This is a genomic window from Facklamia sp. P9177 (assembly GCF_050409585.1).
Lineage (GTDB): Bacteria > Bacillota > Bacilli > Lactobacillales > Aerococcaceae > Facklamia.
This window is the reverse complement of sequence record NZ_JBNUPE010000015.1, coordinates 1-45,733: the sequence shown is the minus strand read 5'-3', so window position 1 is coordinate 45,733 and position 45,733 is coordinate 1. Positions and strand designations below refer to the sequence as shown.

General features: G+C 36.6%; 40 protein-coding genes, 20 tRNA genes, 1 pseudogene, 1 riboswitch and 1 other annotated feature. Of the genes and pseudogenes, 52 read left to right on the top strand and 9 right to left on the bottom strand.

All coding sequences use genetic code 11. The features are described from left to right. From ACQV18_RS07970 to ACQV18_RS07875, 20 genes are all read left to right on the top strand, one after another. Positions 1-70 (top strand) — tRNA-Val (locus ACQV18_RS07970). A 5-nt stretch (positions 71-75) separates the two neighbouring features. Then, a tRNA-Lys gene (locus ACQV18_RS07965) sits at positions 76-148 on the top strand. A 35-nt stretch (positions 149-183) separates the two neighbouring features. Continuing rightward, positions 184-265 (top strand) — tRNA-Leu (locus tag ACQV18_RS07960). Positions 266-317: 52 nt separating this feature from the next. Then, a tRNA-Thr gene (locus tag ACQV18_RS07955) sits at positions 318-390 on the top strand. 5 nt (positions 391-395) lie between these two features. After that, positions 396-467, top strand: a tRNA-Gly gene (locus ACQV18_RS07950). 27 nt (positions 468-494) lie between these two features. Then, positions 495-580, top strand: a tRNA-Leu gene (locus ACQV18_RS07945). Between the two features lie 31 nt (positions 581-611). Then, positions 612-685: transfer RNA gene (locus ACQV18_RS07940), tRNA-Arg, on the top strand. 11 nt (positions 686-696) lie between these two features. Beyond that, positions 697-770, top strand: a tRNA-Pro gene (locus tag ACQV18_RS07935). Between the two features lie 17 nt (positions 771-787). Further along, a tRNA-Ala gene (locus ACQV18_RS07930) sits at positions 788-860 on the top strand. Positions 861-866: 6 nt separating this feature from the next. After that, a tRNA-Met gene (locus tag ACQV18_RS07925) sits at positions 867-940 on the top strand. 9 nt (positions 941-949) lie between these two features. Then, positions 950-1,023 (top strand) — tRNA-Ile (locus ACQV18_RS07920). A 31-nt stretch (positions 1,024-1,054) separates the two neighbouring features. After that, positions 1,055-1,144, top strand: a tRNA-Ser gene (locus tag ACQV18_RS07915). A 10-nt stretch (positions 1,145-1,154) separates the two neighbouring features. Next, a tRNA-Gly gene (locus ACQV18_RS07910) sits at positions 1,155-1,225 on the top strand. Between the two features lie 11 nt (positions 1,226-1,236). Beyond that, positions 1,237-1,310: transfer RNA gene (locus ACQV18_RS07905), tRNA-Ile, on the top strand. 35 nt (positions 1,311-1,345) lie between these two features. Continuing rightward, positions 1,346-1,435, top strand: a tRNA-Ser gene (locus tag ACQV18_RS07900). Between the two features lie 35 nt (positions 1,436-1,470). Beyond that, positions 1,471-1,542, top strand: a tRNA-Glu gene (locus ACQV18_RS07895). A 12-nt stretch (positions 1,543-1,554) separates the two neighbouring features. Continuing rightward, a tRNA-Ser gene (locus ACQV18_RS07890) sits at positions 1,555-1,644 on the top strand. Between the two features lie 12 nt (positions 1,645-1,656). After that, positions 1,657-1,729: transfer RNA gene (locus ACQV18_RS07885), tRNA-Met, on the top strand. A gap of 19 nt (positions 1,730-1,748) precedes the next feature. Continuing rightward, positions 1,749-1,821 (top strand) — tRNA-Asp (locus ACQV18_RS07880). A gap of 7 nt (positions 1,822-1,828) precedes the next feature. Further along, a tRNA-Gly gene (locus ACQV18_RS07875) sits at positions 1,829-1,899 on the top strand. A gap of 142 nt (positions 1,900-2,041) precedes the next feature. On the opposite strand, the gene ACQV18_RS07870 is transcribed toward ACQV18_RS07875, so the two are convergent. Continuing rightward, entirely contained in the window at positions 2,042-2,410 is a 369-nt protein-coding gene (locus tag ACQV18_RS07870) for a transposase (RefSeq protein ID WP_428892893.1), read from the bottom strand. A gap of 55 nt (positions 2,411-2,465) precedes the next feature. Between ACQV18_RS07870 and ACQV18_RS07865 the strand changes: the two are divergent. Beyond that, a pseudogene (locus tag ACQV18_RS07865) lies at positions 2,466-2,548 on the top strand (IS3 family transposase); the annotation flags it as partial. 75 nt (positions 2,549-2,623) lie between these two features. On the opposite strand, the gene ACQV18_RS07860 reads toward ACQV18_RS07865, so the two are convergent. Beyond that, positions 2,624-3,427 carry a hypothetical protein gene (locus ACQV18_RS07860; protein WP_428892892.1) on the bottom strand — a complete coding sequence of 268 codons (804 nt, stop codon included), beginning with the start codon at positions 3,425-3,427 and terminating at the stop codon, positions 2,624-2,626. 66 nt (positions 3,428-3,493) lie between these two features. After that, positions 3,494-3,586, top strand: a riboswitch (SMK box riboswitch). Between ACQV18_RS07860 and metK the strand changes: the two genes are divergently transcribed. The 4 genes from metK (at position 3,584) to ACQV18_RS07840 (ending at position 7,553) form a co-directional block, all read left to right on the top strand. Further along, complete coding sequence (gene metK / locus ACQV18_RS07855; protein ID WP_428892891.1) at positions 3,584-4,774, top strand: methionine adenosyltransferase; 1,191 nt, start codon at positions 3,584-3,586, stop codon at positions 4,772-4,774. (Overlaps the previous riboswitch by 3 nt.) A gap of 83 nt (positions 4,775-4,857) precedes the next feature. Then, entirely contained in the window at positions 4,858-4,983 is a 126-nt protein-coding gene (locus ACQV18_RS07850) for an NADH peroxidase (protein WP_428874331.1), read from the top strand. A 36-nt stretch (positions 4,984-5,019) separates the two neighbouring features. Continuing rightward, positions 5,020-6,216, top strand: coding sequence for an FAD-dependent oxidoreductase (locus ACQV18_RS07845; protein WP_428892890.1), 1,197 nt, complete (start codon positions 5,020-5,022; stop codon positions 6,214-6,216). 164 nt (positions 6,217-6,380) lie between these two features. Next, positions 6,381-7,553, top strand: a complete 1,173-nt coding sequence (locus tag ACQV18_RS07840; RefSeq protein WP_428882063.1) for a MalY/PatB family protein — start codon at positions 6,381-6,383, stop codon at positions 7,551-7,553. A gap of 69 nt (positions 7,554-7,622) precedes the next feature. Here the strand turns inward: ACQV18_RS07840 and ACQV18_RS07835 are convergent, their stop codons facing one another. Continuing rightward, a complete protein-coding gene (locus ACQV18_RS07835) occupies positions 7,623-8,192 on the bottom strand; it encodes a tRNA (mnm(5)s(2)U34)-methyltransferase (protein ID WP_428885326.1) in 570 nt (189 codons plus the stop codon). Then, positions 8,192-8,602: a hypothetical protein gene (locus ACQV18_RS07830; RefSeq protein WP_428875976.1), complete on the bottom strand. Its 411-nt coding sequence runs from the start codon at positions 8,600-8,602 to the stop codon at positions 8,192-8,194. The genes ACQV18_RS07835 and ACQV18_RS07830 overlap by 1 nt, the downstream gene beginning before the upstream one ends. A gap of 213 nt (positions 8,603-8,815) precedes the next feature. On the opposite strand from ACQV18_RS07830, the gene ACQV18_RS07825 reads away from it, so the two are divergent. The 9 genes from ACQV18_RS07825 (at position 8,816) to pheT (ending at position 24,322) form a co-directional block, all read left to right on the top strand. Continuing rightward, positions 8,816-10,525, top strand: coding sequence for a LysM peptidoglycan-binding domain-containing protein (locus ACQV18_RS07825; RefSeq protein ID WP_428892889.1), 1,710 nt, complete (start codon positions 8,816-8,818; stop codon positions 10,523-10,525). After that, positions 10,524-10,737: a binding site (T-box leader), on the top strand. It overlaps the preceding gene by 2 nt. Before the next feature lie 67 nt (positions 10,738-10,804). Continuing rightward, on the top strand, positions 10,805-13,225 hold the full coding sequence (gene leuS / locus ACQV18_RS07820) for a leucine--tRNA ligase (RefSeq protein ID WP_428892888.1): 2,421 nt from the start codon (positions 10,805-10,807) through the stop codon (positions 13,223-13,225). A 78-nt stretch (positions 13,226-13,303) separates the two neighbouring features. Then, a complete protein-coding gene (locus tag ACQV18_RS07815) occupies positions 13,304-16,666 on the top strand; it encodes a polysaccharide biosynthesis C-terminal domain-containing protein (protein WP_428892887.1) in 3,363 nt (1,120 codons plus the stop codon). Beyond that, positions 16,663-17,388: a pseudouridine synthase gene (locus ACQV18_RS07810; protein WP_428874341.1), complete on the top strand. Its 726-nt coding sequence runs from the start codon at positions 16,663-16,665 to the stop codon at positions 17,386-17,388. The genes ACQV18_RS07815 and ACQV18_RS07810 overlap by 4 nt, the downstream gene beginning before the upstream one ends. Positions 17,389-17,560: 172 nt before the next feature. Beyond that, positions 17,561-18,979, top strand: coding sequence for a dipeptidase PepV (gene pepV, locus ACQV18_RS07805; protein ID WP_428892886.1), 1,419 nt, complete (start codon positions 17,561-17,563; stop codon positions 18,977-18,979). A 101-nt stretch (positions 18,980-19,080) separates the two neighbouring features. Continuing rightward, positions 19,081-19,866: a TrmH family RNA methyltransferase gene (locus ACQV18_RS07800; RefSeq protein WP_428874343.1), complete on the top strand. Its 786-nt coding sequence runs from the start codon at positions 19,081-19,083 to the stop codon at positions 19,864-19,866. A 99-nt stretch (positions 19,867-19,965) separates the two neighbouring features. Then, complete coding sequence (locus tag ACQV18_RS07795) at positions 19,966-20,475, top strand: phosphohydrolase (RefSeq protein ID WP_428892885.1); 510 nt, start codon at positions 19,966-19,968, stop codon at positions 20,473-20,475. Positions 20,476-20,828: 353 nt separating this feature from the next. Continuing rightward, the gene (gene pheS, locus ACQV18_RS07790; RefSeq protein WP_428875415.1) at positions 20,829-21,896 is read left to right on the top strand and encodes a phenylalanine--tRNA ligase subunit alpha; all 1,068 of its coding nucleotides are present in this window, start codon (positions 20,829-20,831) and stop codon (positions 21,894-21,896) included. Continuing rightward, positions 21,896-24,322, top strand: a complete 2,427-nt coding sequence (gene pheT, locus ACQV18_RS07785) for a phenylalanine--tRNA ligase subunit beta (RefSeq protein WP_428892884.1) — start codon at positions 21,896-21,898, stop codon at positions 24,320-24,322. The genes pheS and pheT overlap by 1 nt, the downstream gene beginning before the upstream one ends. 47 nt (positions 24,323-24,369) lie before the next feature. Here the strand turns inward: pheT and ACQV18_RS07780 are convergent, their stop codons facing one another. From ACQV18_RS07780 to ACQV18_RS07770, 3 genes are all read right to left on the bottom strand, one after another. Then, positions 24,370-25,149 (bottom strand): RDD family protein, encoded by a 780-nt coding sequence (locus ACQV18_RS07780; protein ID WP_428874523.1) that lies wholly within the window; start codon positions 25,147-25,149, stop codon positions 24,370-24,372. 1 nt (position 25,150) lies between these two features. Further along, positions 25,151-26,158 (bottom strand): signal peptide peptidase SppA, encoded by a 1,008-nt coding sequence (gene sppA, locus ACQV18_RS07775; protein ID WP_428892883.1) that lies wholly within the window; start codon positions 26,156-26,158, stop codon positions 25,151-25,153. A 97-nt stretch (positions 26,159-26,255) separates the two neighbouring features. Next, positions 26,256-27,215, bottom strand: coding sequence for a tRNA dihydrouridine synthase (locus tag ACQV18_RS07770; protein ID WP_428892882.1), 960 nt, complete (start codon positions 27,213-27,215; stop codon positions 26,256-26,258). 170 nt (positions 27,216-27,385) lie between these two features. Here ACQV18_RS07770 and ACQV18_RS07765 point away from each other — a divergent pair, with 170 nt between their 5' ends. Further along, entirely contained in the window at positions 27,386-27,760 is a 375-nt protein-coding gene (locus ACQV18_RS07765) for a thioesterase family protein (RefSeq protein ID WP_428892881.1), read from the top strand. A 105-nt stretch (positions 27,761-27,865) separates the two neighbouring features. Next, on the top strand, positions 27,866-28,777 hold the full coding sequence (locus ACQV18_RS07760; RefSeq protein WP_428892880.1) for an AEC family transporter: 912 nt from the start codon (positions 27,866-27,868) through the stop codon (positions 28,775-28,777). Between the two features lie 147 nt (positions 28,778-28,924). On the opposite strand, the gene ACQV18_RS07755 is transcribed toward ACQV18_RS07760, so the two are convergent. Beyond that, positions 28,925-29,551: a PHP domain-containing protein gene (locus ACQV18_RS07755; RefSeq protein WP_428891986.1), complete on the bottom strand. Its 627-nt coding sequence runs from the start codon at positions 29,549-29,551 to the stop codon at positions 28,925-28,927. A gap of 306 nt (positions 29,552-29,857) precedes the next feature. Here ACQV18_RS07755 and ACQV18_RS07750 point away from each other — a divergent pair, with 306 nt between their 5' ends. From ACQV18_RS07750 to ACQV18_RS07730, 5 genes are all read left to right on the top strand, one after another. Next, complete coding sequence (locus ACQV18_RS07750) at positions 29,858-30,238, top strand: hypothetical protein (protein ID WP_428874529.1); 381 nt, start codon at positions 29,858-29,860, stop codon at positions 30,236-30,238. Between the two features lie 44 nt (positions 30,239-30,282). After that, on the top strand, positions 30,283-30,660 hold the full coding sequence (locus ACQV18_RS07745) for a hypothetical protein (RefSeq protein ID WP_428874952.1): 378 nt from the start codon (positions 30,283-30,285) through the stop codon (positions 30,658-30,660). A gap of 271 nt (positions 30,661-30,931) precedes the next feature. Then, a complete protein-coding gene (locus ACQV18_RS07740) occupies positions 30,932-31,402 on the top strand; it encodes an HAD family hydrolase (RefSeq protein WP_428892879.1) in 471 nt (156 codons plus the stop codon). 17 nt (positions 31,403-31,419) lie between these two features. Beyond that, the gene (locus tag ACQV18_RS07735) at positions 31,420-32,118 is read left to right on the top strand and encodes an AzlC family ABC transporter permease (protein WP_428874532.1); all 699 of its coding nucleotides are present in this window, start codon (positions 31,420-31,422) and stop codon (positions 32,116-32,118) included. Further along, positions 32,111-32,431, top strand: coding sequence for a branched-chain amino acid transporter permease (locus ACQV18_RS07730; RefSeq protein WP_428874533.1), 321 nt, complete (start codon positions 32,111-32,113; stop codon positions 32,429-32,431). Before ACQV18_RS07735 ends, ACQV18_RS07730 begins: the two co-directional genes overlap by 8 nt. A 13-nt stretch (positions 32,432-32,444) precedes the next feature. On the opposite strand, the gene ACQV18_RS07725 is transcribed toward ACQV18_RS07730, so the two are convergent. Next, positions 32,445-32,789 carry a carboxymuconolactone decarboxylase family protein gene (locus ACQV18_RS07725; RefSeq protein ID WP_428874534.1) on the bottom strand — a complete coding sequence of 115 codons (345 nt, stop codon included), beginning with the start codon at positions 32,787-32,789 and terminating at the stop codon, positions 32,445-32,447. 214 nt (positions 32,790-33,003) lie between these two features. Here ACQV18_RS07725 and yedF point away from each other — a divergent pair, with 214 nt between their 5' ends. From yedF to ACQV18_RS07670, 11 genes are all read left to right on the top strand, one after another. Beyond that, the gene (gene yedF, locus ACQV18_RS07720) at positions 33,004-33,345 is read left to right on the top strand and encodes a sulfurtransferase-like selenium metabolism protein YedF (protein WP_428874535.1); all 342 of its coding nucleotides are present in this window, start codon (positions 33,004-33,006) and stop codon (positions 33,343-33,345) included. 21 nt (positions 33,346-33,366) lie between these two features. Then, entirely contained in the window at positions 33,367-34,554 is a 1,188-nt protein-coding gene (locus tag ACQV18_RS07715) for a cobalamin-independent methionine synthase II family protein (protein ID WP_428874536.1), read from the top strand. Positions 34,555-34,734: 180 nt separating this feature from the next. Then, positions 34,735-35,652 (top strand): 1-phosphofructokinase, encoded by a 918-nt coding sequence (gene pfkB / locus ACQV18_RS07710; RefSeq protein ID WP_428874444.1) that lies wholly within the window; start codon positions 34,735-34,737, stop codon positions 35,650-35,652. 11 nt (positions 35,653-35,663) lie between these two features. Further along, entirely contained in the window at positions 35,664-37,613 is a 1,950-nt protein-coding gene (locus ACQV18_RS07705; RefSeq protein WP_428892878.1) for a PTS fructose transporter subunit IIABC, read from the top strand. Positions 37,614-38,097: 484 nt separating this feature from the next. Beyond that, entirely contained in the window at positions 38,098-40,236 is a 2,139-nt protein-coding gene (locus ACQV18_RS07700; RefSeq protein ID WP_428874442.1) for a peptide ABC transporter substrate-binding protein, read from the top strand. A 73-nt stretch (positions 40,237-40,309) separates the two neighbouring features. Beyond that, positions 40,310-41,806, top strand: coding sequence for an ABC transporter permease (locus tag ACQV18_RS07695; RefSeq protein ID WP_428874441.1), 1,497 nt, complete (start codon positions 40,310-40,312; stop codon positions 41,804-41,806). After that, positions 41,806-42,741: an oligopeptide ABC transporter permease OppC gene (gene oppC / locus ACQV18_RS07690; RefSeq protein WP_428874440.1), complete on the top strand. Its 936-nt coding sequence runs from the start codon at positions 41,806-41,808 to the stop codon at positions 42,739-42,741. The genes ACQV18_RS07695 and oppC overlap by 1 nt, the downstream gene beginning before the upstream one ends. Positions 42,742-42,753: 12 nt before the next feature. Continuing rightward, entirely contained in the window at positions 42,754-43,842 is a 1,089-nt protein-coding gene (locus tag ACQV18_RS07685; RefSeq protein ID WP_428874439.1) for an ABC transporter ATP-binding protein, read from the top strand. Beyond that, a complete protein-coding gene (locus tag ACQV18_RS07680; RefSeq protein ID WP_428874438.1) occupies positions 43,829-44,764 on the top strand; it encodes an ATP-binding cassette domain-containing protein in 936 nt (311 codons plus the stop codon). The genes ACQV18_RS07685 and ACQV18_RS07680 overlap by 14 nt, the downstream gene beginning before the upstream one ends. Before the next feature lie 87 nt (positions 44,765-44,851). Next, positions 44,852-44,962 carry an LPXTG cell wall anchor domain-containing protein gene (locus tag ACQV18_RS07675; RefSeq protein WP_428874437.1) on the top strand — a complete coding sequence of 37 codons (111 nt, stop codon included), beginning with the start codon at positions 44,852-44,854 and terminating at the stop codon, positions 44,960-44,962. Positions 44,963-45,117: 155 nt separating this feature from the next. Next, positions 45,118-45,612 carry a hypothetical protein gene (locus ACQV18_RS07670; RefSeq protein ID WP_428874436.1) on the top strand — a complete coding sequence of 165 codons (495 nt, stop codon included), beginning with the start codon at positions 45,118-45,120 and terminating at the stop codon, positions 45,610-45,612. The last annotated feature ends 121 nt before the right edge of the window (positions 45,613-45,733 follow it).

Below are 45,733 nucleotides of genomic sequence, written 5' to 3'. Positions count from 1 at the left end.
GAATTAGCTCAGCTGGGAGAGCGTCTGCCTTACAAGCAGGATGTCGGCGGTTCGATCCCGTCATTCCCCACTCTTGACTCGTTAGCTCAGTCGGTAGAGCAACTGACTTTTAATCAGTGGGTCGCAGGTTCGAATCCTGCACGGGTCATATTCCTAAATGGAAACATCAAGGAATTTTAATTTGCGGGTGTGGCGGAATTGGCAGACGCACCAGATTTAGGATCTGGCGCCTTCGGGCGTGGGGGTTCAAGTCCCTTCACCCGCACTTGCATTTTGATCACTTATGATTTATAATTGAAAATCCTAAGTCATATTATGCCGGCTTAGCTCAGTTGGTAGAGCATCTGATTTGTAATCAGAGGGTCGAGGGTTCAAGTCCTTTAGCCGGCACTTTTGCGGAAGTAGTTCAGTGGTAGAACACCACCTTGCCAAGGTGGGGGTCGCGGGTTCGAACCCCGTCTTCCGCTTTGCCAAGATACATTTAGGCTTTTAAAGCCGGGGTGGCGGAATTGGCAGACGCACAGGACTTAAAATCCTGCGGTGAGTGATCACCGTGCCGGTTCGACTCCGGCCCTCGGCATTTCACTTTATTGTGAATGATAAAATATTTTGCACCCGTGGCTCAACTGGATAGAGTACCTGACTACGAATCAGGCGGTTGCAGGTTCGAATCCTGCCGGGTGTATTAGAGTAAAACGGGAAGTAGCTCAGCTTGGTAGAGCACTTGGTTTGGGACCAAGGGGTCGCAGGTTCGAATCCTGTCTTCCCGATTTGTTTATTCTTATATGGGGGATTAGCTCAGCTGGGAGAGCGCCTGCTTTGCACGCAGGAGGTCAGCGGTTCGATCCCGCTATTCTCCATTTTTTGGCGGTGTAGCTCAGCTGGCTAGAGCGTCCGGTTCATACCCGGGAGGTCATGGGTTCGATCCCCTTCGCCGCTATCTAAGGCCGGACCTTTAGCTCAGGTGGTTAGAGCTCCCCGCTCATAACGGGGTGGTCGTAGGTTCGAGTCCTACAAGGTCCATTATGCATTATGGATTTTGCCATTGGTTAACGGAGGATTACCCAAGTTCGGCTGAAGGGAACGGTCTTGAAAACCGTCAGGCGTGTAAGAGCGCGCGTGGGTTCGAATCCCACATCCTCCTTTGAGAATATGCGGGTGTAGTTTAGTGGTAAAACCACAGCCTTCCAAGCTGTTGTCGGGAGTTCGATTCTCCTCACCCGCTTTATTGATAATGGGCCTGTAGCTCAGCTGGTTAGAGCGCACCCCTGATAAGGGTGAGGTCGGTGGTTCGAGTCCACTCAGGCCCATAGCAATAATTAATTGTTATTTTGAATTGGCTCATGGGGAAGTACTCAAGTGGCTGAAGAGGCGCCCCTGCTAAGGGTGTAGGTCGGTTTATACCGGCGCGAGGGTTCAAATCCCTCCTTCTCCGTTATTCTTATATACTTGCCAATGAGTTTTGATATTGGCCCGTTGGTCAAGCGGTTAAGACACCGCCCTTTCACGGCGGTAACACGGGTTCGAGTCCCGTACGGGTCATTACAATTTAATGGAGGATTACCCAAGTCCGGCTGAAGGGAACGGTCTTGAAAACCGTCAGGCGTGTAAGAGCGCGCGTGGGTTCGAATCCCACATCCTCCTTTTTAATATTATCGCGGGGTGGAGAAGCTGGCATCTCGTCGGGCTCATAACCCGAAGGTCGTAGGTTCGAATCCTACCCCCGCAATTTTTTTAGTTTTTATCTTGGTCCGGTGGTGTAGGGGTTAACATGCTTGCCTGTCACGCAGGAGATCGCGGGTTCAAATCCCGTCCGGACCGTATACTTGCGGGTGTAGTTTAGTGGTAAAACCACAGCCTTCCAAGCTGTTGTCGGGAGTTCGATTCTCCTCACCCGCTTACTCAGACTCTAAAGTCTTTTTTATGTCTAAAAAGAGTTTCTTTCTGTTTTACTACTCCCCCCTAATTCCGTATCCGGATTAAGGGGGTTTTTAGTCTCTATGGGCTCTATGTCCAATAGGGTTGATGCTATCCAAGGAGATTAAGCAATTAACGGTTGCTTGGTCTCCTTTTCTTTTCTTCCTGACACATATAATCTTGATATTAAAAGTATTCTATTTTTGAAATGGGAGTCGTTTTTATAGCCATAAGCATGGCGTTTAAGCACTTTAATCGTGTTATTAATCCCTTCAATAGGGCCATTAGTCAGTGTGTGATAATGAAAGGTATTCTTAATGTATTGTTTAAACTTAGTAACTATTCTTAAGACTCTCTTAAGCCTTGGTGCAAGCGATTGATTTGAAGGCTGATAAAGGGTAGTCATAAACATTAGAGGGTCTGAGTGATCGAGGGAGAAACGAAGGTCTTGGACCACACGATAGACGTCTTTAAGGACTTCTAAAACAAGCAATCTATTATGGAGAAAGGTTGAATGTATTGAAGAATGAGCTGAAACGATTTAAGGATATATTGAATGTTACAAGCATTAAGAATTAAACTAAAATTAAACGGCTTGTCTCCTATCCGATACAGGTTACAAGCCGCTTAAAGATTATTTGATTAAAGTTACGTATTTATGGGTTCAGTACATTTTAAAAATAGAAGGGGGTTTTCTTTTTTTACTCTAAAATAAATAACTAAGACTATAAAAAACAATAAAAATTATACTTATAGCACCCTGATAATTCAGCTTGTTTTGAATACGGTGATGTTTCTTGACAGGGATTAAGCTTGGTAAGTAAATAGCAAGTGTAACTACAAAGAATAGAATTTGAACGAGGTAGAAAGACTGAGTGGGTAGTGAGGTGTAAACTCCTGTAATACTCGCTAGTACTAGCGTTGAAAAGACTATGTATATAATCTTTACGGGTATTTTTCTTTCAAGTATCTTAAAATTATATATTCCTTTAAGAAACTGCTGATTTATTTCTAAAGCTGTCATCAATATAATAAGGGGTATAAAAGATATCATTGCTTTATTGTTTAAAGTATTCGCCTGTGAATAGTAGGCGATAATATTTAGTAAAAAGCCAGTAAAATAACTATTTAATAGTATATGATAAATGGTCTTAACTAAAGGGACAAATTGGTACTGAACCACTATTATGATAATGTATATAATTAACAAAATATTTATAATGTAGTGCTGGTTTATCATAAAGAACAAAGCGGCTGTCAGCAAACCTATTAATAAAAGATAGTATATAATAGGTGATTTAGCCTTGGGATCTTTTAAAATATGATGATAATAATTGTAATGGTTAGTCATATTGCTTAAGATAACAACTAGTGCTAAAAGCCCAAGATCTAACCAGTCGACTTGCTTCACTGAATAAATAGCGGTAGTTAGTCCAAAACCAATCCACGACAAAGGATAGCCTACTAACTGCATCAAAGGATGTTTAAGTATGTTATTAATTGTGTTCATTGAGTTTCCTTTCAAGAGGATTTTATAATTGAAATTGTTTCTATTAGTATTCTAAGGTATAATTTACAACGTTACAACCAAAAGTTCCCGATAGGGTTCACGATTCATCGATTGTGAATTTGCCTTGTAACCAATATAAAAAATGGGGGAAGATAAATGAAAGCTTTAGAGAAAAGATTATTTACATCAGAGTCAGTTACAGAGGGACATCCAGACAAGATTGCAGATCAAATTTCTGATTCAATTTTGGATGCCATCTTGAAACAGGATCCGATGGCCAGAGTAGCCTGTGAAACAGCTGTTAACACTGGCTTAGTTATGGTGTTAGGAGAAGTTACTACGAGTGCCTATGTGGATATTCAAAAAATTGTTAGACAGAAGGTTGATGAAATTGGTTATAATCGTGGCAAATTTGGTTTCGACGCCGAAAACTTAGCCATTATTGTTTCTTTAGATGAACAATCAGCTGATATAGCTATGGGGGTTGATTCAGCTATTGAAACAAGAGAAAACCAAGAAAATGTACAAGAAATAGGAGCGGGAGACCAGGGATTGATGTTTGGTTATGCTTGTGATGAGACGCCAGAATTGATGCCTTTACCGATTTCTTTGGCGCACAAATTAACACGTAGACTGACTGAAGTAAGAAAATCTGGACAGTTGGACTATTTAAGACCGGACGGTAAGGCTCAGGTAACTGTAGAATACGACGAACAAGATCAACCCGTTAGATTAGAGGCAATAGTCGTTTCAACTCAGCATAGCGAGGAAGTGTCATTAGAAGAGCTTAGAGGAGCTATTTTAGACCTTGTTATTAAACCAACTATTCCAAACGAATTATTGGATGAAGAAACTAAGATTTATATTAACTCCACAGGACGTTTCATTATAGGCGGTCCAAAAGGAGATGCAGGCCTCACCGGACGCAAAATTATAGTGGATACATATGGAGGGTATGCTCGTCATGGAGGAGGCGCATTTTCAGGAAAGGACGCAACCAAAGTGGACCGATCAGCCTCCTATGCTGCACGCTATATTGCTAAGAATATAGTGGCTGCAGGAATTGCAAAAAAAATAGAAATTCAAATTGCTTATGCGATTGGAGTGGCCCAACCAGTATCTGTTAGTGTGAATACCTTTGAAAGCTCCGATCATTCAGATGCTGAAATTGTTCGGGCCATTCGTCAGGTTTTTAAACTTACACCTAAGGGAATTATTGATATGTTGGATTTGAGGAAGCCAGTTTTCGCCAAAACAGCAGCCTATGGCCATTTTGGCAGAGAAGAAGTTGGATTCACTTGGGAACGTACAGATAAGGTTGAAGAACTAAAGTCTTTACTAATGTAAGCTATTAGGTTGTACTTATCTATTATTTTTAGTAATATATGCTTAGTTAGAATAATTATAAATAACAATTCGGAGGGATTAGAATGAAGTATGTTGTAGTTGGAACATCACACTTTGGTTATGAGTCGGTTCAGACTTTATTAAAGCGTGACCCAGACGCTGAAATTCATTTATTTGAGGCGGGAGAAGAGTCATCCTTCATGGGGTGAGGTTCTCAATCATACCTGGAAGGTATATCTAAAGAGTTGTCAGAGTTACATTTTGCCAATAACGCCTCCTATAGTGAACAAGGTATTATCATGCATCCTGCCAGCCAAGTAATAGGAGTCAACCCAGAAGAAAAAACAGTAACGGTTAAGACAGAAGAAGGAGAGCATCAAGAGTCTTATGATAAGTTACTATTGAGTCCAGGTGGGTTTGCACCACTTCCTCAGTTTGAAGGATATGATTTAGAAAATGTTCACACTTTTAGAGGACCAGAAGATACACAAGTAGTATACGATCGTATGAAAGAAACTAACCACTTAGTAGTGATTGGTTCTGGTTATATCGGAGTGGAAGTGGCAACGGCATATGCAGAAGCGGGTATAGATGTTACAGTTATTGATATGGAAGATCGTATTTTGCCTGCTTATTTAGATGAGAACATTTCAAAATTACTAGAAGCGCACGGTGCTGATAAAGGCTTACACTTTAAGGGTGGAGAAGCTGTTAAAAAACTATTAGGAGAAGGCAATAAAGTCAAAGCTGTTGTGACCGATAAGGGTGAATATCCTGCTGATACAGTTGTAGTAGCTGTAGGTGTTAAGCCAGCAACTGACTGGTTGAAAGGCACTCTGGAAATGGATGATCATGGCTTTATTCAAACAAACGAATACCTAGAAACATCCGCAAAAGACGTATACGCTGGTGGAGATGCAACTTATATTCCTTTTGCACCAACGGCTGATAAGACAAATATTGGTCTTGCTACCTTAGCGAGAAGACAAGGAATCGTAGCCGCTCTTAACGCCTCAGGAACTCAATTCAAGATGCCTAGTGTATCTGGAACTTCTGCCTTGAAATATTTTGACTATACGATTGCTTCAACTGGCTTATCAATGGTCAATAAAGATTTATATGAAGGTAAAGTAGCTTGGAAATATGTAGAAGAAAAAGTTTATCCTGATTTCATGCGTAAACCAGGCACTGTTCATATGATGATTTTCTATGATGAAGATAGCCATATCATTTTAGGTGGACAGCTAGTTTCTAAATTTGATGTAGCCGATTCAATTAATGTGCTTTCAACAGTCATTAATGCCAAATATACGCTTGAGCAACTAGCGTTGTTAGACTTCTTCTTCCAACCTAACTATGACCGTCCATGGCATTATTTAAATGTCTTAGCGATTGAAGCCTTAGGTAATACTGTTGGGGGAGCAGATAAATTACTGTTCTAATAATCATTAAAAAACTAGTCCATGCTAAAATGGGCTAGTTTTTATTATAAATTAAATTTTTTTAATATTTCTCTTATAATTTAAGAAGCCGTTGAAGAAAGCGTTTAATTTGTGTAAGATAGGAGTACAGAGATTGAAATTTAGTATATCTAGGAGGCAATCACATGGCTTATGATTTTAAAACGTGTGTCGATCGCACACAGCAAGGTTCTAAAAAATGGTTATTAATGAGAGAGTCTAATAAGAATATTCCTGAGGGGATCGCTCCGCTTTCAGTAGCAGATTTAGACTTCCCAATGGCACCCGGTATCATTGAAGGCTTAAAAAAAGATTTGGACGAACTTGTCTTAGGCTACACCGTACCGAATCAAGCCTATTATGAAGCCGTTAAGAAATGGATGAAAGACCAGCATCAATGGGATGTTAAAGAAGAGTGGATGGTTACCGCACCTGGAGTTGTTCCAGCAATTAATGTTTTCGTTAATGCTTTTACACAAAAAGGCGATGGTATCATTATTTTAGAGCCTGTTTATGGACCTTTTACGGCAGCTATTGAAAATAATGAGCGTAAGAAGATTAATGTTGAGTTAATTAATAATGAAGGATACTACACCATAGATTTTGAAGCATTAGAAGCAGCAGCAAAAGAGGCTAAAGCAATGATTTTCTGTAGCCCTCACAATCCAGTCGGGCGTGTATGGAAGAAAGAAGAACTGGAAAAAGTTGCTAAAATTTGTAAGGAAAATGACCTATATCTATTTTCAGACGAAATTCATTTTGATCTAGCCCACAAAAATTTCAAACATAATGTCTTTGCTAATTTATCTGACGATATTGCACAGCGTGTAGTCGTGGCTACTGCGCCTTCTAAAACGTTTAACTTAGCGGGTTTACAGACATCAAATATCTTCATCGTGAATCCTGAATGGCGTCAACGATATATCGAAACAGCTGAAAAAATGAATTTGCTTTCTGTTCCAGTCTTAGGTCTTTATGCCTGTAAACATGCCTATAATGATTGTTTAGATTGGAAAGAAGCATTAGTAGAATTAATCGAAGAAAATTATCAAATGGCAAAAGCGATGATTGAAGATCAGCTGCCTGAAATTGTAGTAACACCAATGGAGGCTTCCTATTTATTATGGTTGGATTTAACTCCATTAAATATGGAATGTGAGGAAATTATTAGGCTGTTAGAAGCACATCATGTTTATATCAATAATGGTGTGATGTTTGGCTCTTGTGGTGAAGGTTTTATTCGTATTCATTTAGCCCTACCTAAGGAAATAGTCAAAGAGAGTATCGAACGGTTTATTGAAGCCATTAAGAGCAGATAGATTATAAGCTTAAATTGAAATTAAACTAATAAAGATAAAACAAAGAAGCAGTCATTCATGATTGCTTCTTTATTTCTTTTCGATAGTAATTAAAAGAGGAGGGTGATTCCTTTGATTTAAAAAATCAAGAATAGAGATTGTAAACTGATCTTGCGACCATAGCGTTAATTGTTTTATTAATTCTTCTTTTTCAATCGCTCCCTCTTTATGTCCTGAATAAACAACAATAAATATTTTCCCTTTTGAAACTAAGCGCTGAGCAATTTGATTGAGTGCTTGTAAGGTTGTGGAAGCTTTAGTAGTGATTTGATGGCTGGCTCCAGGTAAATAGCCTAAATTAAAAATAGCTCCATGAACTTTAGCTAAGGTTGAAAAACTGAGAACTTGATCAAAATGCTGGTGTCCATTGTTAAAAAGTTGGAAAGAATCGGATGAAAAGATTTTTAGCTTTTGTTGAGCTATTTCCAGTGCTTGAACTTGAATATCGAAAGCAAAAAGTTTTCCAGAAAAAGCCGGGTGGCTTAATATAAAAAAACTGTCATTTCCTTTTCCGAGAGTAGCGTCAATATAATTTCCAGCAGGGAATCTTTCAATTAATTTTCCTAAAGCATCATGACTAGACTGTAAGGCATTCTTCATTATTCCACTCTTTCTAATATAAGTTGACTGCCATCTGAGGAAGTGAGTATGGTAGTCGTACCCTTAAATTTTATTTCATATTGCTTTGCTTGGTGCGCTGATTGAATAAGATTTAAATAGTTTCCTTCTAAATAATAACGCGCTGTAAAATTTAACTCCTCTTTTTTATCAATCAGCAAATCCCTTGTTTCTTGTAGAGATAAATCCAACTCTTGTTCGGCTTGTTCTAGGAAATTATCTTCATTCAGTTGAAAGTGAACAAGCTCATCTTGAAAATCTACTTGATAAATAAGTGAATCATTTAAAGTAACTTGCCAACAGTGATTTTCAAGTTTTTTTTCATTTAAGAAAGAACATCCTGACAGAAGAACAAATGAAAGGATGAGTATATGTTTTAAATAGGACTTCAAAAAAATCGCTCCTCTATATTGTGGCCATTTATTCATACTATACTCGCTAATGTATTCAATTAAAAGTAGTCAAACCAATATTGATATATTTCATTTATGTTACTTATGTTAAAAATCCAATAAAAGTAACGATAAAGGAACATTTTTTATTAGAGATGGCATATAATACAGTATGTATCCGTATGGAAATTTATTTAATTTGGAGGCTGAAGGATGATTCAACAGCGAAATCGGAGAATGCGTCAGCAAGAAAAAATCCAAAGACGCAAACTATTTAAGAAAATTTTCACCAATATTAATGTTGGTGTAATGTTACTGTCAACAAGTGTGTTAACACAAGTTCAATCTGAAAATGCCATTGTTCATGCTCAGAAATCTCAAAAGAAATTCTCTCCACAAGAATTTATCAATAGTATCGGGCAATCTGCGAAAGAAATTGCTGCTAAAAATGATTTATATGCTTCTGTTATGATAGCCCAAGCAGCGTTAGAGTCCGGCTGGGGAAGTTCAACACTTGCTCAAGCACCTAACTATAATCTGTTTGGAGTCAAGGCAGGAAAAAAGGATAAAAAAGTGGAAATGGATACTCTAGAAGATGATGGGACAGGATCTTATTATCAAATTAAAGATAACTTTAGAAAGTATGATTCTTATGCTGATTCATTATTGGATTATGCTAGAGTATTAACTGGTGAAGGATCTGCTTGGAGAAAAAGCTATTATCAAGGAGCTTTAAAATCCAATACAACTTCGTATCAAGAGGCAACAGAACATTTAACTGGACGTTATGCAACAGATACACGCTATGGCGGAAAATTAAACCAAATAATTACCCAATATCAATTGGATCAATTTGATGGCCCCAATCAGTCCACTACAATTAAACCTACTACATCACCAGAAACAAGCATTGTAGACGAAACTGTTTCAAGTGAAATCGTTTCAACCAATGGAAGCTATAAAGTCCAGCCGGGTGACGGATTTTATAAAATAGCCAAGAAATTAGGCGTAAATGTTGATGACTTAATAAAAGTTAATGGAATGACGATTCAATCAGTTATCCATCCCAATCAAGTTTTAAGGATACCTGGTCAAACTCAAGTTACTAGTCAAGTAAATAAATTATCTATCAGCAAGCCTTCTGCAAGCAAGCCGGTTGAAAATACGAATGAACCTGTTGATAAGAACACTGTAAGCTCAACAACTAAAGGGCTTTACACTATTAAAGCGGGCGATTCTTTATATGCTATTGCGAAAAAGCATGGTGTGCGTATTAACGACTTATTATTAGCTAATGGCATTCACTTAAATACTGTTATCCATCCCAATCAAAAATTGATAATTCCTGGAAGCAATATGGGTGAAGCGTCTTCTCATCTTGTTAATAAAAAGCCAGTATCTACGCCAAAAGAAAATCTAGTAGTTACAGATAAAACTCAAGAAATTAAACAAAATACAAGTGGGGATTATATAGTAAAAGCAGGTGACTCTTTATGGGCCATTGCAAATCGCCATGGAATAACATTAGCTAGCTTATTAGAAGCAAACAATCTACAAGTTAACAGTCTAATTGTTCCAGGCCAAAAATTAAATATTTCCACTAAAACTTCATCAAGTCAAGCCCTAGCTCGTCAAGCAACGAAGTTAGAAACTAAAGTAGAAGTTATTAAGCAAGATGACGTTTCAATCGAATCTTCAGCAACTGTTTCTACTCCATTAAAGTCTGAAACGGTTAACTTAAGTCAAACAATTAATGAAGAATCAAATGAAAGCACTAATGAAGTAGTTTCAATGGGTTCTTATGTTGTAAAGGCTAATGATACTTTATATGCGATTGCACGTCGTAATGGCTTAGATGTTAATGATCTGATTGAAAAAAATGGTGGAACAACCATTTATATCGGACAAATTATTAATTTTTAAAAATTTAAAAATGTAGGACCTAGTAAATTGTGGATCATCTAAAGAGAACTTACATTTGGTGAAAGTAAGTGTTGAAAAGCTTTTGAACTCTTCCTTTTAATGCTCGAGCTAAGCGTAAAGTGTTAACTTGAGACGTTTGCTGCGTTAAAGCATAGAGCATTAGCTCTCAGCTAATGAAATAATAGGTGGTACCGCGCGATTGCGCCCTATGAAGTTGTCTTTGAGATGATTTCATAGGGCTTTTTTGTATAAAAGATTAGATAATTGGAGGAAAAGAATATGACATATCAGCATCGAGTAATTGAGAAAAAGTGGCAAGATTATTGGGATAAAAATGAAACTTTTAAAACTAAGGATAGAGCAGACCGAGAAAAATATTATGTATTAGACATGTTTCCATACCCTTCAGGTCAAGGACTACACGTAGGTCATCCAGAAGGTTACACTGCTACTGATATTATGGCCAGAATGAAAAGAGCACAAGGTTATGATGTTCTTCATCCAATGGGGTGGGATGCTTTTGGTTTACCAGCTGAACAATATGCCTTAGATACTGGTAACGATCCAGCAGATTTTACAGCAAAAAACATCGCCAACTTTAAACGTCAAATCAAATCTCTAGGCTTCTCTTATGACTGGGAGCGAGAATTTGCTACTACCGATCCATCCTATTACAAATGGACTCAATGGATTTTTATCAAACTTTATGAAAAAGGATTGGCTTATCAAGCGGATGTTACCGTTAATTGGTGTGAAGCTTTAGGAACAGTATTAGCTAACGAAGAAATTGTAGATGGTGTGTCAGAACGTGGCGGTTACCCTGTAGTCCGTCGTCCAATGAAGCAATGGGTATTAAAAATTACAGCCTATGCCCAACGTTTACTTGATGATTTAGAAGATTTGGATTGGCCGGATTCAGTTAAAGAGATGCAACGCAATTGGATAGGCCGCTCTGAGGGAGCTTTAATTGATTTTGAAGTAAAAGATAGTCCTTCAATCATTACAACTTATACTACCCGTCCAGACACTTTGTTTGGTTTGTCTTATATCGTTTTAGCACCAGAGCACGAGCTCGTTAAAGACTTAACGAGTCCAGAACAAAAGACAGAAATAGAAAGCTATATTGCTGCTGCTTCGATTAAAACGGATTTAGACCGTACTGAACTTGCTAAAGATAAAACGGGTGTATTCACTGGCTCATACGCCATCCATCCTGTAACAGCTAAAGAGATACCTATTTGGATTGCAGACTATGTATTGGCTTCTTATGGAACAGGTGCGGTCATGGCGGTCCCAGCTCATGATCAAAGAGACTATGAGTTCTCACAAAAATATGATTTACCAAGATATGAAGTGATTAAATCCGAAGAAGGAATTCAAAATGAGGCATATGTAGAAGATGGAATGCATATTAATTCTGAATTTTTAGATGGTTTGAACATAGAAGCAGCCAATCAAAAAATGATTGAGTGGTTAGAAGCTAATGCTAAAGGACAAAGAAAAGTTAACTTCCGCTTAAGAGACTGGGTCTTCTCTAGACAAAGATATTGGGGAGAGCCTATTCCAGTTATACATTGGGAAGATGGTACAAGCACAGCGATTGCTGAAGAAGAACTACCTTTACTTTTACCTAAGACAGACCGCATTAAACCTTCTGGAACAGGCGAATCTCCATTAGCCAATGTTAAAGATTGGCTGGAAGTTGAAGATCCCAAAACAGGCATGAAGGGCCGAAGAGAAACAAATACTATGCCACAATGGGCAGGTTCTTCCTGGTATTTTTTACGTTACATGGATCCAAATAATACTGAAGCGATTGCTTCTGAAAAGGCATTAAACAAATGGCAAAATGTCGATCTCTATATAGGTGGAGCGGAACATGCTGTTTTACATCTTCTTTATGCCCGTTTTTGGCATAAGTTTCTTTATGATTTGGGGGTCGTTCCTACTAAAGAACCTTTCCAAAAACTCTACAATCAAGGAATGATTTTGGGTGAAAACAATGAAAAAATGTCTAAATCGAAGGGAAATGTGGTTAATCCAGACGATGTAGTTAATGAATATGGCGCAGATACATTGAGAGTATATGAAATGTTCATGGGCCCCTTAGACGCATCGATCGCTTGGTCAGAAAATGGCTTGGAAGGTTCAAGACGTTTCTTGGATCGCGTATGGCGTTTATTTATTGAGGAAACGACGGGTCAAATAAGTTCAGCTATTCAAGAGTCTGAAGATGATCAATTGACTAAGATTTACCATCAAACAGTCAAAAAAGTGACAGAAGATTTTGAGCAGTTACATTTTAATACAGCTATTTCTCAACTAATGATTTTCTTAAATGAAGCTAGAAGCGTCGATGTATTGCCTAAGAAATATGCCAAAGGCTTTGTTCAGTTGTTAGCTCCAATTGCACCGCACTTAATGGAAGAGTTGTGGCAAAAATTAGGGCACTCTGAATCATTATCAGAAGCAAGCTGGCCAGAATATGATGAGTCACTCATTAAAGATGAAGTTGTTGAAATTGTCATCCAAATTAACGGTAAAGTTAAAGCAAAACTCGATATAGCTTTGGATTTAGAAAAAGAGGCTATGGAAGAGTTAGCTCTTGCAGAAGCAAGCATAAAAAAAGAGTTGGATGGTAAAACAGTTCGTAAAATCATTGCTATTCCTAACCGTTTGGTTAACATAGTGGCTAACTAGTTAAAGTGCTAAGAAATCGTTCTTGATATAGATACATGTTATATTAGAGACGAAATATCAATAAAAGGGGTGTAGTAAGTGTCTGATAATCAATTTGATGATAAAAATCAGGGATTTAAAAATGATTACGACCGTTTTGATACACTAGAATTTACAGAAGAAGATCTCGAAAAACTGAGACATCCTAATCCTCGGCCAATGGATTCAGATTATTTTGACCGAGAGATAAAAGCTGATCCTAATACAAATCAACCGATCGAAAATTTAGTAGATCATCAATTGACAGAAAATGAAAAAGAGTCAGCCATTAACAATCAACCTACTGAAGAACAAGCAGGAGAATTACTTGAGCAATTTGAAGATAATTCAGAGGAAGTAATTGAAGCCGAGGAAGAAATCGCAGACAATCAAATTGAAGTTAGTTCTCTAAGTTCAATTGAGGATACTGATAAAGAAAGGGAATTCTCACAGTCAACTCAAAAAGTTGAAATTATGAAAGATCCAGCTAATCATCTTAAGGAAACACTGGAATTAGAAATAGAACCAGATCTTTTTACTCGTCATGATTTTGAAAAACAAGATGGTCATGGAAATGAAAATGAGAACCCCTTCCAGTATCGATCGATTGAGGAAAGCCTAAGAAAAGAGCATCGAAACAAGCGAGCTGCTAATGTTAGACCTGGATTCTTTCAAAGAGTTTTCCAGATAGTTTTTTCAACGCGTGATGAATTTGAACCCCTTACTTCTGAAGAACGAGAAGATGAAGAAGTTGTGCATGAGTCTCTCAACACCAATACTTTTGAAGTTGAATCCTATGATTCAGACGAAGCATTGATTGATAATTCTTTAGCGAGTGAGGAAGCAGTTAGTCTAGAACAAGAGTCTCTTAACGAATTGGACGTAATTAATAATAGCCATCCAGCTGAAGATATTGAGGATAATAGTCAAGCTGAAACTGAAAGTCTCTCTCAAACTCCTAATTCAAGTTTAAAGAGTAGTTCAAATTCTCTTGAGGAAGCATTGACTGATGGGGAATCGGCAGAAAGTTCACCAGCTGAAAATATAGACGAAGGGAGGGAAGATAAGGAGTTTGAGTCACAATCTTTATCGCAAGAAAAGACTCAAGATAGTAACAATCGTCAATCTCAAGAAGAGCAGAATTCTTCCTCTGTCGAACCTACTTTTTCTAAAGTCAATTTCAATTCCAAGACCAATGAAAGTTCTTCTGATGAAAAAGATTTAGAATCGCAAAAGTCATCGCAAACTCAAATGTATAATGATGAAGAAATAGAAGCTTTAGCATGGGACATCTTGCCTGAAGATCATTATAAACAAGAGCAAATAACTCCTAAAAAAGGATCTAATTTATTAGATAAGGTTAAAGTCAATTCACGCAATGCCTGGGCTAAAATTGCAGCTAATTCTACAAAGCTGTTAGAGAAAACCAAGCAGTCAACTAGTCAAATGCTACAAACGGTTCAAAATCATGATGATAAAGACAGTGAAGTTGAAGGAGAAAAAGAGACGCCAACTGAAAAACAAGCGCCTTTAGATGCGATTCTTGAACAGGAATCGTCTGATGAAAATGAACAAGCTGCAATCATTAATAATGATGACCAAGAGTCAATAAATGAAGAAGAAAACCCCAAGGATAGGGATAATTTATCTGAAGAAGAGTCCATTGCAGAAGAAATTTCGCAAAAAACTTCTTATTACGAAGCGCCAATTTTAACGGATGTCCTTCTTGAAGACACCTTAGATGCTAATCTTTTTGAAGCAGAAAAAGCTCAGCAAGAACTGAGTGAACAAGGCCATTCTGAAGATAAATCTAAATTTGTTGCTGGTGCTGCTTGGTTGTCAATGGGACAAATACTATCCCGAATTATTGGGGCTTTATATATTATTCCATGGGCAGCTTGGCTAGGGGCAGAATATTCTCAAGCAAACTCTCTTTATGCTGTTGGATATAATCCATACGTATTTTTCTTATCAATTGCAGTAGCTGGTTTTCCTGCGGCGGTTGCTAAGCAGATAGCCTTTTACAGCACTAAGAAAGAATTTAAAGTGGTCGACAAGCTTTTTAAATATTCACTGGGAATTATGGCCTTCTCAGGTATCTTAATTGCTGCAATCTTTTATTTAATCGCACCTGTATTAGTAGCTAATTCACCAACAGATAACCAAGAAGCGGCAATCATTGTCGTTCGTTCATTAGCACCGGCTCTCTTGATTTTACCTACTTTAAGCCTATTTAAAGGATATTTCCAAGGTTATAGTCAAATGATACCGCTAGCCCTTTCTGAGGTTCTGGAACAAATTATGCGAGTTCTTTATATCTTAGGTGCTACTTACCTGATTATGATGGTTTACGAGGGATCGATTACAGACGCGGTTGCTCATTCAACTTTTGCAGCCTTTGTTGGAGCCTTAATTGCCTTGCTCTTCTTGGTTGGTGCTTATATTATTCATAATCGAAAAATGAAAAGTATTAAAGAGACATCCTTAAATAAGATGGATATCGATTTCATGGATAGCCTAAAAATTATGCTACGTGATTCGATTCCTTTCATCTTGCTTGGCTCAGGTATAATTTTTGCACAAAATATTGATACCTATACCTTTAAACAAATCCTTGTTCGTACCAGTGTGTTATTAAATTCAGAAATTGCTGAATTATTTGGAGCGATGAGCTTAGATGTTAATAAATTAGTGATGATTATTGTTTCATTTGCTGTAGCTATTGCGGCTTCATCAATCCCAGCTGTTTCAAGTAAGTACGCTGAAGGAAATATTAATAAAACCAGTGAATTAATCAAAAATATTGTTCTTTTATTCACCTTTATCATGCTGCCAGCCTCAATCGGAATGGCGATTATAGCTGACAATGTCTATCCTTTCTTCTATCCAGCAGGTATTTCTGCAGGACCGGGTTTATTAACGACAGGATCATTTACAGCTATTGTATTAGGAGCATATACTGTTTTTGCAACCATTCTTCAATCAATGGATTATCGTCGGTTTGCAATCACTTATTTACTGGTAGGTTTAGCAATTAAGCTTGTTCTACAATTTCCAATGGTAGCGTTATTCCAAGCTCACGGTGCTTTACTGGCGACCTTCTTTGGCTTTGCTGTGGCTGCTGTTTTAATGTGGATGAAGATTTGGCGTGTAATCAAAATTCGTGATCGTTATTTTGTAGGTGATATTGTGCGCATTGTGATTGCGACAACCATTATGGCAATTGGTACTTACGGTTGGAATCGTTTAATCAATCTGATGATGGATCCAGTAGGACGAGGCTTAACTTTAGTTCAAATCATTATAGTCGTTTTGATTGCCATTCTTATCTATAGTGGCACTATGGCCCTATTCGGTATGTTGCCGATTATTATCGGTGATTACCGTGCGGATTTACAAAAGAAATTGAGTATCCACCGATGAGATTAGATAAATTATTAAGTCATATGAATTTCGGCTCTAGAAAAGAAGTCAAGTCTTTAATTTCAACAGGAAGTGTTCGAGTCAATGGTGAACAAATTATAAAAGCAAACTTTCAAGTAGACGAAAACAAGGACTTGATAGAAGTTGATGGACAACAAATTATTTACCACAAGTTCATCTATTGGCTCTTGAATAAACCGCAAGGCGTTATCTCTGCCACTGAAGACGGACACCATGATACGGTTATCGATTGTCTACATCCGGATGATTATCGTTTTGATCTCTTTCCGGTAGGGAGACTAGATATTGACACCACTGGTCTCTTATTAATTACCAATAATGGTCAAATGGCTCATCAGTTAACTTCTCCAAAAAAACAAGTTTATAAAACCTATCAAGCTTTAATTGAAGGAAATGTTACAAAAGAAACGGTAGCAGCGTTTAAAGCAGGCTTGGATTTAGGAGAATTTATAAGTAAACCCGCTCAATTATGGATTGATGAAGTAGATTTTGAAAAGAGTCTATCTAAAATTCGCGTTTCCATTAGTGAGGGTAAATTTCACCAAGTAAAAAGAATGTTTCAAGCTTGTCAGATGGAAGTTCTTCAACTTCACCGTTTATCAATGGGACCTCTCCAGCTTGAAGATGACTTAGCTCTTGGAGATTATCGTCAATTAACTCAAGCTGAAATAGAAGCTCTAAAGCCATTGGGTTATGAATAGTAAAAAGGCTATTCTCAGAGAAAAAGTCTTATTTAAAAAAAGACTTAAATTTAAAGTAGAGATATAGGGTTGGATAAATTTATATGATATAATGGGAACGGATTCATTTGATGGCAATAGTTTATTAAAGTCAGAATGATTTTGAAATTCTATATTTTATGGAGGTAGAAAGATGGAAAATTTAGACAATATTAATTGGTTAGATGAAGTCACTAAACGTCAAGAAGACTTATTAGAAGATCTTTTTCGGATGATTCGCATTCGTTCAGTTCGTGAAGATGATTTAGCAACAGCAGAGGCTCCTGTTGGACCTGGACCTAAAAAAGCTTTAGAAGAATTCTTAAAAATGGCCCAAGAAGATGGTTTTGAAACGAAGCAATTTGGGCCTTTGGTGGGCCGTGTTGAAATTGGAGAAGGCGATCAAACCTTAGGTATTTTAGGTCACCTGGATGTTGTTCCTGAAGGAACTGGTTGGGACACTGACCCTTATGAGCCAGTAATCAAAGATGGACGCATTTATGCGCGTGGTTCTTCTGATGATAAAGGACCAACAATTGGTGCTTACTTTGCCATTAAAGTATTACGTGAATTAGGCGCAGAGTTTAATCAAAAGATTCATCTGATTGTTGGAACAGATGAAGAATCTGGCTGGATGTGTATGGATCATTATGCTAAAGTCGAAAAAATGCCAGACTATGGTTTTTCACCAGATGCGCAATTCCCGATTATCAACGGTGAAAAAGGAAATGTTTCTGCTCAATTTAAATTTGATGCTAAGCAAACAGTGGAAGCTAATCATAAATTGCTTGATTTCCATGCAGGTCTTCGTGCAAATATGGTTCCTCAAGAAGCTTATGCGAGTGTAAAAACTGATCAAGCAGACCAAATAAAAGCTGATTTCCAAGCCTTTTTAGAAGATCAACCTGTATCAGGTAAAGTTTCCCAAGCGTCTGGTCAATTACGTTTTGAACTAACAGGTAAGGCGGCTCACGGATCTACTCCAGAAAAAGGCCATAATGCGGGAACTTACTTAGCTGCTTTCTTAAGTAAGTATACATTTGATAAAAAAGAAGCCAATGACTTCTTAACTCTAGTAGGCGATAAGTTACACCTTGATTTTGAAGGTGAAAAAATCGGTGTCGCTATAGTCGATGATATTATGGGAGCCTTGTCTATGAATATTGGTATTATCAATTTTGATGATGCTGAAGGTGGATTAGTAGATGCTAACTTTAGATACCCTAAAGGAACCGACAAAGATCAAATTCAATCAGCTATTATCAAAAATGTTGCTAACTTAGCAGTGAAAGTGGAAATGAATGGTAATAAAGACCCTCATTATCTTTCACCAGAAGATCCAATGGTTAAAACTTTACTGGATGTATATGCTAAACAAACTGGCAATGAAGTTTATGAAAAAACAATTGGTGGAGGAACTTATGGCCGCTTAATGGAGCGTGGAGTTTCATTTGGTGTCTTATTCCCAGATTCAATTGATACTATGCATCAAGCCAATGAGTTCCTTGCGATGGATGACTTATTAAGAGCAACTGCTATTTATGCAGAATCTATCTATCGCTTAACACGCTAATTGACCATTTAAGCAAACTTTCTAGCCAATTTGCTAGAAAGTTTGCTTTTTTTTATATATTCAAGTAACCTTCAATTCATGAAGAAAAAAGGTGAAATATTATGGAAATTATTCAATCAAAGCAAAATCAAAGAATAAAAGACTACCGCAAATTGCATTTAGCTAAGAATCGCAAAAAGACAGAAACTTATTTAATCGAGGGTGAACATCTTATTGAAGAAGCCATCACTTATCAAGCAGCCATTGAAGTAGTTTTAATGACGCCAAGTTATCATGAAAATCATATACAGACTATTGAACAAATCAAACAAGCTCAAATCGAAGTATTGATTTTAAGTGAAGAAGTGATGAAGACAGTCGCACTCACTCAACATACCCAAGGAGTGATGGCTGTCATTAAGAAAAAAGAAAGTAATTTAGCTAAAGAAAATATAAATGGTAGCCACTATCTTTTATGTGACGGGGTACAAGACCCGGGCAATTTAGGAACCATGATTCGAACCGCTGATGCAGCAGGTTTTGATGGTGTATTCTTAGCTGAAGGTTGTGTAGACCTCTACAATGATAAAGTCATAAGAGCGAGTCAAGGATCTTTATGGCACTTGCCTATCTATGAAGCTTCAAACGCTCAAATATTTAAAGCCATTCAAGCGAGTGAACTTCCTCTTTATTGTACAGCCGTCAATCAAGAAGCTGAAGATTATCGTAAATTAATCGCTAACCACTGTGTCTTGGTTTTGGGCAATGAAGGGCAAGGTGTTGGGCCTTTTTGGATGGAAAAAGCAGATAAATCAGTCTTTATACCTATGCCAGGAAAAGCAGAATCCCTTAATGTATCTATAGCAGCAGGTATTTTAATGTTTGCCTGGAAACAATGGTCGAATTAGTTAATAAATATTAGCTTTATTAAACTTTTACATAGAATTTACATAAATTTCATATTTGAGGAGTATACTAGAGTTAGATTAAAGAAGGGACGTGGATAAATGGCAATAGCTTGGCAAGATAACCAAGAATATGTGGCAATTGTTAAAGATTTGCTGGAGAATGAAAAAGTTCAATCTCTAGAAAAATTTGTCCATCATAAATATACCAATCGTTTAGCACATTCTATTTCAGTGTCTTATCGTTCATACCTTTGGGCTAAACGTTTTAAGCTCGATGCGATCGCTACAGCCAGAGCAGCCCTTCTGCACGATTTGTTTTTCTACGATTCTTGCTCAAAGGATTGCGTAGGCGGAAAAGGCCATAATTATGAGCATCCACGTATCGCTTTAAAGAATGCATTAGAAATCACTGATTTATCAGACAAAGAAAAAGATATAATTTTAAAACATATGTGTGGCGCTACTTTAGATATCCCACGCTATGGCGAGTCATTAATTGTGACTTTAATGGATAAGCAATCAGCTGTATGCGAATTAGTAGAAGGTTTAAAAAGGTGGCTAAAAGCCTCTCTATATAAGAAAGAGCAGACCATTGGATTTAGCGAATAGTGAGGGTGAAATGACTTTTCACTAAAGAGCAAGATTGACGAAAAACTATTTACAGGCTATACTTGATAAAGATAACTAAAGACTATGATTAGGACCTAATTGAAAGGTACATAAACAGGGAAATTTGTCACCGACTGAGAGCAGATGATGTCACTTTTCAATTATTTTCATCCTAGGAGTCGATCCTTAAATAGTTTGAAACTAGAAAAAGATACCTTCATTGGGGTTAACAATGATTTGAGTGCTTGAAATTTTTCAAGAATAAGGGTGGTACCACGGTAGCGCGTCCCTTTTAGGGACGGGCTATTTTTGTTGGATGGAATATTAAAGTGCTAATTGCTAGGAGGATTATGATGAATGATAAATTACAAGTCATTAAAGAACAAGTCGATGGTTTAGTTGCAAAGGCAATTGAAGAAATCAAGCAAGCGGAATCAAGTAAAATGATTCAGGATATTCGCGTGAAATATACCGGTAAAAAAGGTGAATTGACGCAAATTTCAAAACAAATGAAAGATTTAGAAAAAGATGAAAAGCCGATTTTAGGTCAGCTAATTAATCAATTCCATCAATCGTTTAATGACCATATTGAGAAAAAACAAGAGCAAGTAAAGCAGAAAGAATTAGCTGCTCAACTGGCTAGTGAAACAATCGATATTAGCTTGCCTGGAAGACGGCAGAACTTTGGTAGTCGCCACTTATTAACTCAAACGCGTGAAGAATTAGAAGATCTTTTCTTAGGGATGGGTTATCAAATTATTGAAGGACCAGAAGTAGAGTTAGACTCTTATAACTTTGAAAAAATGAATTTGCCTAAAAATCATCCTGCTCGGGATATGCAAGATACCTTTTATATCTCTGAAGAAGTTTTATTAAGAACACACACTTCGCCTGTGCAAGCTCGGACAATGGAAAAGCATGACTTTGAAAAAGATGGCCCTTTAAAGATGGTTTCACCCGGGAAGGTTTTTAGAAGAGATAATGATGATGCGACTCATTCTCATCAGTTTCATCAAATGGAAGGCTTAGTAGTTGCTGAAAAGATTACTATGGCAGATCTGAAAGGAACGCTCTTACAATTTGCTAAAGCCTTCTTTGGCGAAGAACGTGAGATTCGATTAAGACCTTCCTTCTTCTCGTTCACAGAGCCTTCTGTTGAAGTGGATGTGTCCTGTTTCAAATGCGGAGGGCAAGGTTGTGGTATTTGTAAAGGTACCGGATGGATTGAAGTCTTAGGAGCAGGACTCGTTCATCCAAATGTACTAGAAATGTCAGGCATTGATTCAAATAAATATAGCGGCTTTGCATTTGGTGTGGGAATTGACCGTGTAGCCATGTTAAAGCATAACGTTGATGACATCCGTCATTTTTACCAAAATGATTTACGCTTCTTGACACAATTCAAAGGAGGTCAAAACTAATGTATGTTTCATATAATTGGTTAAATGAATTATTAGATTTAAATAAAATGCCTGCCGAGGAATTAGCAGAGAAAATGTCTCGAACGGGTATTGAAATTGAAGGAGTCGAAAATCTGGTCGATTCTATTCAAGGTCCTCTAGTAGTTGGATTAGTTGAAGAATTAGAGGACCATCCTGATTCCGATCATTTAAAAATTGCTCAAGTCAATGTAGCAGATTACGGCAAAAAGCAAATCGTATGTGGTGCATCTAATGTTAAGCAAGGTGCTAAAGTAATCACTGCTTTAGAAGGCTGTATTTTACCTGGAGATTTTAGAATCAAAGAGTCAAAACTTAGAGGTCAAGTTTCTCAAGGAATGCTATGTTCATTACAAGAGTTGGGATTTGCTGATAAGGTGGTACCGAAGGAATTTGTGGATGGCATATATCTTTTAGCAGAGGATGCTCCAATCGGTCAAAATATCGTTGAATACATGGAGCTTGATGATCCGATTTTAGAATTATCCATTACACCTAATCGTGCAGATGCTTTATCGATGCGTGGAGTAGCTCACGAGGTGGGAGCGATTGTTTCTCAGACTCCACATTTTGAAGCTTTAAAAATCAGTGAAAGTCAATTAGTTTCAATTGATGAATTACAAAATTTAGAATTGGATATGGCAGAACATGATTTAAGTAGTCACTATCAGTTAAGAGTGTTGAAAAGCATTCAAGTAAAGCCAAGCCCGATTCAAATGCAAAGCCGTTTGATGAAAGCTAATATTCGTCCTATTAATAACCTAGTGGATGTGACCAATTACTATTTGATGCTATATGGTCAACCTATGCATGCTTTTGATTTGGATCAATTACCAGGCAAAAAGATTGGTGTGCGCTATGCCAAAGAAAATGAAAAGCTTACGACTTTAGACGAAATCGAAAGAAATCTAACAGAAAAAGATATAGTGATTACTTCTGACGATCAACCAATTGCTCTAGCAGGTGTCATGGGTGGGCTAGATAGCCATGTAACCGAAAGGACGCAAAATGTCTTATTAGAAACAGCTGTTTTTAATCCTCAGGCCATTCGTTCAACTTCTCGACGTCTTGGCTTAAGATCAGAATCATCTGCCCGCTTTGAAAAAGGAATTAATCCAGCAACTCTTTCAGAAGCAGGGGACCAAGCTGCTATTTTGATGGCGCAATTAACACAGGGTAAAATCGAAAAGGGAGTCTTAGAAGTAAAAGCCGATGATGTGCATGATCAAGTGGTAGAACTGCCTATGCAAATGATTGAAGAAAAATTAGGCATTCAAGTGAATCAATCGCAGCTTCAAGCCATTTTTGACCGCTTAGGTTTTGAAGTCGCTTTTGAAAATGACCAGATGAGAGTATCGATTCCCCCACGTCGTTGGGATATTACTATTCCAGCTGATATTTTAGAAGAAGTGGCTCGTATTTATGGCTATGATCAAATTCCTGTTACTCTACCTGCGGTTCCTAATCGTCCCGCCCAATTAGATAGCCGACAAAAATTAAAAAGAGCAACACGCTCTTTAGCTGAAGGGTTAGGCTTAAATGAAACAGTGTCTTATGTTCTAATCTCACCTGAGTTTGCAAAATTAAATGCAAATAAAGATCGCTATGTTTCATTACTTTTACCAATGTCTGAGGAAAGATCACTCTTAAGACAATCAATGTTACCGTCTTTCTTGGAGATTGCTCGTTACAATAAAGCCCGTCACAATAAGACCATAGCTTTCTATGAAATGGGCAAAGTTTTCTTAGCGACTGAAAGGAACCGTCAACCTGAAGAAAAAGAAATGCTTAGCTTCTTTGTTTCTGGTGAAAAGAGTCCATCCAATTGGGAAAGTGCAAGTCAAAATTATGATTTTTACGATCTCAAAGGTATCGTTGAACAAATTATGGACCAATTACGTTTAGGAAATCATTTATCATTTGAACGTATGGAAAATTTAGACTTTATGCATCCAGGACAAACAGCCAATATCTTATTAGACGGTCAAAAAATTGGTTTTATTGGGCAATTGCATCCCCAATTATCGCAAGAGTTTGACTTAGATAAGGAGACTTTCTTTGCGGAGTTAGATTTTGAGGCTTTAGTGGGATTTAACAGAGACTTATTGCTACAGACCCCTTTAGCAAAATATCCATCAACTTCTCGTGATATCGCTCTTTTAGTAGATCGATCAACCAGTCACCAAAGCTTGGTAGATTTAATCTATGAAAATGCTGGAGATAATTTGAAAAATGTCGAATTATTCGACCGATATACTGGCGAGAATATAGCAGCAGATAAACAATCTTTAGCTTATCACTTAACTTTCCAAAATCCAGATAAAACTTTAAAAGATGAAGAAGTGACAAAGGCAATGGATCAAGTGATTAAAGCTTTAGAAAAGGCAGAGAATGTAGAAATTCGTTAACATAAAAAATCACTACGCTAAAGATAGCGTAGTGATTTTTATTTGTTTTAAACGAGTTTCCACTTAGCAAAGGCAGTTAGATAACGTTCATTAATCACTGTCGTATCAGTCAGCATATCTAAAGGATGCTGATGTTTGCTTGTGAAGATAAGGATGACGGCAATAAATGGTACATAGTAGAAAATAACACGACCAAAAAATTCACGCATTAATAAAGTGGATATATTTAATTTATTCGATTGGGTATTAATCGGCACAACTCTTAAATTAAATAAAATTTTTCCGGGTGTTTGGCCATTCAGACCGAAAGTCATTAGGAAAAAGTAAAGGCAAAATACAGCTAAGTTAAAGAACATAGGTAAAACACCCCACAATAAGTCTTTATTCATTTCTCCTACAATGTTCGTTATAAGGTTAGTCAGGAGAAGAATGAATAGGTAATCTACCATATAAGCTGCTAAACGAAGCCAGAACCCAGCATAAACCTCCTTAGGAAGATAGTCGTAGCCATTTTCTCTCAGTTGTTGGTCAGCAATTTTCATTTGAATAGGATCAATGTCAGACTGCTTAGTCTCTTTGAAAGCTTCCTCTCTTGCTGCATGATTGCTGAATGGATTGAGTCCGGAATGATTTGCTTGACTAGAATTTAAAGAAGACGAGTTATTTTTTGTTATATTGTTGTCCTTAGAGTGGTCCGTTTGCTCTTCAATAATGACTGTACTATCTTGGGGAACTTCTTCAATAACTTTAGTTGAATCTTTTTTTTCTTCTTTTGAATGATTTAAAAGCGTCTTAAGTTCTTCTTTATCTAATTTAACAGATGTCATATTACTTACCACCTTCCCAGCGGTACTCAATCTGAGGAAGAACTTCTTCTTTTACACGGTTAAGAACTTGATCAAATTGTTTTGCATAATTATCTTCTGATTTCAAAAATGTAGGGAAGAATGAGGCAAATTGGTCTTGAGGGGCTGCTTTTTCAAAAACTTGAGCATTTGCTAAGTCATTTTCTTCGCGAATAAGATCGATTACTTGACGATAGTATAGAATATCATCAACCAAGCCGTTTTCTTTAGCTTGCTTGGCGGTATAAATACGACCATCTGCTAGCTCACGCACCCGTTCTTCTGACATATCACGACCATCGACAACCACTTGAACGAAACGATCAAAGGCTTCATCAATATATTCTTGGAATACTTCCTCTTCTTCCTTAGTCATTTTACGTGCACTCGAGCCTAAATCCTTCATTTTTCCAGATTTAAAAACATAGGGTTCAACACCTATTTTGTCATAAAGCTCTCTCATATTGTAACCAGACATAATTACTCCAATTGAGCCAGTGATTGTTTCAGGAGTAGCATAAACTTTATCGGCTAACATGGCATAATAGAAGCCACCTGATGCGGCTACTTGCCCCATAGAAGCATAAACAGGAATCTTTCTTTCGGCAATCACTTCCTTAAATAAGTCATAAGCTTCACGGGTTTCGTATACTCCTCCACCTGGAGTATTTAATTCGAATAAAACAGCCTTAATAGATTCATCCGTTCGAATCTGTTCGATGGTATCCATAATAAGTTGCTGATCATAAGTAGGAGACGCTATTCCAATCACTCCTTCAATTGGGATAACTAGAATACGTTGATCTACAGAGCCATCTTCTCGAATTTCTTCTATATAATCTTGTCCAATGCCTAGCAAGGAGTTTAGTCTTTCATTCGCCCATTTTTCACTGTAGGTAATATCAGCGGGTTCATTATAAACTTTCGATAAGCTAGAAGCGACAATTAAAACAAGTGCAAAAGCGATTACTATCCATTTTTTTTTTGACATATAAGCCACCTTCCTTTGAGTTTAGTTTAACATTTTTAATGTCGGTTTGGAATGATAAGCTGTTTATAACTATAAAAAGCTGTTAGTTAGGTGTTTTCTATAATAAGTGTTGTTTTTCAAAAGCAATGAGTATTTCACGCGCTTGAATGGAATCCTCTGCTTCCATTAGTTGGACTCTTAATTCGTGTGCTCCTTTGAATTGTCTTAAATAGATTTTAAAAGACCTTCTTAAAGCAGGGAAAGGGTGGAGATCGTAATAATCAAAGAGATCCAAATGATAGCGAAAAAGATCAATCAATTCTTTAGCAGAATGATGACGAGGTTCTTTTTCAAAAGCAAATGGATTTTGAAAAACACCGCGGCCAATCATAATACCGTCCATCTCATAAGTATTGTATAACTCCATTCCTTGTTGCCGATCAGCAATATCCCCATTTACAGTTAAGAGGGTATGTGGGGCGTATTGGTCACGCAAATTTTTAATCTCCCCAATTAGTTCCCAATGAGCGGGCACTTTAGACATTTCTGTTTTTGTTCTTAAGTGTATGGAGAGGTTGGCAATACCTTGTTCAAATAAATGCTTCAGCCATTCTTTATATTCTTCCACTTGATGATGGCCTAAACGCGTTTTGACTGAAATAGGAAGGTTTGCTTTTTTACTGGCTTGGATTAATTGAGCAGCTAGTTGTGGTCTTAAAATTAAACCAGACCCACGACCATGTTTAAAGACGTTAGGTGCTGGACAGCCCATATTAATATCGACACCTGCGAAGCCTTCTTCTTCCATTCCATGCGCCATTTGTTCAAAGAATTCAGGCCGGTCACCCCATATATGGGCTACTATGGGTTGTTCATCTTCAGTTTTGATTAAACGACCTCGTACGGATTCTTTGCCTAGAGGATGGCAGTAGGATTCAGAATTAGTAAATTCAGTGAAGAAAACATCAGGTCTTCCAGCTTTAGCAATAACATGTCGGAAAGCAACATCGGTTACATCTTCCATAGGGGCTAAAACAAAAAAGGGTTTGGGTAAGTTTTGCCAGAAGTTTTGTGGCATAGTTTAGGACTCCTTTCGCTTATTTTTGTAAAAATAGAATCTTTAAAAGATTACCATAAATGAGGCTGGATGCAAATATAATACAGGAATCCTCTATTAATTCTTTAGGAAAAACAACTAGCCCTATCTGTATGCTATAATTTTACTGAAAACAATTTAGGAGGATAAAAATGAAAGCAAAATTTTCCAAAAAATATTCTGTAAAGAATGAACATTCAGCTGCTAAAATTGGATCAGGTGCTTTAGAAGTCTTATCGACACCTTCGATGATTGCTTATATGGAAAATGCAGCTTATGAGCTTTGTCAGAAAAATATTGAAGATACAACTTTAGAAACCACAGTAGGTATCTTTCTTGAAGTCAAACATTTACAAGCGAGTTCGACTATGAGCGAAATTGAGATTATTATTACAAAATGTAAAAGAGAAGGAAGAGTATTCACTTTAGATATGGAAGCTTATGATAAAGAACAATTAATTGGTCAAGCAACTCATCAAAGAATTGTTGTGAATATCGAGCGTTTTATGGCAAAGCTTAAGAAATAATATTTTCATTGATCGATGCCTTGAAAGCGTTTGAAAGATATTCAGTTTGCAAACCAACTATGTTAAGATGAGGGGGTTAATAAAAAGGTATAGGGAGGATCATTAATGGCAACTTTTTTTGAGATGCTGAGCATCCAATTAGTTCTAATTGTTTATGTCTTAGCAGGTGTGCTAGCCTATAGAAAAAGAATGATTACGGATCAGAATCGTCCAGCTTTAATTAAATTAATTGTTGAGATACTTGTTCCCGCACTTATTTTTAAGTCGTTTTTTAATATAACTTGGAACATTATTGAGCTAAGCTTTCAAACTTTAATCATTGCTACTATTATTTATACAACGATAACCCTTTTCGGCGGCTTCTTTTTTCGGGATTTGCCGGAAAAACAAGCTAAAATTTTACATTATGCGACCCTTTGTAACAGTGCCGGTTTTGCTGGATTACCCATCGTTACATCCTTATTTGGTGAATTAGGCGCTATTTTAGCCGCCGTTTATTTAATACCTCACCGCATTTTTACCTATACAATTGGTATTTCTTTATTAGTAAAACAAGAAAAGAGTTTTAAAGAGACGCTTCTTTCTTTTATAAAAAACCCAATGATTTTGGCAGTTATCTTTGGATTGGTGCTGGGCTTAAGCCAAATTCCTATACCAAACTTTATCATGAATAGTTTTGATGGTTTGAGTCGCACAGTTACTCCTTTATCCATGATTACCATCGGTTCAATTATTGGTTCGGTTAAAATGGAGGCTCTTTTTGAGAAAGCGGTTATACGGTTTGTAGGTGTTAGAATGCTACTTATACCCTTAATCGTTTTACTGAGCTTAAAATTTCTGCAAGTAGATGAGCAAATAGCAGGTATGTGTGTGGTGATGGCGACCATGCCCGCCGGGGCTACCACGCCTATTTTAGCGGCTAAATACGATTTAGATGTCGCTTTGGCTTCTAAACTAACTTTTGTATCAATTATTTTATCCCTCTTTTTAAGTCCAGCCTTTTTGGCTTTCGTTTAATTTGAAGACAGAGGAGGAGAAATTTTCATGCCAGCCATACATAAAAAAACTAACAAAAAAAGATCTGCATAATGTACTGACCCCCTAAAGTTGGATTTCATGGTCCAACTTTAGGGGGTCAGTACATTGAGCTAGCTCTTTTTCTGCTTATGCAGTGACTGTTTCGATAATTTGATGGCCCTTAACCATAACTGGTTGACAGTTTCCTTTTTTTAATTCTTGAGCAAGTTCATGGATAGTTGAAACCTGGTTAGGAAAATATGTCGCGTAAACGCCTACTTGGCCAAAATGATGAGAATCACTTCCACCAACACATTGTAGACCGTGTTCTTTGGCTGTAATAAAGGCTTGTTGATTTTCTTCTAAAGTTGAATTGCCATTTAACACTTCAACTGCATGAAGGCCTTTAACTTTATAAATATGGTCACCAAGGCCTCGGTTATTATTACGATAGGGATGAGCGGCTGTACAAGCTCCACCTTTTTTATTCACGTAATCAATGAATTCTTGAGCTGATAGGCCCGGCTCAGGCAATTCGTCAATTCCATAGGCTAAGACATCGCCTTCAGTAGTTAGATATTCCACCCCCACAAAGATTGGAAAATCGAGACGTTGTTGAGCCTCTTCAACTAAAGTCATGAAACCAATTGAGTCGTGGTCTGTAATACAAACGGCATCAAGTCCGATTAGTTTGGCTCTTTCGACAATCTGCTCAATTTTCATAAAGCTATCGGGTGAAAATGTCTTCTCATGCATATGTAGGTCGATTAACATATTGGATAATCCTCTCTTATAAGTTTGTAACATTAAATATTGTTCAACATCCCTATTTTACGTAAGCTTAGCTCGCTATTCAAATTGAAAAACAATCTTAAAAATTTATTTATAGTCTTTATTAATACATTTGTATCAATGATTCAGCAAGTTTAGCTTTAAATTTATTAGAAAAAATAATAAATAATGACAGAACAATTTAATAAATAAAATGATTTTATTAAAAGATAATAAGAAAGAAAAATTTTAATGGAAAAACGTTTACAAAACTGGTAGGATAGCATTAAATGCTTCGGAGGCGCTTTTATGAAATTGTTAAAAGACACAAGAATAAGAATAGCTTTAATCTCAATCTTAATTTTCTTGTTTGCCTATCAAAATGTGGATCGATACTTGCAGCAGATGGACGAACAGAGACAAAATAATTTAGAAACGGTTACTTTAATTGCTAGGGCTTATGGTTATGACGGAGAAGAGGAATCAGATCCTGTACTAGAGTTTATTGATAAGCAACCGTCAAAAAATTTCACCTATGATCAAGAAGCTAAAATTGATTTGGCTCATTATTTTCATGGGGTCTCCAAAGAACAAATTATTTTGAAACGTGGTGGGATTCTTATATCAATGTTAATAATTCCATATCTACTTTTTGAGTTTATAATAAGTAAATCGGGCTTTTTATTCTAATAGCTGTTTGAAAATATGAAAGAGTAGCAATAAGGAGGAGAAAAATGAAATATTTTTCAAATTTTAAGATTCGAGCTTTATTCTTTTTTATAATAATCAGTACACTTGCGTATTTACTAGTAAAACCGATATATGATTCTTATATTATTTATAAGGAGAACGATTATTCAACCGTGTCTGTGCTGTCTAAAATACATGGTTATGAGGGTGAAGATGATATTGATTCAAAATTAGATTATATGGAACAATTGCCAGAGAATAAATTAAATAATATAGAGAAAGGGATAGTTAGTCGAGCGCGTTATTATAGAACGGATCCTGAAGTGAAAATTGTACTTAAAAAGGGAGCTATTATTGTAATAAGCTTATTCACTTTTTATTTAGTCGTCGAATACGCTTTAACGCGAACTTATTCAATTTAAAAATTGAAAACCACTAAATGAGTATCGAGAACTAAATCTACCTCTATTTTTAATAGAGGTCGTTTTAATTTGTCTAGTGAAAGTATATGAGAACTTTCTTAGGGACTTTTCATTCAAATTTAAGAGATATTTGATTAAATAATAGTATACTTATAAGTGAGCGCGTTTTAGTATTTTTAATACGTAATCTTATTTTTAAAAGCATTCGAGAAAACGCTTACAAACACTCTGCGTTTCAGTCTCAAATAAAGATGTGTTTAAGGAGATAAAGATGATAAAATACGAAATTCCAGGTAATGGAGTGATCAAAATTTTTAATGTGATTATTGATTTTAACGGCACCATCGCTGAAGACGGGAAATTAATTGAAGGAGTGGAAGAACTTCTTTCGAGTCTTTCAGAAAATGTTAAAATTTTTATCGCCACTGCTGATACCTATGGAACTGTTAAACAACAGTGTCAAAAACTTCCAGTTGAACTGGCTACCTTTCCTTCGAGTAAAGCAGCTATCTCCAAGAAACTACTGCTTGAAGAATTAGATTCTAAAAGCTGTGCCTGTATAGGCAATGGCTATAACGATGGAGAAATGATGAGTGTAGCTGCTTTATCAATAGCTGTTATAGGAAATGAAGGGCTATCCACTGTTAGTATTCGTAATGCCGATATTATTGCACCTAATATTCATTCAGCGCTTAACATCTTGCTTAAGCCTGAGCGTATTAAAGCTACTTTACGTCATTAAGTTAAAGGAGTTAGAAAATGGATAAAAAACATTGGAGATATGCCTTTGAAAAGACATTGCCAATTGGTATCGTTTATCTCATGCTAGCCTTAGGTTTTGGTATTATGATGCAGGCTAAAGGCTTTGGTTGGATTTGGGCATTATGCTTGAGCTTTTTTGTCTACTCAGGGTCTATCCAGTTTTTAGCACCAGTCATTCTTTCTTCATCCACTGGCTTATTTGCTACAGTTATTTTAACCTTTATGGTTAATTTTCGCTTATTATTTTATGGTATTAGTCAGTTGGAAAGATACAAAAAGATAAAAGGTTGGCGCAAACTCTATTTAATTCATGGCCTTACGGATGAAACTTTTTCTTTGGTATGTACAGACCACTTACCTGAAGGAATTGAACGTGAGAAGTATTCCCTTTATGTCACAGTACTCAATCATATGTATTGGACTCTTGGTAGTGTAGCGGGTAGTTTAGTAGGGAATCTCTTACCTTTTTCAACGGAGGGCATTGATTTTGCTCTAACAGCATTGTTTTTTGTCGTCGTTCTCAATCAGTGGGAAGCTACCAATAATCACAAGCCTGCTCTTTTAGGGATGACTGTTGGGTTTATATTTTTCATAATATTTGGACCAGATAATTTTATGCTGCCGTCAATGCTTGTTGTCATTGCTTTTCTACTAATTGAAAATAGACTTAAAGGAGGCCAACCAGATTATGTCTAACCTTCATTCTATCATGTTGATTGTCGTTATGGTCATTGTGACAATCACTATTAGAGCTACTCCCTTTATTATTTTCAAAAGGAAAACTCCTATTTGGATTATTTATTTGGGGCAAGTTTTTCCTTATGCCATTATGACAATCTTATTGATTTATTCATTTAAAGATATTGCCTATACTTCTCAGCGAACGATAGCGGCTATAATATCTTGCTTTTTGGTATTCGTTTTACATAAATGGCGACATTCTACTGTCTTTTCCATTTTGGGAGGAACAGTTTTGTATATGGTATTGGTTCAAACTATTTTTCAATAAATTTTCATTATGCTTAAAAAGCCAGAGCAAATGCCTCTGGCTTTTTAATATATTTTAAAAACCGATCGAAGCAATCTAACACCTTACCGGCAAAGGCCATACCTGGATCACCATCCATAAGAATAGCAATATTGTCTAAATCCGATAATTGCTCGTAATTTCCTCCTGCTTTTATGTATTGATCAACATGAACAGCAATACATGTCTCACAGCGTTGATTAATAGCAACAGCAAGAATAATTAACTCTTTAGTAACTGCATCTGGAGCCGAGGGCTTTGCTAAGATGGCAGCAAGCTGATTATAATGTTGAAGGTATTCAGGATTAAGTTCTGTTAAAAATTGTGTATTGGCACCCACTTCTTCTAAACCTTTACGATAATCAGTCCTATAAAGATTCCTTCTGCAAAGTTATTCTCTATTAGTATAGCTTTTTTATATGAAAGTATGTTCAAAAAAATTATATATATAAATTTTTCATAAATGACGGTTATTTATTTAATAATCTAATTTAGTATTTAAAATTTTATCGAGTATACTAAGTTTATAAATAAACAAAAAGGAGATTAATCACATGTCAAAAGCTTATGATATCGTTCTACGTGGTACTGGTATGGGTGAAGGTGAAAAACCTCTAACAGAAAATTTGATGAAAGGTTTTTTAAATACGCTAGCTAACACTGATAAAGCGCCAAAGCATATCCTTTTATATGGTGAAGCTGTTAAGTTAGCTTGCAAGGGCTCAGACTCAATTGAAGATTTGAAAGCAATGGAAGATAAAGGAACCAAAGTTCTTTCATGCGGTATTTGCACTGAGTACTATGAAGTAGAAAAGTATATTATGGTTGGTCAAATTACAACAATGCGTGAAGTTGTTGATATTTTAACTGAAAGTGAATTAGTAATTGAACCTTAAAAAAGAATGTGAGGTAAAATAATGGAAACGACCTTTAAGCCGTTTACAACGACATTAATTGGATCGATGCCACGGTCGCCTCAATTACTCGCTGCCAAGGAAGCTTGTCAACATTTTGGTGAGTGTGATAAATACAATCAGCTGGTTCATGACGAAACTAAAGAGGTCATGGACCTCTTTAAGCGTGCGGGCATTGATGTAGTTGTAAGTGGAGAAATTTCAAGAGATAATTTTATGTCTTATGTTGCTGAAAAAGTTGAAGGTATCGAACTTTTTTCTACAGAGGAAATTAATGACTTGCTTGGAAATAATGAGGATTATGTGCAATCCTTAGAAGAGATGGATGCTTCAGATAACTCAATGAATAGTCCAGTCTGTGTCGGTAAGCTCGATTTGGAAGCCGATTTATGTACTCAAGAGCAGGAGTTAATTAAAAGCTTAACTAATAAACCTTATAAAATCACTCTTCCTAGTCCATACCTTTTAACCCGATCAATGTGGGTAGAAGGAGTAAGTGATCAAGCTTATGCGAGTAGACGTCAATTGGGTAAAGATGTTGTTGAATTATTGAAAAACACCATTCATCGTTTATATGATAATGGGGCGCGCGTCATCCAAATTGATGAACCGATTCTTTCAGAGGTAGTTTTTCAAAGAGCCCAAGGGGATACCTCCTTCTACTGAGGAACCTTATCTGCAAAGGTCAAGGTTGACCAAGAATTAATGTTTGCTCAGTCTCTTATTCAACCTGTTCTAGATGAAATAAATAGTTTGGAAGGTTGCTTATCAGCTGTCCATGTTTGTCGAGGAAATTGGACAAAAGATGAGAGTGTATTATTAGAGGGAGCGTACGATAAATTAGGTAGCTTCTTTAATAAATTAACTGTCGATATGTTGGCTCTTGAGTTTTCAACCCCAAGAGCTGGTGAAATATCCAAGTTATTTTATAATAACTTTTTAGATGAGAAAATTATACTAGGCTTAGGTGTCATTAATCCGCGATCAGATGAGGTTGAATCAGTTGAAAAAATTATGGCTCTAGCTGAAGAAGCGTTAGAGTTCTTGCCACCAGAGAGAATTTGGCTGAATCCGGATTGTGGCTTTGCAACATTTGCCAATCGTCCGTTAAATCCTGAAGAAATAATCGAAGCCAAATTAACAAATATGTCTAAAGCCGCTCAACAATTACGTCAGAATCACTGTCAATAATTCTTTTTGCAACTAGCATAGGCTAGTTGCTTTTTTGTCTAGCTTTATAAATAAAATTTATATGAAATATTGAAACAAAGGTAAAGTTTTTCTATAATGTAAACATTAATCAGGAAACGCTTACTTAAAGCAACTTTAAAATTTTGTTCGTTAACTAATATATTTTTAAGGGGGGAGTCTATGAATTACACTATAACCTTTAATCCAGCCCTCGATTATTTTATAGAGACCAGGGACTTCAAGGAAGGAGCATTAAATCGTATAGATTCAGAAACCTATCTTATTGGAGGTAAGGGTTTAAATGTCTCACTATTATTGTCAGAGTTTGGAATAGCTTCTTGCGCCTTGGGATTTATGGGTGGGTTCACTGGGAATTATTTAACCAATTTATTAAAAAAACATTCGATTGCACATGATTTTATTGAAGTGAATGGTCAAACACGTATCAATGTGAAGCTGAAAAGTAAGAAAGAAACAGAACTAAATGCCAAAGGTCCTAAAATATTGAGACCTCAATATGAGGCGTTCTTTAGTCAATTAAAGCAAAAATTAAAAAAAGGTGATACCGTATTTTTATCAGGGAATTTAGCTCCAGGTATGGAAGCGAAAGATTACGAAAGGATAGGCGAACTGTGCCAAAAAACCCAGGTCAATTTCATATTAGATTCAAACCGGGAATTAGTAACATCATGCTTAACCTATCGTCCCTTTTTAATTAAACCCAATCAACAAGAATTGGCTGATATTTTCAATTCAGTTATTCACACGGACAAGGATGTCATAAAATATGCCAAACGTTTACAGCAACAAGGTGCTCAAAATGTATTAGTATCCCTAGGGGCTGACGGAGCTATATTGTTAACTAGCGATAGTAAAATTTATCGATCCAAGTCAGCTCCAGGAAAATTGGTTAATTCTGTGGGAGCAGGCGATTCGATGTTAGCAGGCTTTATGGCTGAATACCAATCTTCAAAGTCGTTTAAGAATGCCTTAAAGGTGGGAACGGCTGCTGGTGCGGCAACAGCTTTTTCTTTAGGTATAGCTGAGCGAAAGTTAATGGACTCTTTAGTGGATAAAATCAAAATACAAGAACTTTAGGAGGAAAAGTTATGCAGCTGTCAGAATTATTAAATATTGAAGTGATGGATCTTGATCTAATTGTTCGTAATAAATCAGAGGCTTTAAAGAGTCTTGTTAATAATTTCGATCAAGTCGGAGGAGTAACGGATCCAAAAGAATTATTTCAATCGCTACAAGCAAGAGAGCAACTCTCAACCACTGGAGTTGGTAACGGTGTGGCCATGCCGCATGCTCAATCATCAACGGTAAAAACGCCAATTATTATTTTTGCGCGTTCTCAAGCAGGCATTAATTGGCAAGCTTTAGATGAAAAAGATGTTCACTTAATTTTTATGATTTTAATGCCAAAAAACTCATCAAATGAGCATCTGAAGGCAATTGCTTCCTTGTCAAAAAAATTGATGGAAGAAGGAATGATTGATCAACTGATGTCTGTTAAGAATGCTCATGAAGTGGTTGATTTATTTTCTGAAGAAGCAGATTTAAAAGAAACAGCTCAAGCTAAAAGTGAAAAAAATATAATTTCTGAATCATCAGATACTTATATTTTAGCAGTTACCGCTTGTCCAACAGGGATAGCACACACCTTTATGGCTGAAGAAAAGTTAAAAGAAGCAGCTAAAAAAGCTGGGATCAGTATTAAAGTGGAAACAAACGGGCAAGCCGGTATCGGTAACAAACTTAATCAAGGGGATATTAAAAAGGCCGATGCAATTATCGTAGCAGCAGATAAACAGGTTGAAATGAATCGATTTGATGGCAAGCCGGTTATCATTACTAAAGTTTCAGATGGAATTAATAAGGCCGATGAATTAATAAATAGGGCCGTTCGTCTCGACGCTCCTATCTTTCACGCTAAGGGAGAAAAGGTAAATGAGATAGAAGATTCTGGTGAGAAAGAATCAATCGGTCGTCAATTCTACAAACATTTAATGAATGGCGTTTCTCATATGCTTCCATTCGTTGTGGCCGGTGGGATTTTGATTGCACTTTCTTTCTTCTGGGGTATAAATTCTGCTGACCCAAGCAGTTCAGACTATAATGTATTTGCTCAAATACTAAAAACAATTGGTGGAATGTCTTTTGCCATGATGCTACCAATTTTATCTGGATTTATCGGTCAATCAATTGCAGATCGTCCAGGACTAATAGTTGGAATAATGGGTGGGATTTTTGCTAATCCTGGTGTTTTAGCTGCTTATGCACCACAAGGCATTTTTGAAAATCTAGTACCCTCCGGTTTTCTTGGCGCTCTGATAGCGGGTTTCTTAGCAGGCGCTATTATAAGAGGACTGCAAATTGCCTTCAAGTGGATGCCTAAAACCCTTGAGGGTATGAAGGCAATCTTCATATTCCCAGTTCTGGGTATTCTAATGATAGGTCTGCTAATGCTATTTGTAGTGAATGGTCCGATGGGTGCGGTGATGACGGGATTAATGAATGCGATTGAATCAATTCCAAGAGAATGGGGCATTGTATTAGGATTTGCAGTAGCAGCTATGATGTCCATTGATATGGGAGGCCCCATTAATAAGGCTGCTTATGTTACAGGAACAGCTCTAGTCACTCAAGCTCAAGGGGCGGGTTCAGATGTTATGGCGGCAGTAATGGTTGGTGGAATGGTTCCGCCTATGGCTATTGCCTTAGCCGCTACGATTAAACCAAAAGTGTGGTCAAAACAAGAAAGATCTTCGGCCTATGTGAATTATGCCATGGGAGCTAGCTTTATTACCGAGGGAGCAATACCTTTTGCAGCGGCTGACCCTTTACGCGTTATTCCTTGTCTAGCCTTAGGTGCAGGTTTAGCCGGTGCACTTTCAATGGCTTTTGAATGTGTTAGCTTAGTTCCTCATGGAGGTGTTTTTGCGATAGCAGCAGGTGGGGTAAGCAACCCAATCATGTATATTCTATCTTGGTTAATAGGTAGTATAGTATCAGCCTTTTTACTAAACTACACCCGTCAATTAAAGAAGGGGTAATAACCCAATAGGTATATTATTGACTAAATTTTGATAAATTATATAATTATAGTTATTAGTTTATTGCTTTGTGAGAATATATAGATAGTAAAGTTTGATTAATCGCTAACCATCGCTAATCTTAGTTGAGATTATTAGAAGATGAAGCGCTTTTCAAATCAAATTCTAATCAAACTAATATGGAAATTGTTTGGAAGATTGTTTAATATTAAGGACAGGAGTGAGAAAACGATAACATTTTCTACACCCTCTTAGGAATGATTAGAAAGAATCAACCGTTCTAGTTTTGCTCTTTCTATTTCATACTAAAACAAAGTAAACTGACTTACAATCGCTGCAAGACTTAAACTTTAAAATCAAATGGCTTGACAGCGTTTTCACTAATTGGTAAAATGTAAGCAATTACAGTTTTTGAAAGTGAGGGAAGTATACTCAGAAAAACTTTATTGTTTGTCGCTTTGTACATTTTTAAGGAGGAAAATTAATGAAGAAATCGTTAAGAAAAGTAGTTGTTTCTTTTGTAACTGCTTTGACGCTCGGTTCCGCAGTAGTTCCGATGTTAGCTTCAGCGCAATCAGATGTAGTTGGGGACTTGGTTCCAGAATATAAAACGACTTATCTAACTGACCCTACTACTTTAGACTATACATTCTCAATGCGTGATATTAACACGAACCACGGAACAAACTTTATTGAAAGTTTATATGAAAATGATCGATATGGAAACTACATTCCTGCAGCTGCTGAATCCCATGAAGTTTCTGAGGATGGTTTAGTCTATACTTATAAAATCCGTCCAGGAGTTATGTGGGTAGATAACAACGGTAACGAAGTGGCTGAAACAACTGCTCATGACTTCGTAACTGGTTTAAAACACGCTGTAGAGGTTCAGTCAGAAATGTTACCAATTGTTCAATACTCAATCAAAGGCTTGAATGATTATATCAACGGTAAGATTACTGACTTTGAAGAAGTCGGAGTTAAAGCGGTTGATGATTATACCCTTGAGTATACACTTGAAAGACCAGAGCCATATTTCAACTCAAAAACAACTTATGGTATTTTATATCCAATCAATCAAGAATTTTTAGATTCTGTTGGAGAAGATTTTGGTTCATTAGACCCTGCTTCAATTCTTTATAACGGACCATTCGTTTTAGCTAACTTAACTGCAAAATCCCAAATCGAATATGTTAAGAATGAATCTTATTGGGATTTAGAAAACGTATTTATTGATTCAGTACAGTATACCTATAATGATAACTCCGACCCAGAAGTGTTCTATCGACTCTATAAGGATGGGGCAACATCAGCATTTGGTGTAAATCCTACGCTTCCAATTTATGAAGATGTACAAAAAGAATTTGGTGAGTATATCACTCAAGCTCAACGTCCAGGTTCATCATTCTTACTACAATTTAACTTAAACCGTATTAAGCATGAAGCGACCGGCAAAGAAAATGACAAGCAACATGAAGATACACATGCGGCTGTTTTAAATAAAGCTTTCCGTCAAGCTATCATGTTTGGTTTTGATAAGCATACCTATATGACTCAAGATTTTGGTGAAGAGTTTGCTGATACAGATATCCGTAACACATTAGTTGCTCCGAACTTTGCTATGGTAAATGGCGAGTCATTTGGTGAAGCTGTTGAACGCCACTTAGAAGAAATGAACCCTGAATTATATGAAGGTATTAATTTAGAAGATGGTCAGGATGCTTTCTATAACCCTGAAAAAGCTGCTAAACTTATTGAACAAGCTAAATCAGAATTAGAAGGTGTAGAGTGGCCTATTCAATTAGATTTACCAGTTCTTGAATCTATTCCAAGATCAGTGAACTTAGCTAAATCTATGAAAGCTTCTATTGAAGATTCCTTAGGTGCTGAAAATGTTATAATTAACCCTGTGTTACTCAATCAAGATACATATCTTGCTTCAACATTTAATGCTACTGTTGCTGCAGAAGTAGATTATGATATTACTAATGAATCTGGATGGATTCCTGACTACTTAGACCCATCTACTTTCTTAGATATCTATTTACCAACAAACGGTACATTCTTAGTGCCAATTGGATTTGATCCACTCCTTAAAGAAGGACAAGAAGATCCATATGCAGAAGCACGTGAAGCTTCAGGGTTGTTCGAATATGCCGAATTAGTCAATGCGGCAGCAGCAATTACTGATGATTTAGATGCTCGTTATGATGCGTATGCAAAAGCGCAAGCTTGGTTAACTGATGCAGCGATTGCCTTGCCAATCCGTGCCGGAGGATCTCAGTTACGTGTTACTAACATAGTTCCATTCTCAGTACCATATGCATTTGCCGGTACTGGATCTCAACGTTTCAAATTCATGAAAGTTCAATCTGAACCAGTATCTAAAGAACAATGGCAGGCAGCTTATGATGATTGGTCAGCAAACAAACTTGATGCATCCAGTCTTTCAAGCAGCTCTACTAAAGAAGAAAGTGACGAGTCAGCTTCTGAATCTGCAGAAGGCGAAGAGGCTGTAGAAGGTGAAGAATCTGAAGAAGAGATGATGGATGAATCAGCTGAAGAAACTGAAGAAGAAATGATGGACGAATCAGCTGAAGAAACTGAAGAAGCGGCTGAATAGTCAAAAGAAAATGTAATCTTAGATGAAAAAGGCTGAGAAATTAGCCTTTTTCATTTATTATAGGAGGATTCAAATGAAAAAATATATATTCAAACGAATTCTTCGGTCACTTTTTTCGATCTTTATGGTTACTACCTTAGTGTATTTAGCCATTTTTTCATTGGTGCCGAGAAATTCAATCTTCAAGGATGACCCTGCGATTAGTAAATTAAAATCACAACCTGACCAACTTCTAGAATATCAAAATAGTGCTTTTGACCGAATGGGCTACCTTCATTATTTAAATCAAAGAGACTTTCAAGAGGAAGTTCAGAAAGATTATCCTGAATTTACCAATGTTGAAAGTCCAGAGAATCAAGCAATTATAGAAAAGTGGAGTAAAGATAATAAAGAGTGGGAAATAGGGCAACTTCCAATTAGTGGAGGTTACTTTGCCACTGATGACATCTCTATTGGTGCCAGAGTTTTTAATTTTTATAAAAACCTAATTCAAGTCGATCATCCTTGGCGAGTTAAAGATCCAGAAAATCCAGATCTAAAACGTGGATATCAAATTACCCATGATAAGACAGTCGGTTGGGCACTAACTGGCTCAGGAACTAAATACTATTATCAAATTTATTTCAATAAAAAATTCCCATTCATTCATCAAAATATTTTCAAATTAAATTTAGGAGTTTCATACCCAACATTTGCGGGTAAGCCAGTTATAGATGTGATTACAAATAAACAAGGACGTCCTGTAACGGAAGAAATTATTATGCCAGATGGGAAATCTTTTAAATCAGCTATTAACCCCTATACACGTTATTATAAACCAACATCTGAACTCTCATTAACTGAGAAGAGAATGTTTGAAGGGTCAAATTATGCGGGCGCAGAATCTAATAATGAAGATCCGTCTATGATGATGATTTCCTTTAGGAACGGTGTAACGGCAATATTTTTAATGTATTTGATTGGAATACCAATGGCTATGTTGATGGCTCGATATAAAGGACAATGGGTTGATAAATTAGGAACAGCCTTTATCACACTTTTAATCTCAGTACCTTCAGTTGCTTTCATTTTCTTTGGTCGTTTTGTGGGGAATAAGTTCTTTGGTTTACCAGACCTATTTCCAATCTTAGGACCAGAGAATATCAAATCCTATATAATGCCAATTGTCGTTTTAGCTTTGTTGTCACTTTCTGGTACTGTAATGTGGATTCGACGTTATATGGTTGATCAACAATCATCTGACTATGTAAAATTTGCTAGATCTAAAGGTTTGAGCGAATCAGAAATCTCGCGTAAGCATATCTTTAAAAATGCGATAATCCCAATTGTTAATGGAATCCCAGGAGCAATAATCTTTTCGATTGCTGGAGCCACAATTACTGAGCAAGTATTCGCTATTCCTGGAATGGGTAAAATGCTGCCAGATGCAATTCTTTCTCACAATAACCCAATTGCTGTTGGCTTAATTTTCATATTCTCAGTATTAGGGGTCTTATCAATCTTATTAGGTGATATCGCCATGACTCTTGTGGATCCTCGTATCCGCCTAGAAGTGAAGGAGGATAAATAATGGAAGTACAACCAAAAATTAATGATGCTTCGTTTCGTTTTGTAGAAACCAATGATGTTGAAGCAGAAAAAATTGATTCGCCAAAATACTCTTATTGGCAATCGGTTTGGAGAACTTTTGGGAGAAATAAAGTAGCTATCTTCTTTCTTATTTTGATGTTGGTCATTATTTTGATGTCATTTATTCAACCAATGTTCTCTGGATATGACCCGATGAATGCAGAAAAAATAAATGATTTATCTGCACGCTATATTGAACCAAATAGTGAACATTGGTTTGGGACAGATGCAAACGGACAATCGCTTTTTGATGCTACTTGGTCTGGAGCGAAAACGTCTATTTCAATTACTGTTTTAGCAACTCTAATTACCACTGTTATCGGTGTAATTGTAGGTGCTTTCTGGGGAATGTCGCAAAAGATTGACGTTTTCATGCTTGAAGTCTACAATATATTCGGTAATATTCCTACATTATTAATCATTATGGTATTAGCTTATTCTTTAGGTAATGGATTTTGGAATTTACTTTTTGCAATGACCCTCACTTCATGGATTTTTACGGCATACTTTATTCGTGTACAAGTAATGATTATGCGAGATCGGGAATATAACCTAGCGTCTAGGACTTTAGGGACTCCAGCTAATCGTATGATATTTAAGAATATCTTACCTTACTTGACATCCATTATAACTACAGATGTTTCCAGAATATTGCCTGGTTTTATAGCGACAGAAACTTTCCTATCCTTTATTGGGGTTGGATTGTCTGCCGACATTGTTTCGTTAGGTGGTTTAATTCAAAAATATTCCACAAATATCGCTTCTAAGCCCTACTTGTTCTGGATACCTGTGTCTGTTCTTGCCTTGATTTCAGTTTCTCTTTACATTGTGGGTCAAGCATTAGCTGATGCAACTGATCCTAAGAATCATATATAGGAGGACATTGAAATGACAGAGAAGAAAAAGATATTAGAAATTAGAGATCTGGTTGTTAAATTTGCAGTGCGTGATGCGCAGTTAACAGCTATTCGTGGTATCGATTTAGATCTTTATGAGGGAGAAGTTTTGGCGTTAGTAGGGGAATCTGGGTCAGGTAAATCTGTTCTCACGAAAACTTTTACAGGAATGCTTGAAAAAAATGGTAGTATTCCAGAAGGGAAAATAATATATAAAGGTGAAGAGCTACAAAACTTTAATTCCCCAAAACAATGGTTAAAATATCGTGGTAAAGAAATGGCAACAATTTTCCAAGATCCAATGACATCCTTAAACCCAGTCTTAACTATCGGAACACAAATAACCGAAGTGATCACCAAACATCGTGGGGCTTCACAGTCCGAAGCTAAACAAATTGCTATCGACTTGATGGAACGGGTTGGTATTCGTAATGCTGAAAAACGCTTTGACGATTATCCATTTGAATATTCAGGTGGAATGCGTCAACGTATTGTCATTGCAATTGCATTGGCATGTCGTCCTAAAGTATTGATTTGTGATGAACCAACGACTGCTTTAGATGTTACTATTCAAGCTCAAATTCTAAGATTACTAAAAGATTTACAAAAAGAATATGAATTTACAACTATCTTCATTACTCATGACTTGGGTGTAGTGGCTCAAATTGCTGACCGTGTTGCAGTAATGTATGCGGGACAAGTCATTGAAACAGGAACAGTAGAAGATATCTTCTATGACCCAAGACATCCTTACACATGGGCACTTTTATCATCATTACCACAATTATCAAATCCGGAAGAAGATCTATTCTCAATTGCAGGTACACCACCTTCTCTTTATACAAAAATTGAAGGAGATGCTTTTGCTCCACGTAGTCCTTATGCAATGCAAATTGACTATGAAGCTGAACCACCTATGTTTAAAGTTTCAGACACTCACTACGCTAAAACATGGTTACTAGATCCTCGAGCACCGGAAGCTGAAAAACCATCTGTTATTCATAACCTTCATGAAAAATTGAAGAAAGTTCATGGTGCAGATGCAGCTCTTAGAGAGGAGTTAGCAAATGGAGAAAAATAGAGAAAAATTAGTTGAGGTAAACGACCTTGAAATCACTTTTGGTGAAGGCAAAGACAAGTTCGTTGCTGTTAAAGATGCCACTTTCCATGTATTTAAAGGAGAAACCTTATCATTAGTAGGTGAGTCTGGATCTGGTAAAACAACTATTGGTCGTGCAATTAATGGTATTAATAAAACTTCAGGAGGAGAAATTCTCTTTAAAGGTAAAAGAATTAATACTAAATTATCTGAAAAAGACCGCAAGGAATTAATTGGTGACATTCAAATGGTCTTTCAAGATCCCTCTGCCTCTTTGAATGACCGTGCAACAGTAGAGTATATTATCTCAGAAGGCCTTTATAACTTTAATTTATTTAAAGATGAAGAAGATCGCTTGCAAAAAGTTGAGAATATGCTTAAAGAAGTTGGACTTTTATCTGAGCATATGTATCGTTATCCTCATGAGTTCTCAGGTGGACAACGTCAACGTATTGGGATTGCTCGAGCCCTTATTATGGAACCAGAACTTGTTATTGCAGATGAGCCGATCTCATCTTTAGATGTTTCTGTTCGGGCGCAAGTTCTTAACTTACTCCGTAAATTCCAACGTGAAAATGGCTTAACTTATATTTTTATTGCTCATGACTTATCAGTCGTACGTTATATTTCTGATAGAATAGCAGTAATTCGTAATGGTCGTATTCTTGAAGTTGCGGAAACTGAAGAATTATTCCGTAATCCAATTCATCCTTATACACAAGCTTTACTTTCTGCTGTACCTATTCCAGACCCAGAGCTTGCTCGTAAAGTTAAATTGAAAGTTTATGATCCTGAAATGCATGATTATTCAACTGATATACCAAAAGTACGTGAAGTACTCCCAGAACACTACATTTATTGTAATGAAGCTGAATTGGCTAAATATCAGGAAATGTATCATTAAGAGTTTAAGTCGAGGTTTTAATCTCGGCTTTTCTTTTATTATAAGTTAGTGTAAAATTAATATATCATTTAGAAATGAGGTAGAAAAATGTTACCACAAACAGGCGAAATGGCTACTTGGTTTTTGATTGTGATCGCAGCGATTGCTTTAATCGGTGGTATTGCAATGGTATACAAAGGCAATAAAAATAAGCGTTAAGCTTATTTTCAGACATCCTGCATCCCTTAGGTAGTTTAGGGGTGTATTTTTAAGCAGATTTCTTGAGTGAAAAGGCTTTATCTGTTAATATTTATGTATTAAGAAGGTCTTTAAAATGAATTCTTCTTAAAAAAGATTTAAGGAGTGGAAAAAATATGACCAAATTAAAAACAGTTATCGGTATGGTAGCAGGTCTTGCAGGTGCCTATGCGGTAGTTAATTATCTATACCCTGAAAAAACAGAGGAGTATCGTAAGAAATTATCAGAATCGAGTGTGGAAGCGCGCGATCAATTGGCTTCTTATAAAGAGCTTGCTCTTAAAAAGGGTCAAGAGTTATCTGATGTTGCTGCTTTAGCAAGTGAAGATGCTAAAGTATCTTTTTCAGAAACGGCAGAAGAATTAAAATTTTCTCTAACAAACTTGAAAAATCAATTATTTAGTTCAATTGAAGAAACGCAGCATTCTCTTGCTAATCAAAATGATGATTCTGATTTTAAAGAAGTTTTAGCTCATTCAGCTAATGAATTAAAAGAAGAAATTGGACAATCATTTGAAGAAATTCTTGAAAGTTTCGCCAATTTAAAACATGAGATTGAAGACACTACCGATATCGCAATTGAGTTATCAAAAGAAGTTACTGGTGAGTAATTTTATATAAATTGGCTTTATGTCAAATAGGGTTGATGCTATCCAAGGAGATTAAGCAACTAATGGTGGCTCTTTGTCAAATAGGGTTGATGAGTAGGTGAGGTAACCGACTGGTTACTTC

Excerpts from the sequence above, each read along its gene's own strand:
- ACQV18_RS07800 (WP_428874343.1), top strand. The coding sequence starts at position 19,081 with ATGGAAATTATTCAATCAAAGCAAAATCAAAGAATAAAAGACTACCGC.
- ACQV18_RS07730 (WP_428874533.1), top strand. The coding sequence starts at position 32,111 with ATGTCTAACCTTCATTCTATCATGTTGATTGTCGTTATGGTCATTGTG.
- sppA (WP_428892883.1), bottom strand. The coding sequence starts at position 26,158 with ATGTCAAAAAAAAAATGGATAGTAATCGCTTTTGCACTTGTTTTAATT.
- pfkB (WP_428874444.1), top strand. The coding sequence starts at position 34,735 with ATGAATTACACTATAACCTTTAATCCAGCCCTCGATTATTTTATAGAG.
- ACQV18_RS07705 (WP_428892878.1), top strand. The coding sequence starts at position 35,664 with ATGCAGCTGTCAGAATTATTAAATATTGAAGTGATGGATCTTGATCTA.
- ACQV18_RS07765 (WP_428892881.1), top strand. The coding sequence starts at position 27,386 with ATGAAAGCAAAATTTTCCAAAAAATATTCTGTAAAGAATGAACATTCA.
- pepV (WP_428892886.1), top strand. The coding sequence starts at position 17,561 with ATGGAAAATTTAGACAATATTAATTGGTTAGATGAAGTCACTAAACGT.
- oppC (WP_428874440.1), top strand. The coding sequence starts at position 41,806 with ATGGAAGTACAACCAAAAATTAATGATGCTTCGTTTCGTTTTGTAGAA.
- ACQV18_RS07700 (WP_428874442.1), top strand. The coding sequence starts at position 38,098 with ATGAAGAAATCGTTAAGAAAAGTAGTTGTTTCTTTTGTAACTGCTTTG.
- ACQV18_RS07780 (WP_428874523.1), bottom strand. The coding sequence starts at position 25,149 with ATGACATCTGTTAAATTAGATAAAGAAGAACTTAAGACGCTTTTAAAT.
- ACQV18_RS07685 (WP_428874439.1), top strand. The coding sequence starts at position 42,754 with ATGACAGAGAAGAAAAAGATATTAGAAATTAGAGATCTGGTTGTTAAA.
- ACQV18_RS07825 (WP_428892889.1), top strand. The coding sequence starts at position 8,816 with ATGATTCAACAGCGAAATCGGAGAATGCGTCAGCAAGAAAAAATCCAA.
- ACQV18_RS07675 (WP_428874437.1), top strand. The coding sequence starts at position 44,852 with ATGTTACCACAAACAGGCGAAATGGCTACTTGGTTTTTGATTGTGATC.
- ACQV18_RS07745 (WP_428874952.1), top strand. The coding sequence starts at position 30,283 with ATGAAATATTTTTCAAATTTTAAGATTCGAGCTTTATTCTTTTTTATA.
- ACQV18_RS07850 (WP_428874331.1), top strand. The coding sequence starts at position 4,858 with ATGAAGTATGTTGTAGTTGGAACATCACACTTTGGTTATGAGTCGGTT.
- ACQV18_RS07735 (WP_428874532.1), top strand. The coding sequence starts at position 31,420 with ATGGATAAAAAACATTGGAGATATGCCTTTGAAAAGACATTGCCAATT.
- yedF (WP_428874535.1), top strand. The coding sequence starts at position 33,004 with ATGTCAAAAGCTTATGATATCGTTCTACGTGGTACTGGTATGGGTGAA.
- ACQV18_RS07810 (WP_428874341.1), top strand. The coding sequence starts at position 16,663 with ATGAGATTAGATAAATTATTAAGTCATATGAATTTCGGCTCTAGAAAA.
- ACQV18_RS07740 (WP_428892879.1), top strand. The coding sequence starts at position 30,932 with ATGATAAAATACGAAATTCCAGGTAATGGAGTGATCAAAATTTTTAAT.
- ACQV18_RS07680 (WP_428874438.1), top strand. The coding sequence starts at position 43,829 with ATGGAGAAAAATAGAGAAAAATTAGTTGAGGTAAACGACCTTGAAATC.
- ACQV18_RS07770 (WP_428892882.1), bottom strand. The coding sequence starts at position 27,215 with ATGCCACAAAACTTCTGGCAAAACTTACCCAAACCCTTTTTTGTTTTA.
- pheT (WP_428892884.1), top strand. The coding sequence starts at position 21,896 with ATGTATGTTTCATATAATTGGTTAAATGAATTATTAGATTTAAATAAA.
- ACQV18_RS07860 (WP_428892892.1), bottom strand. The coding sequence starts at position 3,427 with ATGAACACAATTAATAACATACTTAAACATCCTTTGATGCAGTTAGTA.
- ACQV18_RS07695 (WP_428874441.1), top strand. The coding sequence starts at position 40,310 with ATGAAAAAATATATATTCAAACGAATTCTTCGGTCACTTTTTTCGATC.
- ACQV18_RS07670 (WP_428874436.1), top strand. The coding sequence starts at position 45,118 with ATGACCAAATTAAAAACAGTTATCGGTATGGTAGCAGGTCTTGCAGGT.
- ACQV18_RS07835 (WP_428885326.1), bottom strand. The coding sequence starts at position 8,192 with ATGAAGAATGCCTTACAGTCTAGTCATGATGCTTTAGGAAAATTAATT.
- leuS (WP_428892888.1), top strand. The coding sequence starts at position 10,805 with ATGACATATCAGCATCGAGTAATTGAGAAAAAGTGGCAAGATTATTGG.
- pheS (WP_428875415.1), top strand. The coding sequence starts at position 20,829 with ATGAATGATAAATTACAAGTCATTAAAGAACAAGTCGATGGTTTAGTT.
- ACQV18_RS07795 (WP_428892885.1), top strand. The coding sequence starts at position 19,966 with ATGGCAATAGCTTGGCAAGATAACCAAGAATATGTGGCAATTGTTAAA.
- metK (WP_428892891.1), top strand. The coding sequence starts at position 3,584 with ATGAAAGCTTTAGAGAAAAGATTATTTACATCAGAGTCAGTTACAGAG.
- ACQV18_RS07760 (WP_428892880.1), top strand. The coding sequence starts at position 27,866 with ATGGCAACTTTTTTTGAGATGCTGAGCATCCAATTAGTTCTAATTGTT.
- ACQV18_RS07750 (WP_428874529.1), top strand. The coding sequence starts at position 29,858 with ATGAAATTGTTAAAAGACACAAGAATAAGAATAGCTTTAATCTCAATC.
- ACQV18_RS07755 (WP_428891986.1), bottom strand. The coding sequence starts at position 29,551 with ATGTTAATCGACCTACATATGCATGAGAAGACATTTTCACCCGATAGC.
- ACQV18_RS07840 (WP_428882063.1), top strand. The coding sequence starts at position 6,381 with ATGGCTTATGATTTTAAAACGTGTGTCGATCGCACACAGCAAGGTTCT.